A 57,671-nucleotide genomic window follows, 5' to 3' on the forward strand; every position below is an offset into this window, starting at 1 on the left:
TCCAGGGCACTCATTGGCATCGTCACCGGTACGGCGCGAATCATCGGCCTCAACATGCCGGCTTGCTCGCCCGCCGTCACCAGGCGCTCGTCGCTGGGCGGCACGCCAAAGTACTCGCGGTAGCATTTGGAGAAGTGCGGCGTGGACACAAACCCGCAGAGCAAGGCCAACTCCACGATCGAAATGGGGGTTTGCTTGAGCAACTGGCGCGCGCGGATCAGCCGCAACCGCAGGTAGTAGCGCGAGGGCGAACAGTGCAGGTACTTCTGGAACATGCGCTCAAGCTGCCGGCGTGACAGGGCCACGTACTCGGCCAATTCATCCAGGTCGATCGGTTCTTCCAGGTTGGCCTCCATCAGCGCGACGATTTCCTGCAGCTTCGGTTGCTGGGTGCCGAGCATATGCTTGAGCGGCACGCGCTGATGGTCCTGCTCGTTGCGCATGCGCTCGTACACGAACATGTCCGAAATCGCCGCCGACAACTCATGCCCATGCTCACGCCCGATCAGGTGCAGCATCATGTCCATGGGCGCAGTGCCGCCCGAGCTGGTCAGGCGATCGCGGTCGAGGGTGAACACGCTGGCGCTGAGGCTCACCCGTGGAAAGGCTTCCTGCATGGCCGCCAGCCACTCCCAATGCACGCTGCATTCAAACCCGTCGAGCAGCCCCGCCCGGGCCAATACCCAACTGCCGGTACAAATACCGCCCAGGCGCTTGGAATAACGCGCCTGGGTCCGCAGCCACTTCATCAGCTCGTCGCTCAGGGTGTGTTGAATACCCGTGCCGCCGCACACCACGACGATATCCGCAGAGGGCGCAGCGGCTATGGAACAGTCCGGCGTGATGGGCATGCCGTCGCTGGCCCACACAGGATGACCGTCGACACTGGCGGTGTGCCAACGATACAACTCCTGGCCTGCCAGTTGGTTGGCCATGCGCAGCGGCTCTACCGCCGACGCCAACGAGATCAGGGTGAACTGATCCAGCAGCACGAATACCAAACAGGTGACCGGCCGGGGGTTCATGGGCGCGAAGCCAGGGGGATCGATTTTTGGGTGCGGTCGGGCTGCCGCGCCGTGATCACGCCGACCAGGGAAATCAGCAAGGCCAGGCCGATGGTCGACGACACCTCAAAGCGGTGCTCGGGCGTCAACAGCATCACCGCCAATGCGCAACAGATGAAGACGATAACCACCCAGGTCAGCCAGGGAAACAGCCACATCTTGAACGTCAGGGTGACATTGCGGCGTTGCAGGACCTTGCGCATGCGCAGTTGCGACACGGCGATCACCAGATACACCAGCAAGGCGATGGCGCCCGAGCTGGCCAGCAGAAACTGGAACAATCCGGCCGGCATGAAGTAACTGAGCAAGGTCACGCCAGCCCCGAGGATCGTGCTGGCGATCACGGCGGCCCTCGGCACACTCGCGGCGGAGGTCTTTTTCATCAGCGAGGGTGCATCCCCGCGCTTGCCCAGGGAATACAGCATGCGTGAAGCAATGTAGATGGACGAGTTCATGCAGCTCGCCACGGCAATCAACACCACCACGTCCACCAGTAACTTGGCATGGGGAATGTTCATCAGCTCCAGGGCGCGCTGATAAGAGCCTACCGATGCCAACAGCGGGTCATTCCACGGCACCACGGAAATCACCACGAAGATCGACAACACGTAGAACACGCCGATGCGCCACATCACCGAGCGCGTGGCCCGGGCGATATTCTGCGCCGGGTTATTGGACTCGGCAGCCGCGATGGTGACGGCTTCCGTGCCGATAAAGCTGAACATGATGGTGATGAATGCCCCGACCACCGCCGACAGGCCGTTAGGCGCGAAACCACCGTGTTCTTCCATCAGGCGACTCAAGCCGCTGGCCTCCCGCTCGGGAATCCAGCCCATCAGCACCGCGCCTCCCAGGCCGATAAAGCCGATGATCGCCACCACCTTGGCCATGGCAAACCAGAACTCGAATTCACCGTACTTGGAGACGCTGAACAAATTGGTGACCACCAACAAAAAGATCGACAACAAGGCGAACAGCCAAGCGTCGATCTGCGGGAACCACTGGTTGAGGATATGCCCGGCGGCCAGGGCTTCGATGGGAATCACCAGCACCCAGAACCACCAGTACAGCCAGCCGATCGTAAACCCGGCCCAGCGGCCGATGGCCTGGTCGGCGTAGGTCGAGAATGAGCCGGTGTCGGGGTTGGCCACCGCCATCTCCCCCAGCATGCGCATGACCAGCACCACCAACAGGCCGGAAAACAGATACGCCAGCATCACGGCCGGCCCCGCCGCCGCGATGGCGTGCCCGGAGCCGACAAACAGCCCCGCGCCGATAATGCCTGCAATGGAGAGCATGGTGACATGACGCGGCTTGAAGCCCTGCGCCAGCTGGCCGTTGGAATCCTTGGAAATCAGGCTATTCATCGTTGTTTTTTATTCTCTGTGATCGACGTTAAGACGTACTGACTGGAAGGTCAGGCGATCATCATTTCTTAATGACGGGTCACAGTACGCGGCCTGCGTGCCGCAAAAATAGCCTCATAGCGGCACGCCGGTGCCTGATATCGACATTGGCGGGCGGCCGCCGCTCATTGCCTCGGCGGGTCAAGGTTCGCCAGAAAGCCTGCGATCAGCGCGTTGAACACCGCGCCCTGATCGTCGTGCACATAGTGGCTCGCGTCGGCGACCTCCACCGTCCGCACATGGGGGTTGCTGGCCCTCATCGCCTGCAGCGTCGTCGGCGGCAGGAAGTCCGAGCGACCACCGCGAATGAACAGGCTGGGGCAATCCAGCGCACGCACCGCTGGCCACAGGTCCGTCGGCTCGATACTCAGGCGGGCCTGGGCAATCCCCTGCTGATCATGGCGCCAGCCAATCACACCGTCGCGTTCCTGCATCGAATGCGCCAGCCTCGACGCCAGGCCCTGCTCCGACAACCCCGGGCGCGAAGCCCTCCAGAACCCACGGGCTGCGTCCCAATTGTCGAACTGCAACGGCGTCTGGCCCATCTCGCGGCGGATACGTGCGGCGCCATCGCCCTGGGTTGAAGAGCCGGGGCCGATGTCCTCGATCAGCAACCCCAGCAAGCGTCCCGGATGTTGCCGCGCATACTCGAGGGCGTTGGCGCCGCCCAATGAATGCCCGAGCAGGACAAAACGCTGCAGGCCGACATGGGCGATCAGATCCTCAAGGTCCTCGACATAGGATTGGGTGTGATACGTGGAGGGCTCGGCCCAGTCGCTCAACCCACGACCACGCTGGTCGAGGGCATAGATGCAGTAGCCCTCCCCCAGGGATTGCACCAGCGACTCCCAGGTCTGGGCATAGGCGCGCAGGCCGTGCAACAGCACCAGGGGCACGCCACTCGATGCGCCCCAGCGCAAATAGTGCAGGCGCAGGCCCGAACGGTTGGTGAAGAAACAGCTGTCTGCAGGCATGGGCTTGCTCCTTTAGAAACGGTCGAAGCGATAAGGGCTTGGGTCAATGATCGGTGCATGCCCACTGACCAGGTCCGCGGCGAGATGACCCGCCGCCGGCGATGTACCGAAGCCGTGCCCCGAAAAACCGGTGGCCACGGTCAGCCCCGGAATCTGCGCGACCGGGCCGATGACCGGGTTGGAATCGGGTGTCACGTCGATAGTGCCGGCCCAGGCCTGGGCGATCCGTGCCTGTTCAAACACCGGCCAGGCCGCCATCAGGTTGTTCATCGCGTCGCTATTGAGGCGCGGGTTGGCCGCCGGATCCTGCACCCTGACGCGCTCGAACGGGCTGACGCTGTCGGCGCGCCAACGCCGCGCCAGGGCCAGGTCATTGATGAACGGCTTGCCCAGCGACACGTTCAGCACACTGCGTTGCGCACGGAACTGCGGCATGTATTGCTTGGCGAGCAGCAGATGGTCGAGGGTCATGAACGCATCCAACTTACCCCGTTGGGTAATGATGAAACCGCCGTCCTGGTGCTTGCGAAACGAAAAGTCCGGCGCACCGACCGCGATCTGCGTCGGCCCCTCCATGGGGTGGGTACGCAGCACCGAGCAGGTCAGGGGCAAGGTCGGCAACGCCACACCGAGGTTGCCCAGAAAGCGCCTCGACCACATGCCCCCCGCCAGCAGCACATGATCACAACGGATTTCGCCCTTTTCCGTGACCACACCGCTGACCGTGCCGCCGGACATCTGCAGCGTACGCACCGCGCACTGCTCGATGATCACCACGCCCCTGTCCATGGCGGCCCTGGCAATCGCGCTGCTGGCCAGCGTCGGTTCGGCACGCGCATCGGAAGGGGTAAAGATGCCACCGGCCCAGTCACCCGTGCCGCCTGGCACCAGCGCGTCGATCTCACGCTTGCTGAGCAGGCGTGAATCCAGCGACAAATGCTCCACCGACTTGAGCCAGCCCTCGTGCATTGCCATTTGCGCCGGGGTGCGCCCGACAAACATGATGCCTTCCTGGCGATACCCCACATCCGCCCCTACCCGCTCGGGCATCTGCGCCCACAAGCGGTCGGCGGCCAGGGCCAGCGGGATGTCGGCCGCGTGGCGGCTGGTCTTGCGCACCCAACCCAGGTTGCGGGACGACTGTTCGGCGGCGATCCGGCCTTTTTCCAGGACCACCACGGCGATATTGCGCTCAGCCAAGGTCAGCGCAGCCGTGAGGCCGATGATCCCGCCGCCAATGATGACGACGGCGGTCGCGCTGGGAAACACGGTGGAGGTTGTCACGGGCGCTATTGTCGGTGCCATGGTCAGGACTCGGTAAACGAATAAGGGCGGCCAGGCCTGTGCATGGCCGCGTGACGATTATTGCGACAGGCGAATGAGGTCGACCTGCGCCTTCGACGCGTTGCGATACGCCGTCACTTCCAGCTCTACCTTGTAGACCGTCGAGCCCAGTGGCGGGCAGGTCACGGTGCTGGCCGGGTCGACGCCGCGAAACTTCTCGCCGATCAGGCCCATCACCGCCGGCACGTCCTTGGGGTCCTGGATGAACACCCGCGAACACACCACGTCGGCCAGGCTCGAATCGACAGCCTTGAGGGCCGATTCGATGTTGGCGAACACCTGGTGCGCCTGTTCCAGGACATCCTCCGGGATCAGCTTGGTCTGGGGGTTGCGGCCGGCGGTGTTGGACACGTAGATCCAGTTGTCCACGCACACCAGGCGCGAATAGCTGGCCTGGTCTTCGAATGGTGAACCGGTCTTGAGCTTGGTGATTTTTGTCATGTCGGATGCCTCGTCAAAGTGAATGAAGCTACGGCTCAGCGCAGCTCCGGGGTTTCCCACAGGTTCAAGGTCACGCCGATGCCGTGCTTGACGGCGTTGCGGTACACCACCGTGCCCCAGGCCACGTCTTCGACGGGCATGCCGCCCACCGACATGATGATGATTTCCTCATCGTTCCTGCGGCCAGGCGCGGCCCCGGCGATGATCTTGCCGATGTCTTCGACGTCATCGAGCTGCATCTTGCCTTCGGCAATCATGTCCATGAAGCGCACGCCAATGACCGGCACGTTGTGATGCGCAGGCTTGGGCAATTCCTCGAACCAGGCCTGGTACAGACCGGTGTTGTCGAGCACCTTGCGTACGTCGGGCTGCTCCATTCCCGCGTCGAGGGAGCAAGACGCCGGCATCGCGAGGAAGGCACCTGGCTTGACCCACTCACGCCGCACAATTGGGTAGATCGAGGGGTCGCCCGTGGCACCGGAGCTACAATAAGTAACAAGGTCCGAGTCGCGGACCACCGCTTCGAGGGTGTCGACCACTTCTATCGTGGTGATCTGCGGATACGTCTGTTCGACCCACGCGATAAAGTTGTCGAGGCTCTGCTGGCCACGGCCCTTGATCTTCAGGGTGTCGATATGCGGGCACACCGCGATGAAGGCCGCCAGGGTGGTCTTGCCCATCACGCCAGGGCCAAGCAGGCCGACGACTTTCGAGTCCTTGCGCGCCAGGTGGCGTGCGCCCACGCCGGGGATCGCACCGGTGCGGTACGCCGACAGCAGGTTGGCCGACATATGGGCCAACGGCGCGCCGGTGTCGGGGTCGTTCAGGGTGAACATCAGGATCGAACGCGGCAGGCCTTTTTCGCGGTTGGCGATATTGGAGCCGTACCATTTCACCCCGGCGGTGCAGAAGCTGCCGCCCAGGTAGGCCGGCATGGCCATCATGCGCCGATCCGCGGTGGGCTTGGGCATGTTCGGGAACGGCGAATCCTGCGGGAAAATCACCATCGCGCCATGGGAATCATTGTTCGGGCCGGCCATGCGGTAGTCACCGGCATACAGCAGGCCGAACATTTCCTCCATGGTGTTCACGCAGGCCAGCATGTCGGTCACACCCGCGCGGATCATGTCCTGCTCGGAGAGGTAGATAAAATCGATTTTTGTAGTTGTAGACATAGTTATTCTCGGGCTGAAGGTGATATCGCTGCGGTAGGCGCAGCTCCACGCTGTCGAGATCGAGTATCGGGCGGGGGATGGCGGCGGTATTGTAAATTTCGGACATGCCGCCCAGTCGGGTATGACGATAGTTGGCGCGATTAATGCGTTGATTTTCCCCTGGCGCTGCCTGCCCAAGGAGCAACCATGATCAAACCGAGTGTGCCGACTCCCCGGCTCCACACCGCGAACGAACAACCCTGGTTCGTGCTCAACTCTTCACGCTATTCAGTGATGCCGTCCGCGCACCCGGCGATCTCGCATTTCTATGCCTTCGATGTGGCGCAATCGACCAACCTGCTGGCCGTGCCGGATGGCTGCGTGGATATCCTGTTCGACTGTGATGCGACGCGACCGACTGCGCGCATCTGCGGCACCCCGCTGGTGGCCCAGGCGGTCGAGCTGCACCAGCACCACCACTATTTCGGCGTGCGCTTTTCGCCGGGTGTGATCCCCGGCTTCGTCAATGTACTGGCCGAAGAGTTGACCGAGCGGGAGCTCGATCTGCTGGAAGTCTCCGAGTTCGCCCAACGCCTCTTCGAAAGCATCGTCCAGGCACCGCTGCTGGGCGACCAGATGCGGCTGTTCAACGACTACCTGACCCCGCGCCTGATGGGCAAGACGTCACGACTCACCGCCATGATCATCCAGCAGGCGCTGCACCATCGCGGCGATATCCGCATCCAGCAACTCGAAGACCTCAGCGGCTACACCAGCCGGACCCTGCACCGCCAGTTCAACCAGGATACCGGCATGTCACCCAAGGCGTTTTGCCGGATCATCCGCTGCCAGGCGGCCCTGGACACCCTCAATACCCAGCACGATGTATCGTTTTCGCAGTTGGCCCTCGACCTGGGGTTTTCCGACCAATCCCACTTCCTGCGCGACTTCAAGAAACTGGTCAGCACCACCCCCTGCGACTACCAGCGCACCATGACGCAAAACGCCTACAGCGACAGGATCAGCTACGCCTGATCACGCTGTTTGCGAATAAACCCGCGTCTCCATCGTTTCTCCATAAAACCTCCCATGAAAGCGCATGCTCGTGGTGCACAGTAGCCTTCGTCGCCCCATGGTAATTCGCCATACTGCGATGACCGAACAGCACGACCGAGCCGACCATGACTGAATCACACCCTGTATCGACACCGACGGACCTCGCGGCCCCACGCCAGGCGTTGGTACTGATCGCCGAAGACGAGCCGGAAATCGCCGACATCCTCGCGGCCTATCTCAAGCGCAGCGGCTTCCAGACCGCCCATGCCCTGGATGGGCGCCGCGCCCTTGAACTGCATCAATCGCTCAAGCCCGACCTGGTACTGCTGGACGTGCTGATGCCGAAGCTGGATGGCTGGATGGTCCTGGCCGAGATCCGCCACCGAGGCACCACACCGGTGATCATGCTGACCGCCCAGGACCAGGACATGGACAAACTCATGGGCCTGCGCATCGGTGCCGACGACTACATCGTCAAGCCGTTCAACCCCGCCGAGGTCGTCGCCAGGACCCAGGCGGTGCTGCGTCGCTCCCTCGATCATGGCTACGGCGCCCACCAGCGCGTGCTGCGGGTGAATGCCTTTGAAATCGACATCGACAGCCATGAAGTCAGCGTGCAGGTCGGTGCCCACACGCACAGGCTCAACCTGACGGTGACCGAGTTCAGATTGTTGGCGCAACTGGCCAAGGCCCCCAAGCGCGTATTCAGTCGCGCCGAGTTGCTGGCCCTGTGTTCGCCCGAGAGCGACAGCCTGGAGCGCACCGTCGACAGCCATATCAGCAAGTTGCGGCGCAAAATCGAAGACCTCGGCCTCCAGGGCGTACCGGCCAGCATCCGTGGGGTCGGCTACCGGTTCGGGAGCCAGCCATGAAGACCGCCAACAGTTTGAGCCGGCAGATCATCGTGTCGATGTCCGCCGTGGTGCTCTGCGTGATAGCCCTGGCCGTGGTCGGCTCCTACGTGTTTTATGCGTTGCTCTGGACGTTCTGGCCGCCGTCGGATCTGGACGTGGACGAATGGCTGCCCACCGGCATGGAGTGGGCCTGGATGGCGCTGATCACCTGCATCAGCCTGGCGGTGGGCGCCGTGGTGGCGATCAAACTGTCCCGGCGCATTCTGATGCCCTTGAACTCGGTCGCGGCCAGCCTTCGCCGGCTCGCCGATGGTGACCTCGATGCCCGGGCGACGGCGTCCGACCGCTCACTGGCAGAGGCCACCTTGCTGGTGGATGACTTCAACAGCATGGCCCAACGCTTGAAACGCATGGCGCAAGAGCAGTCGTTCTGGAACGCCGCGATTGCACATGAACTGCGCACCCCGCTGACCATCCTGCGCGGCCGCCTGCAAGGGTTGGCGGAAGGCGTGTTCACCCCGGACCAGGCGCAGTTCTACAGCCTGCTGGGCCAGGTGGAAGGCCTGACGCGCCTGATCGAGGACCTGCGGGTCGTGGGCCTGGCGGACAACGGCTACCTCGAAGTGCAGATCCAGAGTGCCGACCTGGCCGAGGAGATCAAGGCCGACGCCTGCCTGTTCGAACCGGGCCTGCAGGCCTGCGGGTTCGTGCTGCACCTGGACCTGCTCGAACGGCCTGTGCAGTGTGATCCGGCGCGGATTCGCCAAGCCTTGCTGGCCATGCTCGACAACCTGAAACGCCATGCAACCCCCGGCAACGTCACGGTGCGCCTGGGCAACCAGGATGGCCTGAATACCTTGAGTGTCGCGGACGAAGGCCCGGGGATCGCAGAAGCGTTTGCAACGCACATCTTTGAGCCGTTCCAGCGTGGCGAAAGCTCGCGCTCCCGCGCCCAGGGCGGCAGCGGCCTGGGGCTCGCCGTCGTACGCGCGATTGCCCTGTCCCATGGAGGTCGCGCGACCTGCCGAAACCTCGACAACGGCGGCACCTTATTCGAGCTGAGCTGGCCCGACCAGTTGGTCGCCATCTAACCCCCCCAGGTGAAGGCATGCGCCTCTGTATTTTCAGGGTCAATCGGTACCGCCACTTTGCCTTGCTCGACGCACAAGGACGTTGCATTGCTTTCAAGAGCTGCGAAGGGATTCCACAGAACGGCGAATGGGTGCAAGTCAACGAAGTCAACCTGGCCTGGTTGAATCGCGCGCTGCCTGCGCGCGCCTTGACCAGGCCACACACCCGCCTCTTGTAGTCAGCCTGGAATTGCCTGTATGCCTTTCAACTATCGTGATCGAAACGTGATTGACGTGGCGCTGCTTGAAGACTCGGTAAGGCTCTATAGCGCCAAGCTCAAGCGGTTGCAGCGCTTCTGGATTCCCCTGCAGAAACAGGCGCCACGCCTGGTGTTGTCACTGTGGGTCCTTGGGGTTGTCGCATCGCTGTTCAGCCAGTCCTATTACCACTGGTTATTTACCGCGCCGGCGATTTGCCTGCTGATCACCCTGGAAATCGTGATCGAAGAAGTGCAGATCGACTTGTTACTGATGACCGAGGAAACGCGCTATCTGCTCGACATCACCCGCGGTCTTTATACCGGGACCCTGAGTTCCCGCCCCCCTACTTTGCGTAAACCAGGTGGCCCATGCCCTCCGTCACACCTCCACTACTGATCGAGCAGAGCCGCAAAATCGGTCAACAATCCGCCAGCCAGACACTCAAGGCGATCGCCAAGGCCTACCCCGGCAAATTGTCCGCCACCCTGTCGCTGGTGGCGCTGGAAAACGCGCTGCTGCTGGCCTACCCGTTGTTTGCGGGGTTTGCCGTCGACGCGATTATCCGTGGCGACACCGGTAATGCCCTGCTCTATGCCGCCGTGGTCCTCGGGTTCTGGGTGGTGGGCGCCGCCCGACGGGCCATGGACACCCGCACCTTTACGCGTATCTACGCCGACCTTGCCGTGCCGGTGATTCTTAACCAGCGCCTGCAACGCCACAGCACCTCAACGTCCGCCGCGCGGGTGGTACTGGCACGGGAGTTCGTCGATTTCTTCGAAAAACACGTGCCCACCATTGCGACGGCGCTGGTCTCGATCATCGGCGCGGCGGCCATGTTGCTGGTGATCGAACCCTGGGTCGGCCTGGCGTGCCTGGTGGCGCTGGGGCTGTGCCTGGTGGTGGTGCCTGGCTTTGCACGGCGCAACCAGCGCTTGCATGAGCGGCTGAACAACCGCCTGGAAAAGGAAATCAGCCTGGTGGAAAAGGTCGGCGCCCCCACGCTGCGCCGCCACTATCAGGTGCTGTCGCGGCTGCGTATCGGGCTGTCGGACCGTGAGGCGGTTGCCTTCCTCACCATCGGCATCCTTGCGGCCTTGCTGTTCGTGGTCGCCATCAGCCAGTTGGCCCTGGCGCCCGCAGTGAAGGCCGGCCATATCTATGCGGTGATGACGTACCTGTGGACGTTCGTCAGTTGCCTGGATGAAGCCCCCAGCGTGGTCGACCAATTGGCCCGGCTCAAGGACATCGGCAAACGCGTGGACCCGGGACTGGATGACACGGCGGCCTGACCCTTCGTCTATTCAGCCGATCGCCCGCTGGGTGTGCGAAGGCGATTCGCCAAACAACTCGCGGTAATGGGCGGCAAAGTGGCTCAGGTGGAAAAAGCCCATCGCCACCGCCACATCACCGACGTTCTGGCTGCAGGCCGGCGTTGCGATCAGGCGTCGACGCACCGCATTCAGGCGCAGGTTGCGCAGGTACTCCAGCGGACGCATGCCGGTCACCGCCTGGAAACTGTTCTGCAGGGTCCGTCGGCTGACCCGCAGGTGTTCGCACAGGTCGAGAATGCTCAGCGGAGTCTCGCCGCTGGCATCGATCAACTCCTGGCAACGCTTGACCAGGTAGGCACTCACGGCGAAGTTGCCGCGCCGGCAACGCACTTCGTCGGTGGCATTGCTGAACAGGTCGAGAAAGGCATTGAGCAACTCGTCTTCGAGCATGTTCTCGGCGGTTGCACTGATGGCCTCGGGTTGTTGCAAAAGGTGACGAAACAGCGGGTAGATACGCTGGCGTATCCGCAGCCGTAACGCGTCATCCACGCACAGCTGGGAGCGGGTGCTCAAGCGCTTGAGCTGGTCGCCGGACAACTCGAAGGCGGCGAGTTTGGCGAAACGCACCGTGTCGACGTTGAAAGCGAAGAAGTGCGTGCCTTCCGGCGCATGCAGCACAAACTCCTCGCAAGCGCGCAACAGCACCACACTGTGGGTGCCCACCTGCTGGCCCTGCACAACGGGCTCGCCGCCCAATGACATGGCCGCGCACAGTCGTCCCTTGGGCGCATGGCCGCGCTGCACCACGCGTTTGTCCAATACTTCCTGGAAGATCTGAAAGCGCTCGGCCGACAACTGGCGCAGCTCACTGGTCAGGCTGCCACGCCCCAGTTGGTCATACACCTGCTGCCAGCCCTGGATGGAACCGGCGTGCAGTTGAGGGTCATTGAAGGTTCGAACTTCGGCAAGCATGGTGGTCGTTCCTCGGGGGCCCCGTTGTTGTCATCGGCCTGAAGGGGACTGGAGTCATCCTTGACGGCAGCTAGGGCTCACACTGCGGCAGTGTCCGCAGTGAAAAGCAAAGCCAGTTCCGTGCCAAACATCTGCAGGCGGTAGGTGCAGGGCTGGATATTCATCGGCGCCAACAGCGCGCCAGACAGCACCACCTGCCCGGCCTCCACCGGTTGACCATCGGCCAGCAGCCGGCGTATCAGCCAGCACAGATTGGCCAGCGGTGGATCTTCCCGGCCCTGGGTCTCCCCTTCGCCGCAGATCGCGCCTGCGCATTCCAGGCGGAACGTCACGTTGGCATGTTCAACAGGGTCGAAAACGGTTCTGGGTCCCAGGCAATACAAGCCCGCTGCCGCGTTGTCGGCCAGAAAGGCCCCTACCCCGAACGTCCACTCCTGCCAACGGCAGTCGGCAATCTCGAACGCGGGTGCCACCTCGGCAATTGCGGCCAGGATCTCCTCATCGCTGTAGTCACCTGGCGCCAGGCTGCGACCCAGCACAATCGCCACTTCGACTTCCAGCTTGGGCTGGATCAACCGTGAAAGCGCCACCGCCGTGTTCGACGGCACGCGCATCTGATCGGTCAGGCCGCCATACACCGGTTCGTCAATGCCGAAGCGCCGTTGCGCGGCGCTGCCGGCGAAGGCGATTTTCCAACCGCTGAACTGTTCGCCCGCCGCCAGGCGCGCATCCAGCGCCTGGCGTTGCAGTGCGTAGCCGCCGCGCAGGTCCAACGCCTCGGGGGCCAGTGGCGCAATCGCTTGCACCGTACGCGTGGCCTGGTCTAACTGGCTCAATACGCCCGTATCGATGCTCATGACAGTTGCCCCGCTAACTTGCGTAATACCGCGTCAAGCCGCTCCGGCGTGGTGATGGCGGCAACAAACCGGTCAGGACGCACCACGACGATGCAATCGCGCACCCTGGAGAACCATTCGCCGAGGCGGTTATCCACATCCTCCACGCTGATGGCGTTCGTCGCCGTCAAGGGCTGGTGGCGGCCCAGGCCGCTGCGCGAGCGATTGACCTGGATAAAGCGCGTGTCCCAGCGCGCCCAGAACCTTGCCATGTCTTCGCTCAGTGGCTCAAGGGGATTGACCCGGTAACCCAGCACCGCATAGGAATTGCCCAGCACGTCATCCAGGCGCCGACGCTGGCCCTGGGCGTCTTCGATAAACGGCTGCACAAACAGCTGGCCCACCAGGTCGTCTTCACGCAGTTCGGCACGTTCGTGATAGACCAGCCCTTTGGTGAGGGTGGCCTTGGGTTTGAACTTGAACTCCAGCAGGTGCGAACGCAGGTTATCGACGCTGTTCACCGCCTGGAACAACCAGTCACGCACGCCGGCCATCAACGGGTTGGTCAGCCCCAGTACCGTGCCCATATTGTCGGCCAGGGCCACCAGTTCGGTGGCGTGTCCGCGACGTTCCTGGTCGTAGCTGGCAAGGATCCCATGGGCCGCACGCCCCTGGATGATCGCGGCCAGTTTCCAGGCCACGTTGGCCACGTCGCGCAACCCGGAATTAAGGCCCTGCCCGGCCCAGGGTGGCGATATATGCGCGGCATCGCCGACCAGTGCCACACGCCCCTGGACAAACCGCGCCGCCACGCGCGAATGGTGGGTGTAGGCGCGGATACGGATGATATTCAGCGCGTCCACGGCGTCGCCGATATGCCCACGGATCAGGTCGCGAATGGTGTTCTCGTCACACATCTTCGCCTCGTCCTCGCCCTCCATCAGCATGAACTCCCAGCGCCGCTGCTGGTACGGCAGGTAAATGCACACGAAGGGCCGCTGCGGGTCGGCGTGCAGGGCGGTGTAAGGCGCATCCAGGGTGTCATTGGCGGTATCGACCACCACCCATTTGCGCGCATGGGTCAACCCCAGCAGTTCGACGCCCAGCTTTTTGCGTACGGTGGAGCGCCCGCCGTCGGCGCCGATCACGTAATCGGCGCTCAGCTGATAGACCTCGCCCTGGGCATCGCGGACCTGCAAGGTCACGCCCTCCCCATCCTGTTCCAGCTCCAGCATTTCATGCCCCTGGCGCAACACCACAGTGCTGCGCTGCCCCAGGGTTTCGCGCAGCGTGCCTTCGAGCAACTGCTGCATGAAGATGTTGCGCATCGGCCAGCCGTACTGCGCGGCACTTGGCTTGACCTCGGCAAAACACACGCCCCGCGCGTTGTAATAACGCAGTGGCACATCGCAGATCATGTCACGCACTGCCAATTCGGCGATGCCGATCGCCTGCAACACGCGCAGCGCTTCATCATCCATGCCCACCGCGCGTGGGTAAGGCAGTATGCAGTCGGCAAGCTCAAGGACGACGCAGTCGATACCGTACATCCCCATATAGTGCGCGGCCGTGATCCCATTGGGCCCGCCCCCGACAATCACAACCTGGGTCTTCTCCTGCTTCATCGCTGTTCACCGCTTTCTTGTTGTGGTTTTAAACCGGCGTTGCCAAGGCCCGCACGCGTGTCATCAGTGCAGCCCGTCAACGCCCTGGATGTCTTCGGCACGCAGGCCACCCAGCCGTGCGTGCAGGCGCCCGCGCGTGGCGAAGGCCCAGATCACGATGACTTCGTCCGGCGCGGGGCCGTCGCCGAACATCAGCGACATGCTGTCGTAGTGGGAACGTACGTAGAGCGCATCCTTGTGCGCCAGGGGGACGTCAATGGTCGAACCCGGGCCGCCGCGCTTGCCGGTGGAAGGCACCCACGACTTGCCACCGCCCAGCGCGACGCGAATCGGATCGGCGGCCGGGTTGGTCAGGAACGCGTTGCCGTGCTCGTATTCGCCCGCGCTGCCGACCAGGATCGCCTTACCATAGCTGACAATCTCATGGGCACCGGCCAGTGCCTGTATGCGCCGGCCAAACTCTTCGCCCAGCAACGGCGATGGGTCGACCAGTTCGGCGAGCGACTCGCTGTAGCGACCGGCATAGGGGTTGGCGATCACGGCGGCGATCGCGTACTTGAACAGGGGCTCGCCATCGGCCAGCTGGCCGGTTTCGTTGGCCAGGGTTTCTTCGACAAAGCTGTACCATTTGCGGATGTGATACGTAGCAAAATTCGCGGTTTTCATCAGGGTTGCCTCAAAGTGGGTCGAGTGGATCCAGGTTGAAATGTCGGCTCGGCGCGCCGGCGGCCTTGAACCGGGCCTTGCCGCGCGCATCGTCGTGTTCGGTCTCGAGGAAGAACTCCATGCGATTGCCGTCGGGGTCGTTGAAATACACGCCATGGCCGATCTCGTGATCGGTGATCTTCACCACCTCGACGCCCTTGCCCAGCAACATGCCGTAGAGCTGGCGCAGGGTGGTCATGTCCCCGGCGATTTCCAGGCCGTAGTGCTGCAGGCCCAACCCGCCTTGATGGGCGCCGGGGTCGGCGCGAATCAGGGCGATGTCGTGGTGCTTGCCGCCAAATGCCATCATGACCCAGCTCTCGCCCCGGGCACTTTCGTGCATGCCCAGGATGTCGGCGTACCAGCGTGCCGACACGTCAGGGTCACTGACCCACAGCGATAAGTGAGTCCGCAGGATCTCGATCTTCATGGCGTTATCCCTCAGTGCTTTTTGACGATGGATTGATGCCCGGACTTGATCTGCGCAACCGCAGGCGTCCAGAGCACATCAGCGATCTCGCTGAATTCCCGCCAATGCTTCTGCCAGCCGTCACCGCCATTGTCGGAGGTGAACAAATGCCCGTACTTGGTGCCCGCCACGATCTGTCGCGGGTTGGCCGGGTTGAAGGCAATCGCCCAGACACAGGAATTGGGCTGCTGTGGCAGCGGCAGCACGTTCCAAGTGAGTGCGGCATCACGGGACACCAGGATCTTGCTGGTGGTGCCGGGGGTGCCATCGGAAATACTCAGGTACAGCTCGTTCTGCGTGCCCAACGGCGCGTTCATGGCGCGGATGTAGTACAGGCCGAAGGCTTCGCGACCGATGATGCCGGTCCAGGTCAGCCCCTCGTCCAGGCTGCGGTACACCGCATTGACGCAGACCACCACAATGACTTTCTCGCCGTGGTTGGGCAGCACCAGGATGTTGTGGACGTCGGAGTTGTAGTCCCACAGCAGCCGGTCGTCGACGCGGGTCCAACTGTCGCCGCCGTCACGGGAATGGAACAGCCCGCCCTCCTCCAGGCCGAACCACAGCTGGTTGCGGTCGGTAGGGTCATAGGCGAAGGCCAGCAGGCGTGGGCGGCTGACGCCGTCGCAGAACTCGGGGATTTCCACCGGGGCGCGATCCCAGCTCAGGCCGCCGTCCAGGGTGCGCCACAACACGGCACGCGAAGGCGCGCCGGTGCCGACGAAAATGCGTTGTGCATCCTGCGGGTCAACCGCAACTTTCCACACGGTCTGCCCGTTGAAAGGCGAATCGATGCGCCGCCAATGCCCACCGGTATCGTGGCTCACACACAAGCCCACATCGGTACCGGCATAGATCCGCTCGGGCGTGTCGGGGTGCAGGCTCAAGGATCGGGTGATCGCATCGAACTCCAGGTCCTGCCCCAGGCCCAGGCGATGCCAGGTACGGCCATCGTCGGCACTGCGGATCACCGCTTGCCCGACGGTGGCGACCAAAAGGGTTCCGTTACTCATCACAGATGCTCCTCAGATATAGATGCCACGGGTCAAGCCACCGTCGATGCCGATGGATTCGCCCGTCACTGCGCCGGCTTTTGGCGATGCCAGGAAGCCGATCAGCCAGCCCATTTCAATCGGTGCGAGGGTGCGGCGAATCGGTGTCGCGTCGATGTAGGCCTGCTCGACCTGCTGCGCGGTCTTGCCTTGCTTGACGGCTTCGCGGTCGTACAGCTCCTGGATATGCGGGGTGTCCACCACGCCCGGGTGGATCAGGTTGACCGTGATCCCCGAAGGGCCGAGCTGGTCGGACAGGGTCTTGGTCATGTGTGCGATCGCCAGGTTGCGCATGCCCGAAAGCACCTTGCTGCTGCGCCCGGTGAGGCCGCCTATGTTGATGATGCGTCCGAAGCCGGCCGCCTTCATGTGCGGGGTCACGGCCTTGGCGCAGCGGAAGTAGCCGATTACCTTGGTGTTGAGGTCCGACAGCAGCTCATCGTCGCCGGCGTGTTCGATGTCATTGCGCACCACACCGGACGGCGCCGCAGCACCGTTGACCAGGATGTCGATGCGGCCGAAATGCTTGTGCGCCGCCTCGACCATCTCCGACACGGCCTTCATGTCATTGGTGTCGCAGAACAGCGGCAGCACTTCATTGCCGGTCTGTGCACTGATCTCTTCGGCCGCCAGCTGCAGGAACGCCATGCGCCGTGCGCAGATCACTACCTTGCAGCCTTCCTCGGAGAGAAAACGTGCGACTTCCTTGCCGATGCCCATACCGCCACCGGTGACAATGGCCACGCGGCCTTTCAATTCCAGATCCATAGCAATTACCTCGTGTGATTATTCAGTTCAGGCCAGATCGACAAACACGCTTTTGGTCTCGGTGTAGGCATCGATCACGTTCTTGCCCATTTCCCGGCCCCAGCCGGATTGTTTGTAGCCACCGAACGGTGAAGAGGGATCGACCACGTTCCAACAGTTGATCCATACCGAGCCGGCCTTGAGCTGTGCCGCCACGCGGTGCGCCGAGCGCAGGTCGCGGGTCCACAGGCCGGCGGCGAGGCCATACGGCGAATCGTTGGCACGCAGCACCAGGTCGTCGATGTCGGTCCAGCTCATGACGGTCAGTACCGGGCCGAAGATTTCTTCGCGGGCCACGCAGGCGCGCTCGGCACGGTCGAGAAACACGCTCGGTTGAATGAAGTGCCCATGCTCCAGGTGTTCGGGACGGCCGCCGCCGCAGATCAGTTCGGCGCCCTCTTCCTGGCCCCGCTGCAGGTAACCCTTGACGGTGTTCAACTGCCGCGCGGACACCAACGGCCCCATGCTGTTGGCCGGGTCCAGGCCGTTGCCCAGCACATAGGCGGCGGCATGGCGCTGCAATTCTTCGAGCACCTGGTCGAGCACACTGGCGTGCACATACAGGCGCGAGCCAGCCGTGCACACCTGGCCCTGGTTGTAGAAAATCCCATCGGCAGCCCCTTTGGCGGCGCGCACGATGTCGGCGTCGGGCAGGATGATGTTCGGCGACTTGCCGCCCAGTTCCAGCGAGACCTTTTTCATGTTGCCGGTGGCCGCCTGGGCGATCAGCCGCCCAACCTGGGTCGAGCCGGTAAAGGCGATCTTGTCCACGTCGGGGTGCTGTGCCAGCGGTGCACCCGTGTCGGCACCCAGGCCGGTGATCAGGTTGACGACGCCGGCGGGGAAACCTGCGGCCTCGATCAGTTGCACCAGGCGGATCGCGACCAGCGGGGTCTGCTCGGCGGGCTTGAGCACCGCCACGCAACCGGTGGCCAACGCCGGGCCGAGCTTCCACACGCACATGGTCAACGGGAAGTTCCACGGCACGATCAGCGCGCAGACCCCCACCGGTTCGCGCAACGTGTAGTTGAGCATTGGCGCGCCGCTGGCCGGGGATACGGGCAGCGTGCTGCCTTCGATCTTGGTGGGCCAGCCGGCGAAGTAGCGAATGATGTTTGCCGCGCTGGCCGCTTCACCGCGCGCGTTGGCGATAGGCTTGCCGTTCTCCAGGGTGATCAGCTGCGCCAGCTCCTCGCGGTGCTGGTCCAACAGATCGGCCAGGCGAAACAGCAACAGGCCGCGCTGCGCCGGTGACTGCAAGGCCCACGTGCCGGTAAAGGCTGCGCGGGCGGCCGCGACGGCCGCATTCACATCGCGTTCATCGCCTTGGGCGACTTCGGTCAGGGTCTGTTCAGTGGCCGGGTTTTCCACGGCGAAACGGCGACCGCTGGCGGCGTCCTGCCAGATACCGCCGATGAACAGACGACCGGGCTGCGCCAGGAACGCCTGGACGGCAGGTAATAATTCGAGCGGATGCATAGTCGACTCCTTCACAGCGCCATTTCGATCAGGCAAGGGCCACGGTCGGCCTTGGCATTGGCCAGGGCCCGTTGCAGTTCGGCATTGGTCTGGACCGTGCAGGCCGGTACTCCGTAGCCTTTGGCCAGGGCCTTCCAGTCGATACGCGGGTTGTCGAGCACGGTCAGGCGCAGGGCCTGGGGGTCCATTTCGGTCATGCCGAAACGGCGCAGTTCGTTCTGCAAAATCGCGTAGCGATGGTTGGCGGCAATCAGGATCACCACCGGCAACTGCTCGCGGGCGATGCTCCACAGGGTTTGAATGGTGTACTGGGCACTGCCGTCGGATTGCAGGCAGAACACGCTATTGCCGCGTTCCGCCAAAGCGGCGCCGAAGCCCACCGGAATCCCCTGGCCGATCGCGCCACCGGTATTGGTCAATACCCGATGCCGCGCGGCGCGGGCGGAGGCGGTAAAGAACGGGTAGCCGCAGGTGCCGCCCTCGACCGAGACAATGCTGTCGTGGGGCAGTGACGCAGCGAGCACTTGGCCGATCGACTGCGGTGTCAGTTCGGCATGGCCGGGCGGCAGTTCGATGCCCTCCGGCGTCGGCACGTAGGCCGGTGCAGCCAGGGCATCGGCCAGCGCCGTCAACGCGCCGGCGACATCGTCACCGACCTCGGCCAGGCTCAGCAGGCGCTCACGCTCGGCGAGGCGCGACGGGATGCCTTCGTAGCCAAAGTAACTGATGGGCTCCGGCACGCCTGCACAGATGACCAGGTCGTACTGCTCAAGGATTTCAATCGCCACTTCCGGGAAATACGGCAGGCGATCCAGGTCTGGCAAGCCACCGCCACGGTAGCTCAGGCGCGGAAAGGTCTCGGCAAACAGGCGCACGCCGGGCAGTTGCGCCAGGCGTCCTGCCGCTTCCAGGCCCGCGACCGACAAGCCCTCATCGCCGACGATAAACACCAGCCGCTGGCCGTCACGCAATGCCTGCGCCACGGTTTCGACCCGGTCACCGGCAAACCGACGAACCGGCGCGCGCAGAGGTGCGAATACACCGTTATGGGTCACTGCGTGGGCCTGCAGGTCCATGGGCAGGATCAGGCTGGCGATCTGGCCTTTGGCCTGCCAGGCCGCACGCACGGCTTCCTGCAGATCCTCACCGATACCGGCAGCGGTGCGCGAGGTGCGCACCCAGCCAGAGACGGTGCCGGCCAGGGCCTGGATGTCGCTGGCCAAGGGCGGATCGTAGTTGACATGCCAGGAGGCGTGATCGCCGATGACGTTGACGATCGGCGTATTGGCCCGACGCGCGTTGTGCAGGTTGGCGATGCCATTGGCAAAGCCCGGCCCCAGGTGGGTCAGGGTCATGGCCGGCTTGCCGGCGATCCGGCCATAGCCGTCCGCAGCCCCCGTGCAGACCCCTTCGAACAGCGACAACACCGGCTTGAGAGCAGGTGCGCTGGCCATGGCGGCCACCAGGGGAATCTCGGTGGTCCCGGGGTTGGCGAAGCAGTACTCGATACCGCTTGCCGCTGCCGCATTCACTATCAGTTGCGCACCATTCATTTTCAGCCCTCTTGCTTGAGCATTTGCAGTGCTGAGATTTATCACATACAAATCCGCAACCAACAAGCATTTTATGTATGCTTTTCTCATTTAATGAGATTAATGAGATTTTAATAGCCTCAAAAGCTAACCCGCGATTGCGTTTTTCTCTCACTGCGGTAGTGTTGCGCCAGCGCTTGGGCAACCGGGTCCCCGTGGGGACGCCACAAGCGCCCTTCCCTTTCTTTTAGGAACACAATGAGCAGCCTGAGCAAATTGCTGAGCATCCTCGACCTGTTCGGTCCGCAAATGCTGAAGATCGACCCCGACACCATTGCCGAGCGCATGGGCCTGTCACGGGCGACCGTGTACCGCTACGTCAAGGATTTGTGTGACGCCGGCCTGCTGACCCGCGTGGACGCCGGCAGCTACGGCCTGGGCCCGCGGGTCATCGAGCTGGACTGGATGATGCGCCAGTACGACCCGATCCTTCTCGCCGGGCGCGAGCTGATGCACGAGCTGTCGGCGCAAACGGGCCTGGCGGTGTTCGCCAGCGTGTTTTACGACGGTCGCATCATCAACACCTACATCGCCGAACCCACCGACACCTATCACTTCGCGTTCGGGCGCGGGCAACCGTTGCCGTTTTTCCGCGGGGCACAATCGAAGGTCTTGATCGCCTTCCAGAAAGGACGCCGCCTGCAACGCCTGTTCGACGAGCACATGGCCAACGACCCGGACAGCCCGTATGACTGGGCGGGCTTCTCCAGGGCCGCGAAAAAAATCCGCAAGGACGGCTACTGCCTGACCCACGACGAACTCAACCTGGGCCTGACCGGTATCGCTGCGCCGATCATCCAGGCGGACCTCGACGAGGTGGTCGGCAGCCTGTCGGCCGTCGGCACCACCCAGAACTTCAAGCTGCTGCGCCAGGAAACCGTGATCGAAATGGTCATGGACACCACCCGGCGGATTGCCGAAAACATGCGCAACCCGCCGAGCCACGCCGCCCCCTAGGCGTCATGCTCAGAACGGCACGGCCACCGTCAACTGGCTGTACAGGTTGGTGCCGTTGCCGCCGACCTGATTGCCCCCGGTGGTCGCGTCCTGCCTGGGTGTGTACAGCCCCACCAGCGGGGTGATGATCAAGTGCGGGTTGACCGCCCACTCGGCATACACATCCAACTCACGGCCATCGAGGTTCAACGCGTTGCTTTTGCGCACGGTGGCGTAGTCGAAATACAGCGCGCCCAGGCTCAGGTTTTCCAGTGGGGTTGCCTTCAGCCCGACATGGTGGATGCGGGTATTGGTGTTGAACGGCCCGGCGTAGTTGCCGGCCACTTCGCCCTGGAACCAGGTGCCGTAGCCCGTGCTCTGGCCGGTGAACAGTGCGTCCCAGTTCTGCGAATAGCGGGTGTAGCGATACGTCACCTTGGGCGCCCAGGCGATATCGGCGAAGGTGTAGCCCGCTTCGCCGTACCAGGCTTTTTCTGGCCCGGCGTCCTTGTCCTGCCAGGCGTACTCGAAGGCCAGGCTGACGTTAGGGATACCCGCATCGCCCTCACCGCGCACGCTGTAGACATTCATGCCCTTGCGCTGGCGTTGAAAGTCGCTGGCCCATTGATCGTTCACGTCCAGGCCATGCACCCAGGTCAAGCCGAGCGTCCCCGGCTGGGCGGTGTAGTCCAGGGTCGCAGCGGCCAGTTCGGTTTCGGCCTGGATACGGTTATCGGACTTGAGCCACAGAACACTGCCGTGCAGGCCATCCTGCCCCCCCAGGCGCACCACCGCGGTTTGGTCGAACGCGTGCCGGGCCGCCAGGTAGTAGGCGCCCCCACGGTTCAAGGTGCCATCCGCCGGGCCCTTGCCCGGGTTCAGCCCATCGTCGTTGATCAGGAACCCTCGGCCGACCTTGACCACCTGGCGCCCGCCGGAAATATCCACGCCGTCTTGACCGAGCGCCGGGAACAGGTCGCCGGAGCGCCAGCCCAGGTAGGCGTCTTCAATCTTCGTGGTGCGCTCGGTGCCAACGCTGTTGCCACCCGGATCGCCATCGCCCCACGTGGCGGAGCTGACCAGGGCAAATGCCCCGTAGGCGCGGCCATTGCCGCCGAGTCCCTGGTCGCCACTCAAGCCATACTTGATAAAGCCTTCACGCCAACTGGAGCCGCCCGGCGTGCCGTCGTAGTTCTTGCGACTGTTGAACTGACCGAACACCGCGGTCATGTCGGCGTTGAGGTGACGGCTCTCATCGCTGTACAGCTCATAAGCGTGCACCTGACTGATAGCGCCGAGCGCCAGGGTGCACACAAGCGTGCAACCGAATACGGGATGACGGGATAGATAACGCATGGCTCAAACTCCTTCTTCGACAGCCTGCTTGCGCACAAACAACAGTTGCTGCCCCGTGAACTCCAGCAGCCCCTCCAGACCGAACTCGACACCGAACCCCGACATCTTACTGCCGCCAAACGGCGTGTTCGGCTGGATCTGAGCGTGGCAGTTGACCCACGCCACACCACTCTCCAGGCGACTGGCCAAGGCCTGGGCCTGCTCGACATCCGGCCCCCAGACCGAGCCGCCGAGGCCCATGTCACCGGCATTGGCGCGCTTCAGGACATCCTCGACATCCCGGTAGGCAATCAACGGCAACACCGGGCCGAACTGTTCTTCGTCCACCAGGCGATGGCCGTCGGTCACGTCCGCCACCAGGGTGGGCGGATAGAAGAACCCGGGGTGGTCCAGACGCGCACCGCCGCACAACACCCGCGCACCGTTGGCACGTGCGTCATCGACCAGGGCTTCCACCAGTTCCAGTTGCTCAAGGTTCTGCACCGGCCCGAAGGTGACACCGGCGTCCAGGCCGTCGCCCACGACCTGGCGCGCCGCAATATGCGTCAGCGCGTCGGCAAAAGCCTCGTACTGCGACTCATGGATATACAGGCGCTTGAGCGCAGCACAGGTCTGGCCCATGTTGAGAAACGCCGCCTGGAAGATCGCCTCGGCCACCGCCTCCATCGGCGTGCCGGGCAACACGATGGCGGCGTCGTTACCGCCCAGTTCCAGGGTCAGGCGCTTGAGGTTGCTGGCGGCACCGCGCATCACGCTTTGCCCGGTGGCGGTGGAACCGGTGAACACGATCTTCTGGATCCCCGGGTGCGAGGTGATCGCACTGCCGAAGCCCTGCTCGCCGGTCACGCAGTTGATCACGCCACGGGGCACATGCCGGGCAATGATGTCGGCCAGGCCCAGGGTGCTCAGCGGCGTCAGGCTCGACGGTTTGCTGATCACGCAGTTGCCGGCACGCAGCGCCGGCATGATGTGCCAGACGGCGATCATGAACGGCCAGTTCCAGGGGGTGATCGACGCCACCACGCCCAAGGGTTTGCGGTGCAGCTCAATGCGCTGGGTGGGCGTTTCTTCCACCCGTTCCACCGCAATTTCCTGCCCGGCCGCGTAGCGGGTCCAGGCGGCGGCGCCCATGACCTCGGAAAAGGCCAGCTCCAGCGGCTTGCCCTGTTCCAGCACAATCAGCCGGGCCAGTGATGGGGCCTCCTGCTCGATATCGGCGGCAATCGCCAACAAACGTTCACAGCGATCAGGGTGGCTGCTGTGGCGCCAGCTCTTGAAGGCCAACTGCGCGGCGTTCACCGCCTGGTCGAGTTGCCCCAGGGAACCGGCCGGGCACTGGGCGAACACGGCCCCGGTGGCCGGGTTGATCACATCGAACCGGCCTTCTTCACCGGCCACCTGGATCCCATCGATGAGCATTTTATAGTTGTGCATTTGAAACCTTCCTTTCACACGCTGGCGCGCCATGCCGAGCAACGGCAGGCTGCGATTGTCTGGTTAGTCGAGCGATAAAAACGCGAGGGCCTTAAAGCTTGTGGCTGCCCAAGGCCAGGAAGCGTTGCGGCGAGCTGTTGCGCAGTCGCGCGGCGAGCACGATGCCGATGATCAAGGCCGCCGGAATAATCGCGCAGAGGCTGTAGGACAGCAGTTGGCTGGCACCGGTCAGCACATCGAAATGCACCACCGCCAACACCAGCACCATCACCAGCGCCAGGCACGAAATACCGGGCAGGATCCGTCCACGCAACAGCCCGACCTTCAGCTCGGGATGCCGATGGAAGTAGACGCACACCGACACCGAGGTCAGCGCCATCAACAGGATCACGCACAACGTGGCCAGGTTGGACAGCCAGGCAAACAGTTGCAGGATCGGATCGGCATCCATCGCGGCAAATATCAGCACCACGACCGCAGCGATCAAACTCTGCAACGCCGAGCCCATATGCGGGCTCTGGTGCACGCGATGGGTGGTGCCCAGCAGGCTGTGCAACAGACCGTCGCGGCCGATGGCGTAGAAGTAACGCGCGGCGGCGTTGTGAAAGGCCAACAGCCCGGCATAGATACTGACCATGAACAGCACGCGGATAATCTGGGTGAGTTGCGGGCCGACAAAGTGGTCGGACATGCCATAGATAAACGTGGTTGGGTCCTGCAAGGACTGCAGCAGCGGCACGATCTTGTCCGACCCCACCCCCACCACCATCGACCATACCGACAGCGCGTAGAAACCACCGATCAGCAACACCGAACAGTAGGTCGCAATCGGAATACTGCGCTTGGGATTCCTGGCCTCTTCACCGTAGATGGTCGTTGCCTCGAAGCCGATAAAGGCGGCGAAACAGAACAGCAAGCCGATTGACGGCGTACCACTGAACACATGACGGCTGCTGAACGAGTCCAGGTTGATGCCGCTGTCGCCGCCGGACTTGAGGATGGCGAAGTCCAGGACCAGGATCGCCAGGTACTCGGCGATCACCATCACCGACAATACCCGCGCGGACAGGTCGATCTTGCGATACCCCAGGATCGCGATACTTGCCATCGCCATCAGCGAATAGGACCACCACGGCAGCACCAGGCCGAAGGCGGCTTCCATGGTGCCACTGACCACGCCACCGAACATCCCGTACAAGCCGACCTGCAGGATGTTATAGGCGAACATCGCCAGCACCCCGGCGGCACCGCCCGCCAGGCCACCCAGGCCACGGGACGTGAACGCGTAAAAGCCACCGGCATTGGTCACGTGGCGCGACATGGTGGTGTAGCCCACCGAGAACGCCAGCAGCACCAGCAAGGCCAGGATCAGCAAAGCCGGGGTACCGGCACCGTTGCCCAGCATGATGCCGATCGGGAAACCGCCGGCGATCACACTGAGCGGGCTTGCCGCCGATATCACGAAGAAGATGATGAAGCCCACACCCAGGGCACCGCGCTTGAGCTCCGTAGAGCTGTTGACCGGGATAGATACACTCATGTTGTTGACCTTATTGTATGAGGCAGTCGCTTTAGGGTTGGCCCGACCACACCGCATCGGCACCGGTTAGCGTTTTGTTTTAGTTGCGCGCTGAATTTGATCCTATGCCCGCCCTGGAACGGCTCGCTATCCCAAATCGGTAGCATCCAAAGCCCCGCCCCAAAACAGGTCGGGGCCGCCCGATCCCTCCTCGCGCTGTTGCCGATTTGGGATAGCCGCCCGGCCTGTCATGCCCGCACCCTAGCCTCACCCGTGCTATGCGCGGATGCCGCAACAAGAATAAGAACGCGCCCATCACAGCCAACGCCCCCCGTAGGAAGCCCCAGCCATGCGTCCAACCCATCTCACCCTCCAATGGCGTATCACCCTGCTGAGCGGACTTTGCCTGCTGGCAGTCGTGGGCGCGCTGATTGGCGCCAGCGCCTACCAGAATCAAACCAGTGCAAAGCTGCTTAAGGAGCAGAGCAGCGCGTTGCTGACACAGGCCGCGCTGGAACGCTTGCAGGCCCAGGCCGTGGCTCATGGCCAACAGGTGGAGCGTTTTTTCAATGAAACCGCGCTGTATGGCGAAGGGTTCGCCCAGCAGGTTCTGCAACTGCGCGAGCAAACCCTCAATGGACGTCTGACGGTCGTGCAATTGCGTCAAGCCCTGGTCGGCATCGCCCGAGAAGCCCTCAGGCAGCGCGAAAAAGTCCTCGGCCTGTACGTGATCATGCTGCCCGATGCCCTGGCCGGCAGCGACGCCGACTGGCGCGACCAACGCGCCCTGGCCGGCAATGAAACCGGGCGCTTTGCGCTGTACTGGTCCCAGAGCCAGCCGGGGCAACTGGTGCAGGAGGTGTTGAGCGAGACACAAATCGCCGCCAACACTGCGCCCCCCGGCAGCGCACCGGCAAACGCCTGGTACGCCTGCCCTCAGGCGCAACGACAGGTGTGTGTGGTCGAGCCGTACACCATCGAAGTGGAAGGCCACAAAGCCCTGATGAGCAGCATTTCCATCCCCCTGATCGTCGACGGCAACGTGCTCGGCGTGGTGGGCATGGACATCAGCCTCGACACCTTGCAGAAACTGGCCGCCAACCTCAGCCAGGACCTGTACCAGGGCGACAGCCAGGTCACCCTGGTGTCGGCTTCGGGTCAAGTGGCGGGACGCAGCGGCGATGTCGCGGGGGAAACCCTGGACATCCGCCAATCCGTGCAAACGGCAGCGGGCACCCCAGCCTGGCAACTGCAGATCAAGGTCCCGCAGTCGCGGGTGCAGGCGTCCGCCCGGCAGATGCAGAGCGAACTGGACGACAAAAGCCGTGAGTCCAATTGGCTCAACCTTGGCCTGGGCATCCTGGCCAGCAGCCTTGGGATGCTGCTGATCTGGCTGGCGGCCTACGGCGTGACTCGCCCATTGCTGAAGATGGCCGAGCTGCTCGATGCCATTGTCGAAGGCGACGGGGACCTGACCCAGCGCCTGCCCGTCGGGCGACGCGACGAGCTGGGCCGCCTGGCCAATGGTTTCAACCGTTTCCTCGACACCTTGCAGCCGATTATTCGCGCCATCCAGACCGCGTCCCTGGACACCCGCGACAGCGCCGACACCTCGTCCGGCATTGCCCGCGAAGTCAGCGCCGGCATGCAGCGCCAATACCGCGAAGTGGAGCTGGCCGCCACCGCGCTGCACGAAATGAGCGCCAGTGCCCAGGAAGTCGCCCGTCACTCCCACAGCGCCGCCGACGCCGCCACCGCCGCCGAAAACGCGAGCCGCTCAGGCCAGGCGGTGTTCTCCACCGCCGAACGCAGCATCGAGGCCCTCGACCAACGCCTGGAAACCACCCTCCAGCAAGTCAACGCCCTGGCCGACAGCAGCAACCAGATCGGTCAGGTACTGGACGTGATCAGCGCCATCGCGCAACAGACCAACCTGCTGGCGTTGAATGCGGCCATCGAAGCGGCCCGTGCCGGCGAGCAGGGTCGCGGTTTTGCGGTGGTGGCCGATGAAGTCAGGCACCTGGCCAGCAACACCCAGAGTTCGGTCGAACAGGTGCGCACGGTGATCGAAACGTTGCAACAGTTGAGCCAGGCGGTGGTGCACAGTACCCAACTGAGCCGCGAGCAAGCCGGCGGCAGCGTGCTCCAGGTGCAACAGACCCGGGTGGCGCTGGGGCATATTTCCCAGGCCGTGGATGTGATCGAACAGATGAATCAGCAGATCGCCAGTGCAGCCCTGGAGCAGAGCAGCGTGGTGGACGATATCAGCCATCGCGTCAGCGACATCCGCGGTATCAGCGAAACACTCGCCGGGCGCATGCACGAGGCGTCGCAGGCCAGTGACGCATTGCATCAGATGGCCAATCACCAACAACAGCTGGTCGGGCATTTCCGCGTGTAATGGCGTGCCGCCTGACTGAGCTGCGGTGGCCGCCTTTCAACTCTCCAACATTGAGTTCCCCCATGATTTATCCACGCCGCTGGCTGATCCTCGGGATTATTTCCAGCGGGGCCTACTCGGCAGGCGTGATCATTCCAGCCTGGTTGACCCTTCGACAGCCTTGACCACGCGCTGCTGGTCAGGCTGAGCAGGCAGGCACCACCGCCCACGCCTTAAAGCTTGTGGCTGCCCAAGGCCAGGAACCGCTGTGGCGACGCCTTGCGCAGCCGCGCCGCGAGGAATACACCGCCCAGCAACGCCAGGGGAATGATCGCGCAGAGGCCGTAGGACAGCAGTTGGCTGGCACCGGTCAGCACATCGAAATGCACCACCGCCAGCACCAGCACGGCCACGAGCGCCAGGCACGAGAAACCGGGGAGGATCTGCCCACGCCAGAGCCCGACCTTGAGCTGCGGATGGCGCCGGAAGAACATCAGCACCGCGGCCGAGGTCAGCGCCATTAGCAGTATCACGCACAGTGTGGCCAGGTTGGACAGCCAGGCAAACAGCTGCAGGATCGGATCGGCATCCAGCGCCGCGAAAATCAACACCACCACGGCCGAGATCAGGCTCTGCAAGGCCGAGCCCATATGCGGGCTCTGGTGCACGCGATGGGTGGTGCCCAACTGGCTGTGCAACAAGCCGTCACGGCCGATGGCGTAGAAGTAACGCGCGGCGGCGTTGTGAAAGGCCAGCAGGCCGGCATAGATGCTGACCATAAACAGCACCCGGATAACCTGGGTCAGTTGCGGGCCGACAAAGTGGTCGGACATGCCATAGATAAACGTAGTCGGGTCCTGCAAGGCCTGCAGCATCGGCACGATCTTGTCCGCGCCCACGCCCACCACCATCGACCACACCGACAACGCGTAGAAACCGCCGATCAGCAACACCGAGCAGTAGGTCGCAATCGGAATGGTGCGCTGCGGGTCCCGGGCTTCTTCACCGTAGATGGTGGTGGCCTCGAAGCCGATAAAGGCGGCGAAGCAAAACAGCAGGCCGATTGACGGCGTGCCGCTGAACACCTGGCGGCTGCTGAACGAATCCAGGTTGATGCCGCTGTCGCCACCGGACTTGAGAATGGCGAAATCCAGGACCAGGATCGCCAGGTACTCGGCGATCACCATCACCGACAATACCCGCGCGGACAGGTCGATCTTGCGATACCCCAGGATCGCGATACTTGCCATCGCCATCAGCGAATAGGACCACCACGGCAGCACCAGGCCGAAGGCGGCTTCCATGGTGCCGCTGACTACCCCGCCGAACATGCCGTACAAGCCGACCTGCAGGATGTTATAGGCAAACATCGCCAGCACCCCGGCCGCGCCACCGGCCAGGCCGCCCAGCCCACGGGCGGTGAACGCGTAGAAACCGCCGGCATTGGTCAGGTGGCGCGCCATGGTGGTGTAGCCCACCGAGAACGCCAGCAGCACCAGCAAGGCCAGGATCAGCAACATCGGGGTGCCCGCGCCGTTACCCAGCATGATGCCGATGGGGAAGCCGCCGGCGATCACACTCAGCGGGCTTGCCGCCGATACCACGAAGAAGATGATAAAGCCCACACCCAGGGCGCCACGCTTGAGCTCCGTGGAGCTGTTGATCGAGTTGGATACACTCATGCTGTTGACCTTATTGTATGAGGCAGTCGCTGTAGGATCGGTGCAGCCGGCTGTCGACCGGTACCGAATAGCTTGTCGTTGTTGTTGCACGCTGGCATCGATCCTATGCCTGCCCGACAGCGTGCCGGTATCCCAAATCGGTAACGCAAGCGCCCACGGCGAAACACCTGCACATCCCGAGCGGACGACGCAGGCTGATTCAGATCTTGCTAAAGGCTTGGGTTCAGGCTCGCACGTTGCCGGTAATGGCGGCGCGGGTCGTGTGGGACGGCAACTGCGCGAACAGCTCCTGGTACTCCGCGGCAAAATGGCTCAGGTGATAGAAGCCCCACTGGGCGGCGGCATCCCCAATCGACAGCTCGGATGCCCGGGTAGACATCAAGGTTCGGCGTACGCCGTTGAGCCTCACTGAGCGCAGGTAATTCAGCGGTGTGGTCTCGGCGACCGAGCGGAAGCTGTTCTGCACCGTGCGCCGACTCACCTGGAGACGCTGGCACAAATCGATCACGCTGGGCACGTTGATCATTTCGGTCGTGGCCAGGCGATGACATTTCTCGACGATAAAGCTGCGCGTGGAACTGGGGCTGCGCTGCTGCTTGTCACAGGCCGGGTCGGTCATCAGTTGCAGCAGCTCGCCGAGCATGGCTTGTTCCAGCGCCGACTCACGCTCGCGCGTGTAGTCGAGGTCATCGTTTACCAGGGCCTCGGAGAACAATGCCAGCAATCGACGCCGGGCCTGGGCGAAACGCTGGGGCGACACCTTTATCACCGGTTGGCGCAGCAACCGATTGAGTTCTTTCGCCGACGCCGTCTGTTCCAGCGCCTCTTCGAACAATTCACGCTCAAAGGTAATGGACAAAAGCTCCATGCCCATCGGCATATGGAACATGAACTCCTCGCCACCGTGGAGGAAGAACAGGCTGCTGTCATCCACCTCGCGGCCCTGCATGCGAACCGAGCCGGGCACATTGATCGGCACCGCAAAGCACATCTTGTCGCGAGGCGCCACGCCGTTCTGCACCACACGCTGGTTGATCTGCTCGAGGAACAGGTGGCAACCGGTCGTCGTCAGTTGCATCAGCGAACTCTCGGCCGAACCGGCGGTGAGCTGGCTGTAGTCCTGGCTCCACTGTTGGATGGTGGCTGCGTGGACGTGGATATCGCGGAAATGGCTGATCGTCTGGTTTTTCATTGGGGGGTGTGCCTCTACCAACATTCTTGTTTTTAGATCGCCGATGCCTTTGATACTCGCACATCGGTCACATCCTGCAAATTGTTTATGCGCTGGAATGCCCGCGTCTCATGTGCCGATTCGGGCTACCGGCCGGGAACCCGCGGCGGAGATGATCGGCACACTTAAATCGACATTCCAGAGAGACCGTCATGAGTGAAGCCAACTTTCAAGCCCTGCACTTCGCGGATGCCCCGCACATTGTCTCCGGCACACTGCCCGGCCCCAAGACCCGCGAGGCCCTGGCGCTGTCGGCGCGCACCGAGTCGATGGCACGCGGCGGCGGCCGCATGCCGGTGGCCATGGACCGCGCCTTCGGTGCGACCTTCAAAGACCCCGACGGCAACACCTACATCGACCTTTCCGCCGGCGTCGGTGTCAGCAGCGTCGGCCGCTGCCACCCCAAAGTGGTGCAGGCGATTCGCGAACAGTCCGAAGTGCTGATGCACGCCCTGGAAATCAACAGCACGCGGCGCACCGAATTGGCGGCCAAGCTCTCCGAGATCGCCCCCGATGGCTTGCGTGGCGACTGCGTGACCTTCTTCACCCAGAGCGGCAGCGATGCGCTGGAGGCCGCGATCAAGTTTGCCCGGCGCATTACCGGACGCCACCAGATCATCGCCTTCCATGGCGGCTACCACGGCGTGTGGCATGCCTCGGGCGCGCTGACCACCGGCACCGCCTACCGCAAGGGCTTCGGTGCCCAGATGGGGGGCGTGATCCACGCGCCCTACCCGTACGCCTACCGTTTCCCCTTCGACACCACCCACAAAAGCGCCGAGCAGATCGCCGGCGAGTACATCGACTACCTGTTGAACACCCCCTATACCGCCGCCGATGACGTGGCGGCCGTGATCGTGGAGCCGGTCCAGGGCGAAGGCGGCTACGTGCCACCCTCGCCGGAATTCCTGCAATTGCTGCGCCAGGCCTGCGACCGCAGCGGCACATTGCTGATTGTCGATGAAGTGCAATCCGGTGCAGGACGCACCGGCAAGATGTGGGCGGTCGAACATTCCGGCGTGAAGCCCGACATGCTCACCTTCGGCAAGGGCATCGGCAGCGACCTGCCCATGGCCGGGCTGATCATGCGTTCGGACCTGGCGGCCAAGATTCCCGACGGCTCGATGCCCAACACCTTTGCCGCCAACTCGTTGTCGGCGGCCGTGGCGTTGACCAACATCAGCATCCTGCAGGATCCACAACTCGACCTGCTCAACCGCGCCCACACGTTGGGGCTGGAAGCCCAGGCGCATATTCGCGGCTTCAACAGCCCGCTGGTCGGCGAAGTGCGCGGGCGCGGCCTGATGATCGGTATCGAACTGGTCGAGGATCCGCTCACCAAGGCGCCCCTGGCGGGCGAAAAGATCGGCCAGTTGATGGGCTACCTGCTCAACCACGGCGTGCTGATGATCCCCTGCGGCCGCTACAGCAACGTGATGCGCGTGATGCCCTCGCTGACGATCTCCCGCGAACTGTTCTTCAAGGCCCTGGACATCTTCGGCGACGCCCTGGCGTCCCTCAAGGCGTGAGCCTGCCCACTACTCGAGGACCGCAACATGACTGAGCACTTGAATCATTTCATCGAAGGTACGCCCTGCGAAGCCTTCGACCGGCGCCGTTTCGACCTGGTCAACCCCGTGACCGAGCAGGTGTATGGCAGCTCCGCCCGTGGCACCCGCGAAGACGTGGAACGTGCCGTGGCGGCGGCACGCCACCAACTGGAAAGGGGCGACTGGAGCCAACTCGGCGGCGCCCAGCGTGGCCGACTGTTGGCGAAACTGGCCGACCTGGTCGAGCGCGACAGCGAACGGCTGGCCGATCTGGACGCCAATGCCATCGGCCGCTCGCCCATCGAACCGCGCCGGATGGACCTGCCCAACGCGATCGCCAACCTGCGCGCCGCCGCCGGCTGGGCCAATCAGCTCGAAGGTCGCACCATTCCCACCGGCGGTTACTTCGGCACCAAAACCCTGTCGTACACGGTGCGCGAGCCCGTCGGCGTAGTCGGTGCCATCGTGCCCTGGAACTCGCCGCTGATGATCACCGTGTGGAAGCTCGCCGCGTTGCTGGCGGCGGGCTGTACCGTGGTGGTCAAGCCTTCGGAGGAAACCCCGCAGTCGGCCCTGCACCTGGCGCTGCTGGCGCAGGAAGCCGGCTTCCCGGACGGCGTGATCAACGTGGTCACCGGCTACGGCAACGAAGTCGGTCGCGCCCTGTGCGAGCACCCGGATGTGGCCAAGATCAGCTTCACCGGCAGCCCCGAGGCCGGGCGTGAAATCCAGCGCACGGCCGGCGTGCTGTTCAAGCGCGTGGCCCTGGAACTGGGCGGCAAGAGCCCGCAGATTGTGTTCGACGATGCGTCCTTCGACGATGCCCTGCGCGGCTGTGCACTCGGCCTGTTCGCCAACCAGGGCCAGGTGTGTGCCGCCGGCTCGCGGATCCTGGTGCAGCGCAGCCTCGCCGAGCGTTTCGGCGCCGCGCTGGCCGAGGCCGCACACGCAGTGAACGTCGGCGACCCGCGCGAGCCCGGGGTACAGATGGGTCCGGTGGCCAAGAAAGCCCAGTTCGATCGCGTCAACCGTTACATCCAGCGGGGCATCGACCAGGGGGCAACCCTGCTGGCCGGCGGCGTCTCGACGCCCGAGCAAGGCTGGTTCGTGCGCCCGACGATCTTCGCCAACGCCCGCAACGACATGGACATCGCCCGGGACGAGATTTTCGGGCCGGTCGGCACGCTGATCACGTTCGACAGCGAAGACGAAGCGATCGCCCTCGCCAACGACAGCACCTACGGCCTGGCGGCCACGGTCTGGACCGGCGACCTGGCCAGGGCGCACCGTGTGGCGGCGGCGGTAAAGGCCGGCGCCGTCGGTATCAACTGCTGGAGCCCGCTGGACGCCAACCTGCCTTGGGGCGGCGTCAAGACCAGCGGTATCGGGCGTGAAGGCGGGTTCAGCGGCGCGCTGGCCTACACCGAGGAGAAAGTCATCACCGTGCTGCTGCCGGCCTGAGCACACGCGCTGTCCTGACCGAGCCACCCTCCAACGTCGAGGGTGGCCATTCCACCGTGCATCGCTCCCTGGAGAGCTTGATATGAACCCAATGAATCAACCGACAATCGATCGCTACCCGACGTCCCTGCGCCTGTTGCACTGGCTGCGGGCCGTACTGGTGCTGGGCCTGCTCTGGGCAGGCTGGCATATGACCGGCATGAATGATGAGGTGGCGAGCAAATTCGAGCTCTATTACCCGTGGCACAAGTCCTTCGGGGTGTTGACGTTGCTGGTGGTGCTGACTCAGCTCGCCGTGCGCTTTCGTACCCCCAGGCTGCCGCAGCCGCTGGAAACCCTGGCCGGGTATGAACGCTTCCTGTCACGCCTGACGCAGCGCGTCATGTATGTCCTGCTGGTGATCGTGCCGCTGATGGGTTACTCCATGTCGAGCACCTTTACGATGAGCGACGGGGTGTTCTTTTTCGGGGTCAACCTGCCGGAGCTGTTGCCGAAGAATGACGATTGGTTCGCGGTGTTCCAGTGGCTGCACAAAGTCCTCGCCTACACGCTGCTGGTGCTGATCGTGCTGCATGTCGCAGGCGCCCTCAAGCACCGCTTCTACGACCGCGATCCGCGCAACGACGTGCTGCGCCGCATGCTCTGAATGAATGAGGCGTGCAGGCAAGGGACATGAAATAACCCCGGCAGCCAGCGTGGCGGAGTCGTCTTCAGCCCCCATGCGCCTGACCGGCCCCTAGGCCCGCGCCCCGATCAACACCAGCACCCCACCCCACTGCGTCACCCTGATCGGCAAGCTTTGCTCCAAGGCCTCCAGGGTCTGGCGCGCATCATCCAGCGGGAACCGGCCACTCACGCGCAGCTGCGCCACCGCGGCATCCAGGCGCACGATGCCCTTGCGGTAGGGCCGGATCGCTTCCACCACGCTGGCCAGTGTCTGGTTGCGCACCACCAGCCAGCCGTCGAGCCAGGCGGTTTCGGTGGCGGCCATGGGCACTTGGGTGAGGATGCGCTGGTGGTCGAACAGCGTGCTCTGGTGCATGGCCACCCGTTGCTGCGCACCGCCGTCGAAGTGCAGCACCGCGTCGGCATCCAGGGTGACCAGGCGCATCGCGCCGTCCTGTTCACTCAGCATCAGGCGGCCCGTGGTGGCACTGATATGGGCGGCGCGGGTCTTGACCTGCAGCGGACGCAGCAGGTTCACCAGCATTTCGCCGGTGCGCAGTTCAAGGCTGTGCGCGTCCCCGGCCAACGTCGAGACCACCTCGCTGCGGGCATTGAGCTTGAGGGTGCTGCCATCGGCCAGTTGCCAGGTGCGACGCTCGGCCGTGCCGGTGGCGTAGGTCTGCCCCGCGTCTTCAAAACGCCAGCCCCACCCCGCGCCGGCCGCCAGTCCCAGCGCACACAGACTGGTACGCAGAAATGCGCGACGGCTGTTGGGTTGCTCCAGGCTGCGCAGCAACTGCGCGCTGGAGCGCTCGCGCCAGGGTGAGGCCTTGAGCTGATCGAGACCGGCGAGCAGTTGCGCATATACCTGGCGATGATGGGCCGAGGTGCCCCGCCATTCATCCAGCGCCTGCTGCTGGGCGGGGCTGAAGTCGCCGGACTGGATCTGCACCAGCCAGCCGATGGCTTCCTCGGCCACCGGGTCGTTCAAAGGCTGTTTGCTCACTCGCTCAACCCCAGGTAACAGGCGCGCAGGGCCTGGGTCATCAATTGGTGGATGCGCCCCAGGGACAGGCCCAGGCGTTCACTGATCTGCGTGTAGGTCATGCCGTCCAACTGGCTGTGCACGAACACCGCCTTGGCTTGCCCCGACAGGCCGTCCAGCAGCCGGTCGATGGCCAACAGGCTCTCGATCAGAATCAGTTGTTCCTGGGGCGATGGGTGCACGTGCTCCGGCACGTCGGCCAGGATCTGCAAATAGGCTTTTTCCAGGTCGCGTCGGCGCCAGCTCTCGTACATCAGGCGCTGGGCGATGGTGGTCAGCAGCGCGCGCGGTTCGCGAATGGCCGTGGGGTCGGGCAGCATCCACACCTTGAGGAAGGTCTCGGCGGCGATGTCCTCGGCGCTGTGACTGCAACCGGTGCGATAGGACAGGCGGGCGCATAGCCAGCTGTAGTGCTGCTGGAAAATCTGGCCGATAAGGCGGGTCTTGAGCAAAGCATTCGGGTCCATAGGTCCATAATCTTCATGGACTGCACACGCCAGCGGACAAGTGGTGGTGGGCCTGTCGGTTTGAGGTAGACCTGCGTCCGGGCAGGTGAGTCCAGTTTGCCCCAGGGGGCTTCACCAGATAAAAGAATAAAAAAAGCCATCAAGCTGCATTTTCTGCATAACCTTCGGCGCTTTTACGGGCACGCCAAAGCACCGCCTGCGGCTGTCGCAGGCGATGCGGCGCGTGGCTCAGTGCGTGGCCAGTTGCGCCTCGCTGCGTTCCTGTTCGCGCAATGGGCGTACCAGCCAGGTGACCACCACGGTCAGCACCAGCAGGATCACCGCCAGCGCCCAGAGCACGCCATGGAAGGCACTGTCATAGCCGCCGATAAACAGGCTGTGCACCGCCCCCGCCTGCTCCGCGCCCAGGGTTTGCAGGGACCCGGTGAGATTGCCGGCGGCGACGTCGTCGATCCAGCGTTGCAGGGTCGCCGGGTCGGGCGCCAGGCGGCTCAACGTGCCGCGCAACTGGCTGTCGAGCAAGGTCGCCAGCAGCGAGCCATACAAGGCCACCGCAATCGCCTCACTGCCCAGGCGGAAGGTGTTGAGCAGGCCCGCCGCCATCCCGGCCTTCTGCTCCGGCACGGTCTTGAGCGCCAGGCCATCCACCAGCCCGGCCGACAGGCCCATGCCGATGCCCACCAGCAACAGCGGCACTGCCAGTTGCCACAGCGCCACACCGACCTGGCTGACCAGCGCCAACGCCACCACACCGACCAACAACGCAATCAGGCTGGCCTTGAGAATGCCGATCGCCGACACCCCGCGTGCCGCCCACTTGCCCGCCAGGATCGGGCAAAACAGCATCGGCACCGTCAGCAGCAACATCGCCAGGCCCGCATGGGTCGCGCTCAATTGCAGCACGCCGAACAGGTAGCTCGGCAGGTACGTGAGCAAGGTCACAAAGCCGAACGACGCCGCCACGGTGACCAGCGCCAGGCCGACAAAGGGCCCGCGCGCCAGCAGCGACAGGTCGAGCATCGGCTGCAGGTGGCGACGCTCCTGCCAGGTAAACACCGCCAACAGCACCACGGCGACCGCCACCAGGCCGAGTACACCGCGGCTGCTCCAGCCCCATTGCGAGCCCTGCACAATCGCCACCATCAGCGCCAACAATGCCAGCACAAACAGCGTCGCACCCGGCACATCGAAGCGCGCGGTGTGTTCAGCCAGCACGCCATCGCGGGTAATCAACGGGCTGCCCAGCAGCACGATCACCAGGGTCACCCCATGGGCCCAGAAAATCGCGCGCCAGCCGACGCTGTCCAGCAGCAGGCCGGACAAGGTCGGGCCCAGGCTCACGCCCAGGCCGGCAACGGTGCCGAACAGGGCAAACGCGCGCAGCCGCGCCGGGCCGCTGAAGTGGGTGGACAAAATCGCGATGCCGCAGGAAAAGATCGCCGCCGCCCCGATGCCCGCCAGCCCCCGCGCCGCATCCAGCAGCCAGGCACTCTCGGCCACGGCGGACAGCACCGAGGCCACCACGTACAGCGAAGCGCCGGCGACAAAACAGCGTTTGCGCCCGAGCCGATCCGCCAGCGCGCCCCACGCCAGGGTGAAGCAGGCAAACGCCAGGTTGAACGCATTGACCACCCATTGCAGGCTGGTCAACGGCGCCTGGATGTCGGCGCCGATGGCCGGCAACGCGAGCGCCGTACCCGAGATGGAACTGGGCACGACGAAGATCGCCAGCAGGATGATGGTCAGTAGAGCCGTATCGGCAAAGGTCGTTTTCATGGGTCCTTCCAAGGTCAGGTTGAAGTGAAGCCGTGCACCGGCAAGCGGGCAGGACGGCGCAGGATGATGCCGTCGACCCAGGGCACCTGGTCCGCCGGCACCGCCAGGCGCAGGTTCGGGAAGCGCTGCACGAGGATCTGCAACACCGTGGTGATTTCCAGGCGCGCCAGGGCGGCACCCATGCAGTTGTGCATGCCGTAGCCGAACTGCAAATGCCGCGCACCCTTGCGGTCCAGGCGGATCGCCAGGGGCTCGGGGAACGCCGCCGGATCACGGTTGGCGGCAAACGCATCGGCGTAAATGATGCTGCCTGCGGGAATCAGCCCCCACGGCCCTTCCAGGTCGACGCTGGCCAGGCGCGGGAAGGTCGAGATGGTGCCCAGGGGAATCAGGCGCAGCAGTTCTTCGACCGCCTCCGGGATCAGCGCCGGATCGTCGACCAATTGCTGCCACAGCTCAGGGGCCGCCAACAGGGTGTACACCGATTTGGTCAGCACCGTGAGGATGTTCTGGTCGCCGCCGATCAATACCCCCAGGAGGATGCCCACCAGCTCCTTGTCGTTGAGCGGCGGCTCGCTGTCGGCACGGGTCGCGACGAAGCGCTGGATCAGCCCATCGGGATCGGTGGGCCGCGCACCGGTGACCAGGTCTGTCAGGTAGTTGTACACACCCCAGAACTGGTTCAGCAGCTCCGGTACATCCGCATCCGACGCCACCTGCACGGTGTGGCTGAGGGGCCGGTAATACTCACGGTCACTCAAGGGGATGCCGAGCAACTGGCAATCCACGGTGGCGGGGATGTGGTCAAGCACATGGGCAAACAGATCGGCACCGGGCGCCTGGTGCTGCAATACATCGAGGCGTTCATGGGTGGCGTGTTCCACCTTGTCGCGCAGCAACGCCACGCCACTGGGGCTGAAGTCCCGGGCCACCACCTTGCGCAGGCGACCATGGTCGGGGATGTCATTGTTGAGCAGCAGTTCAGGCGGCGTGATGGTCGGCAAAAAGCTCGCGCCGTCTTCTTCGTTGCACGGGGCGCGTATCGCGCGGTTATCCAGCAGCAACGCCTGCACGTGTTCGTAACGGGTCAGGTGAAAGGCCAGGTGGCCGCTGGGCAGCAGAATCCTCGGCAGGCCATTGGCGGGGCTGGCGGGTTGATAGGCCGGCGGTGCATCCAACTGCGGGATGCGTGCCACGGTGACCTCGGGTCTGGCGATCACGGCGATATTCATCAGGCAGGCTCCACGGCAGGTTGCAACAGGCTGACAGCGGTGAGGCGCTGCAGCTGGGCGAGCGCCTGGTGGTTGTCGATGAAGTGCAGCACTTGCCAGCCAAGCGCGGCGGCGGCGTCGATGTTTTCCGCGACGTCGTCGATCAACAGGCTGTGCTGCGGCGCGACGCCCGAGCGCGCGGTCGCCACCTGGAAGAACGCCGGCTCCGGCTTGCGGCTGCGCTCCTGGCTGGAATCGACGATCAGGTCCACCACCTCATCCAGGCCCACCATCGCCCGCCAATGCCGCTCCCACTCCACCACGTTATTGGTGAGGATGCCGACGCGAAAACCGGCACGCTTGAGTGCGCGCACGGCGGCCACCAGCGGCGCATTGGCCGGCACCCCGGCGAACCATTGCGCGCCGAAGGTGTGCAGGTGAGCGCGGGATAAATCGACCTGCGGGTCACGGCGACGCAGGGCCTGCGCCAGGCGCTCGCCCCACTCGCGCTCGGTGAGCAAGGCACTCTCCACCGGCGCGAGCATGGGCACGCCCAACTCATCGGCCACATCGCCCATGGCCTGTTGCAGCACGTGTGGAGCCAGGCCGGTCTTGACCTGGTATTGCTCGAACAGCGCCGGAATCGGCGGCGACAGCACGCCACCGAAATCGAACCAGATAAATTGCAGGTCGCTCATCGCACACCTCCCGCCACCAGGGCCAAGGGTTGGCTGGCGACCAGCGGCAGCAACTCCAGCTCAGCGGTGGCAATCACCGCGCCGCCCTGCTCGACCTCCAGCGCCAGGGTGATGCGACCGTGTTCGTCGCGGGCCAGGGAGGTCAGGTCCGCACGGACCTGGGTTGGCAAACCAAACTCACCGAAGCGGGTGAACACCACATGGCAGCGGGATAACAGCAACTGCTCGGGGCCCACCTGCAACTGCCGGTCCGCCGCCACCAGCGCCACTTGGCGGAAGCCTTCGAGCAACAGCATGCCGGGGATATGGTCGAGGGGGTGGTCGAAGATCGCCGGATTGTTCAGATCGACGATCAGCGGCGCCACCAGCGTCGCGGCGCCCTGCTCCAGTTCACGGCCGAGCACCACATTGTTCAGCCAGTGACGCCCTACGGCGGATGGACTCAAGGGTGGCGGCAACTGTGCCAATGGGTCGGCGTTGGCGGGAATCGCCGCCAGGCCACGGGCACGCATCTTGTTCCAGGCCGCGCCGCTCATCCAGCGAATGCTCATGCGTTCGTGGCGTGCAGCCACTTCGCCATTGATGCTCAGGGACATGTTCAGGGTCACGCCACTGCGCTCGCCGTGGCGCAGGTATTCATCCACCACGTAGACATCGATCTCGGCGGATGCCGGACGATCCCCCACCACCAATAAACTCCGGTCGGTCACGCGGGTCACACTGTCCAGGTAGATAAACTTGTCCTGGGCGCTGACGTCGAGGAACGCATGGGAGATATAAATTGACGCCTGGCGGAATACTTCCAGCAATAACAGCATGTCGTAGTGGGCGGCGCGGTGGGTATGTTCACTGAAGTAACTGTGGGTACGCGGTAGTTGGGCGCTGCAGCGAAAGTGTCCTTCCTTTACCAGTTCCGCGCCGGTCAGGAACACTTCGCTGACGGCGGCACGGTGCACCATGCTGCGCGGCACGGTGTTTTCGCAACGAATAGCCAGGGCTTCAGACATAGCAATCTCCTCCTTTGATTACCGCGAGAAGGCTAAGCTGAAACGTTTTTTCTCCACAACTGACCGAACGGCCAGGTCGTTGGACATGAACCTGTAGAACTTGCACTTCAGACATGGGTATCTGTCTCCTGATGAGCTTCTCCGTAAGCGTGCAGACCGCCGTACACGTTCATCGCGGTGAACGTTGTATGCTTTGCGCGGACAACCCGTTCTGGCTGTCAGTACCCTTGTGCAGATAGTCCCTTATATTTTCACTGCGCACTTAGACCCATTTGATCGAAGCTTATAAGCGCAACTAAATCATCTAGACACCCAACTAATCGTTCTAACTTAGTAGTGAAAATCCACACGCGAAGTTGCTCAAGGTCGTAAAGAACATCACGACCCGGAGCAGATTCACATGTTGAAAACAGGATTCACCCTGGCGCCTTTGGCGTGTGCATTGGCCATGGGCGGGCTGACGCTGCCAAGCCTGGCGTTGGCGCAAAACGACGCGGCGTCGGTACAACGGGTGATTGACTTCAATATCCCCGCAGGCCCCCTGGATGAGGTGCTGCTGAGCATCTCCCAGCAAAGCGGCCACCCTATCGCCTTCGACCCGCCGCTGGTGGAAGGCCGTGGGAGCCGCGCGATCCAGGGCCGACTGAGCCAGGAACAGGCGCTGGGCATTGCCTTGGGCGGCTCCCCGTTGGGCTTCAGCCAGACGGCCAGCGGTGCGGTATTGATCCATCGACTGACCGACCCTGCACCGGCGGCCAACAGCCAACCGCTGGCGCCACGCCTGAAATCCGTGGAGGTGATCGGCACCCGGCGCAGCGACGTCACCGCACTGCAAAGCGCGGCCCCCGTGGATGTGATCAGCAGCGAGCAACTGCAGCGCGCCGGCACCGATAACCTGGCCAAGGCCCTGGAAACCCTGGTGCCGTCGGTGAACTACCCGCAGGTCAACGGCACCGATGGCGTGTCGTCGCAGCGGCCGGTGTCGTTACGTGGGTTGGCCGCCGACCAGGTGCTGGTGCTGGTCAATGGCAAGCGTCGGCATGCCTCGGCGTTCGTCAACACCAAGGCCACCCTGGGGCGTGGCTCACAGGCGGTGGACTTGTCGACGATTCCCGTCAGCGCCGTCGACCATATCGAAGTGCTGCGCGATGGCGCCTCGGCCCAATACGGCTCGGATGCGATTGCCGGGGTGGTCAATATCGTGCTCAAGGAGCAGGACCACGGCGGCGCCGTGCAAAGCACCTTCGGCCAGTACACCAAGGGCGATGGCTTTCGCCGGTCGGTGGGGGGCTGGAGCGGTTTCACCTTGCCCGGCGATGGCTTCCTCACCCTCAGTGGCGAAGGCCTGCGCAGCGAACGCACCTCCACCGGCGGCACCGATGGCCGGCAGTTCTACCCCAGCGGCGACGCCCGTGAAGCGGATGCCGACCGCCATTGGCGCTACGGCTCGCCGGGCCTTGAAGACTGGAACCTGGCGCTGAACAGCGGCCTTTCCCTGAGCGACACGGTCGACCTGTACGGCTTCGCCACCTACCAGGACCGTACCGGCGAATCCCAGGCAACCTTTCGCCGCCCCATCGACCCCAACAACCTGGTGGCCGTGTACCCCAACGGTTTCCTGCCACTGCTCGACGTGCGCTCGCGGGATGCCTCGGTCACCGGCGGCGTGAAGATTCGCGATGAGCAACTTGGCAGCTTTGACCTCAGTGCCAACTACGGGCGCAACCGCATCGACTATCACCTCAGCGATTCGCTCAACGCCAGCCTCGGCGCCGCGAGCCCGACGAGCTTCAATGCCGGGGCGCTGGTCAATGAGCAAACCAACGTCGGCCTGGACCACATCAAGGAACTCAAGGTCGGCTGGGGCGCAGGCCCGCTGGTGTTCTCCAGCGGCCTGGCGTGGCGCAACGAAGCCTATGAAGTGATCGCCGGCGACCTCGCCTCCTGGACCCACGGCAGCGCCCTGCCCGCCCGTGCCGGCGGCGCCCAGGGCTTCCCCGGCACCCAGGACAGCGACGAAGGCCGCTACGCCCGCCATGTGTTCGGCGGCTACCTGGGCCTGGAGCAGCAAGTCACCGACAAACTGCAACTGGGCCTGGCCGGGCGCAGCGAGCACTACGACGACTTCGGTACCACCAGCACCGGCAAGTTCTCCGCGCGCTACGACTTCACCCCGCAATGGGGCCTGCGCTCGACCCTGAGCAGCGGCTACCGCGCGCCCACCCTGGGGCAGATCGGCACCTCGGCGACCCAGACCGAGTTCAAGGCCGGCGACCCCACCGCCTACCAGGTCGGCACCGTCAGCGTGAACACCCCGGTCGCCCGCGCCTTGGGCGCCAGTGACCTGAAGCCGGAAAAATCCACCAGCCTGTCCCTCGGCGTGGTCTGGCAGCCGCTCGAGCGTGCAAGTGTCAGCCTCGATGCGTACCACATCCGCATCAAGGACCGCATTGCCCTGTCGGAAACCCTCAGCGGCCCCCAGGTCAGCCAGATCCTCGCCAACCAAGGCTATGGCAACTACTCCGGGGTGAGTTTTTTCACCAATGCACTCGACACCAAGACCAGCGGCGTGGACCTCGCCGCCCACTATCGCCTGGACCTGGCCGACGCCAGCCAGTTGACCCTCAACGGCGCCTTCAACTACAGCAAGACCCAGGTCACCGACATCAAGGACAACCCCGGCCCGCTGGCCGGCACCGGCATCACCCTGATCAATCGCGAAGCCCTGAGCTATGTGGAAAGCGCCTCGCCCAACAGCAAGCTGATCCTCGGTGCCGACTGGCACAAGGGCGCCTGGCAGGCGAGCGTCAACACGATTCGCTACGGCACCTACACCCTCGATTCCAACCTCGGCGAAGCCCGCGACCAGACCTTTTCGGCGCAATGGGTGAGCAACGCCAGCCTGTCCTACGACATCAGCCAGGCGCTCACCCTGACCCTGGGCGGCAACAATATTTTCGACAGCTACCCGGACAAGATCGACGTGGCCAACCGCTTTGTCGGCGGGCGCGTGGCCTACCAGAGCATCTCCCCGGCCGGTGCCGAAGGCGCCTTCTACTACGTGAAAGCCGACTACCGCTTCTGACTCAACCAAGGAGTTCCCATGAGCTTTGATCCTGTGCGTTTTACCCAAGTGTTCGAACACGACTTTGCCCTGGCCAAGCAACTGCTGATCAAGCACCAGGTGTTGTCGAGCAATGAGGCGGGCAATATCAGCCTGCGTATTCCCGGCGAAGCACGGCTGGTGATCGCCTCGCTCAGCGGCGCCGACAGTGGCGTGGCGGCGATTGTCGATTTCGACCTGCAACACAGCCAGGGCAGCCTCACCGACAACCTCAAGGAAGTGGCGGCGCTGCACGTGGCGATCTACCGCGAGCGGCCCTCGGTGAATGCGGTGATTCACACGCACTCGCCGTATCTCACCGCCTTCGCGATTGCCGGCCGAGCGTTGCGCCCCCATGCCACGCAGTTGCTGGGGATTCTGGATGAAGACCAGGAGGTGCCGCTGACGGCGTGGGGGCCGCGGTATGCGCCGGAGCCGGTGGTGGCGGCGTTACGCGAACATCCGCGTGCGCCAGCGGCGTTGCTGGCCAATCACGGGCCGTTTGCGTGGTCGGAGCGGGACGTGCTGGCGGCGACGCGGTTGTTGGTGAACCTGGAAGAAGCGGCCTACCTGACCTTCCTGGCGCAGCAGCTCGGTACGCCGCAGCCCTTTCCCAGCGGCGCGGCGCAGCGGTCGCGCCTGGGCTGGAGTGCGACATGAGTGCGCTCACTCGTTGCCCTGATAAAAGTGGAAGGGGCGGTGCGACGATTCGACTTGCCTCCGGCCCTTACGACAGGTCACTTTGGCAGCGGGCGCTGTTGGTTATTTTTGCATTCGGCGCGCTCCACGCCCACGCCGCCCCCCTGCTGGAACGGGCCCAATCCCGTGGCACCCTCAACGTCTGCACCAGCGACGAATTCCCCCCCTTCAAGACCTTCGATGCCCAAGGCAAGCCCGGCGGGTTGATCCTGGACCTGATCGTCGACCTGCAACGCCAGTTGTCTGCCAAGGTCGGCCAGCCGCTCAAGCTGCAACTTGTGCAAGTCAATCCGCTCAACCGCTTGCTGTTTCTCGAACAGGGCCGTTGTGAAGTGCTGGTCACGTCCCTGCTCGACACCCCCGCACGGCGGCGCGAAGTGGATTTCGCCAGCCCCGGTTTCTACAGCTCGGCCGCCACGGTGTTTGCGCCGAAAAGCACCGCCGTGCCGGACTGGCAAAGCCTGCGCGGCAAGACCCTGTGTGCGCCCGCCACCAGTGTGTGGGTGCGCCCGTTTGAAACGCGCTACGGCGTGCAGTTCGCCTCGTTCAACGGCACGGCCGAAGTGCGCAAGGCGGTGGCCGACAGCCGTTGCCTGGGGGCGATGGGTGACGATGCGTTGTACAGCGCCCTGGCGCGCCAGCCGGAATGGGCCGATTACGAGGTCAAGCTGCCGGGCCAGGATCCGGCGCCGTGGGGCATTGCTTTGCGCAAGGGCCAGCCGGCGTTGTTGGCAGCGGTGTCGAGTATTGTCGAAGGCTGGCATGCCCAGGGCGTGATCATCGGCCTGGAACAGCGCTACGGCCTGGCGCCGAATGCCTGGGTAGCGCAGCAGCATGCGCGGGCCAGCCATGAGTGAGGCCAACCTGCGCCTGTGGCTGGAACAGCATGGCCTGTCGCTGAGCATCCTGTGGGACCCGATGGACCGCCAGCGCTTCCTGCTCGGCCTGGGCCTGACACTGTTGCTGTCGGTGGCGAGTATTGCCCTGTCCCTGGTGATCGGCGTGTGGGGCGCTGCCGGCCTGGGTTCGCGTCGCTTGCCGTGGCGCCAGTTGAGCGCGGGGTACGTCGCGTTGTTTCGCAACACGCCGCTGTTGGTGCAGCTGTTCTTTTTCTACTTCGGCGTCGGCGCCTGGCTGCCGCTGGCGGACGACACCAGCGTGCGGCTGCTCAACGGCACGCAATGGGCGATCATCGTGATCGCCCTGCACAGCGGTGCATTCCAGGCCGAGAACCTGCGCGCCGGGATCGATGCCGTACCCCGCGCCACCCTCGACGCGGCTGCGGCCCTGGGCATGCAGGGGGTCACGGTACTGCGCCATATCGTACTGCCGCTGGCGCTGCGTAACAGCCTGCCGGCCATGGGCAATACGGTGGTGCAAACCATCAAGTCGACCTCGATTGCCTACGCGATTGCGGTGCCGGAATTGCTCTATGCGAGCAATCGGATCTGGTCGGACAACTTCAACGTCGCCGAGATGATGCAGGTCTTGCTGCTGGTCTGGTTGCTGCTGATCGGCGCCAGCAGTTGGCTGCTGCGCCGCCTGGAAAACCACCTGCGCCTGCCAGGCCAGGAGTTGCCCGATGCTGCCTGAACCGTCCTGGCCCGCGCTGTTGTGGCAGTGGGCGCCGGCGCTGCTGCAAGGCTTCGGCCTGAATATCCTCATGGGCGTCACCGCGATGCTGGTGGCCACGCTGGCCGGTGTCGTGCTCGGCAGCCTGCAGGTCAGCGCCCGGCCGCGCCTGCGTCGTGGTGCCGGGCATCTGAGCCGCCTGCTGCGCAACCTGCCGTGGCTGGTGGTGATGTTCTACGTGGCCTACCTGTTGCCCTATGAAGTGCATTGGGCCGGGCGCTGGTGGCAATTGCCGGATTGGCTCAAGGTCGCGCTGGGCCTGGCCCTGCCCGCTGTCGGCTATGTCTCGGAGATCGTGCGCGGCGCCGTACGCGCGGTGCCGATGGGGCAATGGGAAGCCGCCCGGGCCCTGGGCATGCATCACGGCCAGGCGCTGCGCCACGTGATCATCCCGCAGACCCTGCCCAGCCTGGTGGCGCCGTGGATGAACCTGTATTGCGCGGTGACCATGTCCACCTCCCTGGCCAATCTGCTGGGGGTGGAAGAGCTGATGACCACCGTGCAATCGCACCTGTCCACCCAACTGCGCAACGACCTGCTGCTGCCCGCCTACGGCTTGGTGTTCATCGCCTTCTTTGTCTACATCTACCCCCTCTCCTGCCTGGCCAAACGGCTGGAGCGCACATGAGCACTGACCCCATGCATGACGATACCCTGCTGACCCGGTTGGGACGCGACCCCGCCAGCCACGAAGGCAGCGTCAACACCCCGGTGTATCGCAGCTCGACCTTTATCTGGCCCGACACCGGTACCCTCGAAAACCACCTGCAACAGGCCGCCGACCCGCACTATCGCGGGCATATCTACGGCCGTAACGGCAACCCCACCACCGCCGCGTTCGAAGACGCCGTGGCGCAGCTGGAAGGCGGCTTTCGCGGGCTGATCATGCCCAGCGGCCTGGCGGCGATTGTCGGCGCGGTGCTGGCAGTGGCGCGGGCCGGCGACCATATCCTGGTGACCGACAATTGCTATTGGCATGCGCGCCAGGTGTTCGACCAGATCCTGCCGCGCTATGGCATTGAGGCCACGTACTTCGCGCCGATGCTCGGTGCCGACATCGCCGGCTTGCTGCGCCCGAATACGCGCCTGGTGTACGCCGAAGCACCCGGTTCCAGCACCTTCGAGGTCCAGGACATTCCCGCCCTGGCCAGTGCCGCCCATGCCCACGGCGCATTGCTGATGCTCGACAACACCTGGGCCACGCCGCTGTTCTTCAAGGCGTTCGCCCACGGCGTGGACATCTCGATTCATGCCGCCACCAAGTACCTGGTGGGTCATAGCGACGCGATGCTCGGCGTGATCGTCACCACCCAGACCCTGTATTCGACGGTGCGCGAGACCGTCCGCCAACTGGGCTATATCGCCAGCGCCGACGACGCTTACCTGGGCCTGCGTGGCCTGCGCACCCTGGGTGTACGCCTGCGCCAGCACCAGCGCTCGGCGCTCACCGTCGCGCAGTGGCTGCAACAGCGTCCCGAAGTGGCCCAGGTGCTGCACCCGGCGCTGCCGGGGGCCATCGGGCACGACTTGTTCAAGCGCGATTTCCTCGGCTCCACCGGGCTGTTCGGCGTGGTCCTCAAGCCGCATTTCGAGCCCCAAACCAACGCCTTCCTGGAAAGCCTGCAGTTGTTCGCCATGGGCGCCAGCTGGGGCGGTTTCGAGAGTCTGATTCGCCAACAGCAGCGCCACCCTTCAGCACTGATTGAACCAGGCGTGTTGCTGCGCCTGCACGTAGGCCTTGAAGCCGTCGAGGACCTGCTCGCCGACCTGCAACAAGGCCTCGAACGCCTGAGCACCACCCCCCATTCCCCAAGGAGTCTGCCATGAGCCAAGCACTGCCCACCCATTACAGCATTTGCCCGCTGCTGGTCGCGTCCAATATTGCCGTTGAACTCGGTTGGCTGGACGAGGAATACCAACGCGTCGGCGCCGACGCGATCTACCTGCGCTCACTGCCCGACAACCTCGGTTGGCTGCCGCACTTCACCCATGGCGAAGCGCGCTTGATTCGCGACGGCGGCGCAGTGCCGGCCTTGTGGGCGCGCGCCGACCAGGCCGATACGTTGCTGGTGGCCAGCACCGCCACCCAACGCGCCGGGCAGATCCTGGTGCGTGCCGAGGGGCGTATCCGCCAGGTCGCCGACCTGTTCGGCAAGCGCATCGGCGTACCGGTGAGCCGCAACAAGGCGCGGGTCGATGTGCTCAAGGCGCTGGCCGAACATGGCCTGTTCAATGCCCTGCAACTGGCCGGGCTGGAGCCGTCGCAAGTGCGCCTGATCGAGCTGGAGGATGAAGGTGATCCGCAGACCTTGCTGCCGGCGGTGCGGCCTTCGGCGTTCTGGTCGCAACTGCATGGGCTGCATGGCCAACCCGGGCATGAGGTGCAGGCCCTGGCCGAAGGCCGTGTGGACGCGCTGCATGTCGCCGCTGGGCATGTGCCGGCGCTGCTCGCCAGCGGTGAATTCACGGTAATCGAAGACCTGGAACGCTACCCGGACTGGACCCTGAAAAACCACAACGGCCCCTACGCCACCACCGTCAACCGCGCCTTTGCCGAAGAGCATCCCCAGGTGTTGGTGGCGTTCCTGCGCGCCGCGATCCGCGCCGGGCGCTGGATCAACCAGCACCGCGATGCCGCCGCCGAGCTGTTCACCCGCGTGACCTTCCTGCCGGACGCCGGGTTTATCCGCCGCGCCATTGCCGAGCTGGATTTTGTGCCGAACCTGGCGCCGCAGAACCTGGCGGCCCTGGAACTGAAGAAGGACTTCCTGGTGCAACGCGGCTTCCTGCAGAACGACTTCAGCGTGCACGAGTGGGCCCAGCCCGAGTTTCTCGCCCAAGCCCACACCGGGCTTTAACGCCACACCCTTGCCAAGGACAGACAATGATTGCTCAGTACCGCAAGACCCTGCTGGCCAGCCTGTTGGTCGCCGATTCAAGTTGGGCGGCGCAGGCCGCCGATTCCACCGAACCCCGACTGAGCAAAGTCGAGGTGGTCGGTGCCCGCGTGACTGAAGCCAGCGCCGCCATTGGCGAAGACAAGATCAGCAATACCCTGAGCATCTCGCACCAGGCGTTGCTGTCGGCGCCGGCCGGCACTTCGGGGCTGAAAATGCTCGAGGCGCTGCCCGGTTTCAACGTGCAGGTCAACGATGCGCTGGGCCTGTATGAGTTCGGCAACTCGGTGTTCGTGCGTGCCTTCAACCTGCAGCAGATCGGCTTTTCCATCGACGGTGTGCCCCTGGGACGTACCGATCAGTTCGGCGGCAGCCCGATCTATCGCTACGTCGACAATGAAAACACCGAGCGGGTCACCGCCTCCACCGGCGCGGGCGACGTGTCGCAATCGGGCTATGCGTCCCTGGGCCCGTATGTGGATTACCAGACCAGCAATCCCACCCTCGAGCCGGGCGCCAGCCTGTCCTACACCCTCGGCAGCGACAGCCTGCGGCGCAGTTTCGTCAAGCTGCAAAGCGGCGAGTACCAGGGCCTGTCGGCGTATTTCAGCCGCTCGAAAATCGACGGCGACCTATGGCGCGGCCCCGGCACCATCGACCGTGAACACCTGGAAGCCAAGGTGCGCTATCGCTTCGGTGAACGTGACGAGGTGTGGCTGCGCGCCGTGCACAACGCGTTCTACGACTACGACTCGCCCTACGTGAGCAGCGCCCAGTACGACGGCAGCGCCAATGACCCGTTCGGTCGCTCGGGCCGTTACTTCGCCTACCTCGGCAGCCTGCCCGACTTACCCGAGAGCGTGCCCGGCGTGCGCTACAGCAACACCAACTACAACCAGTTCTACAAACAGGCGGTGAACCAGCGCCGCGACACCTTGTACAGCCTGGGCGGCCAGTTCGAGATCCGCCCGGACCTGCTCAACTACACCACCCTCTACTACGAGGCCAAGAAAGGCTTTGGCGTGTCCCCGGAGGCCTACGCCACCTCCCTGGCGCTGCACAATGCCGAAAACACGGTGGATGGCCTGTTTGCCCCACGGGGCGTGCAATACGGTTTGTCGTCCCTCAGCGGCCACCGCTTCGGCGGGCGCACCGGGCTGCAATGGGACATCGGCCAGCACCAGATCGACACCGGGTGTGGGCCGAGACCGATGTGTTCAACCGCCAGCAGGCGCGCTACAACCTCACCGACGGCAGCCCGGCCGGCGAGCCGCTGTTCAATGAGCCGGTGCACCTGCAAGGGGATTTCAGCTCTACGCGCAATTCGTTGCAGTACCACCTCAAGGACACCTGGACCCTGCTCGACGACCGCCTGCGCCTGCAGTTCGGCTTCAAGAGCCTGCACCTCAAGTACCGCATCGAGGGCTATCGCAACGCCGGCGACTACATCAACGACCGCCAGCCGCGCCTGGCCACCCAGTGGAACGACGCCTTCCTGCCCCAGGCCGGGCTGGTCTACAACCTCACCGATGACACCCAGGTATTTGCTTCCTATTCGGAAAACATGGCCCTGCCCCGTGGCGCCGACGACATCTTCCGCGCGGCCAGCCCCAGCGCGCCGCCACCGGAGGCGGAGCGGGCGAAGAACTACGAGGTGGGCTATCGCATCAACCGCCCGACCTTCAACGCGGCCTGGGCGCTGTACCGCACCGACTTCGACAACCGCCTGCAAGCCTTCGCCTCAGCCGTGCCCGGCAGCAGCCAGGTGGAAACGTACTACCAGAACGTCGGCAAGGTGCAGGCCTACGGCACCGAGCTGAGCGGGCAATGGAAACCCCCGGTCCTGGCCGACAAGGTGGTGCTCAACGGCAACCTGACCTACAACACCTCCACGTTCCGGAACGACGCCGGCGGCCTTTCGATCAAAGGCAACGAGGTGCCCGACAGCCCGCGCTGGCTGGCCCAGGCCGGGGTTACCTATGAGCTGGCGCCATGGGCACTGCTGAACTTCTCGGCACGCTATATCGGCGAGCGCTACAGCAACTTCACCAACAGTGAATCCGTGCCCGGCTACACCCTGTACAACGCCTACCTGGATCTGGGGGGCGAGCGCCTGCACTACGGCCCACTGAAGAATGTGAAGGTGCGCTTCAATGTCGACAACCTGTTCGACAAGGATTACCTCGGCTACATCCTCACCAGCACCAGCGGCCCCGCCGTGTTCCGCCCGGGTTCGCCGCGCACCTTCCAAAGCACCTTGAGCATGGAGTTCTGAACATGAACAAGCGCCTGCTGCTGCTCGCCTTGCTGCCACTGTTGGCCCACGCCGACACCGCCGTCAGCCCCGCCACCCTGGCCCTGCACCAACGCCTGCTGGTACTGGACAGCCACCTGGACACGCCGCTGACCCTGACCCGCCCCGGCTGGAACATCCTCGAGCGCCACGACTACCGCCAGGACGGCAGCCAGGTCGACCTGCCGCGCATGCGCGAAGGCGGCCTGGATGGGGGTTTCTTCGCCGTCTACACCCCCCAGGGCCCACGCACCGAGGAAGGCCGCGCCTACGCCAGCGCCTATGGCCTGGCCACCCTCACCCGCATCCGCGATGTGATCGACCGCAACCCCGACAGCTTCGCCCTGGCCCTGACCGCCGCCGACGCCCGGCGTATTGCGGCCCAAGGCAAGCGCGTGGTGTTTATCAGCATGGAAAACGCCGATCCACTCAGCTCCGATCCCGAGTTGCTCAACACCTACTACCGCCAAGGCCTGCGCATGCTCGGCCTGGTGCATTTCATGAACAACGACCTGGCCGACTCGGCCACCGCGCTGCCGGAATGGAAAGGCCTGAGCCCCAAGGGCCGCGACCTGGTGCAACGGGCCAACCGCCTGGGCATCCTGCTCGACGTGTCCCACGCCAGCGACGCGGTGTTCGACCAGATGCTGGCGTTGTCCAGCGCCCCGCTCATCGCCTCCCACTCCAGCAGCCGCGCGGTCAACCCGCACCCGCGCAACCTCGACGACAACCGCGTGCGCCAACTGGCGGCCAAGGGTGGGGTGATCCAGGTCAACGCCTACAGCGACTACCTGATCCCCCTCACGCCCAACCCGGATCGCAACAAAGCCATGGCCGCGCTCGGCGCACGCTTCCACAACCTCGCCGCCCTCAGCCCGGAACAGGTCAAGGCGCTCTATCAGGAACGCGACACCCTCAACCAACGCTTCGCCCAACCCAAGGCCAGCCTCGACGTGTTCATGAAGCACCTGTTGCACCTGCTGGAAGTGGCCGGCCCGGATCACGTCGGCATCGGTGCCGACTGGGACGGCGGCGGTGGCGTAAGCGGGCTGGACGATGTGAGCCAGTTGCCGGTGATTACCCAGCGGTTGCTGGATGCCGGGTATAGCGAGCACCAGGTGGCGAATATCTGGAGTGGGAATTTGTTGCGGGTGTTGCAGGCGGCGCAGGATCAGAAGCGACCATAGTTCAACGCGCGGGTATCCAACCTCTTGGAAAAAGCCGCCTTCGTCCTACGACTTGAGAGCAACGTGTGATAACGGTAGATTCGCCTCGCTTACAGAGTCGAAACACACCCTATTTTTCAAGGATGAAGGCGTTCTATGGATCACCAGAAGTTGCTGCTTGAGGTCAGAGAGGAATTTGTCTGGCTGGTGAGAAGTGTCGAGTCCAGCGCCGCAATGAGCCTGTTCGACATCCATCGGATCGCAGAGAAAATAGTGCTTCCGCTGTTCCAGACCATCATGGGCTGGCCTGACCTGCGTAATCTGAATGAAGAGGAAGAGGGCTTCCCGGCCATTGATCTGGGGGACGACGTCGAACACATCGGTATCCAGGTCACCGGTACCACCGACCTTGAAAAGGTAAAGGGCACGCTGGAGACGTTCCTGAAACACGATCTGGACGACACCTACAAACGGGTCATCGTCTATGTTTTGACCGACAAGCAGCGCAGCTACAAACAGGCCTCCATTGATAAAGTAACGGGCAGCCGATTGACCTTCAACGGCAAGAAGGATGTGCTCGACTACAAGGACCTGCTCAAGAAAGTCGCCAAGCTTGAGCCCGCCAAAGTCCGGGCCGTGTTGGAACTGCTCAAAAGCTATCGGCTGTCCGAAGATCCCGCACAGCGGCCGACATGGCTGATCAGAACGGAAACTTCACTGGCAGAAAGTGCCCCGTTTACACCTCGCTGGCTGTTTTTTGCGGAACGCAAGATTCCGCTGCTGGGGCGTAGTGCTGACTTAGATGCGCTGGGTGTCTTTATGGCGGACCCAGCGCTATTCAGGTGGTGGACGCTATGTGGTCCCGCCGGTATTGGCAAGACGCGCCTGGCCCATGAGTTGGAGCTCAAATATCGGGACGTCTGGTATTGCGGATTTACCGACGCAAAGAATCTCCCGAAGACTGGTCCAACTAATCGCACTGGCAACACTGACTCGCGGACTGGACATTCTTCAAGAGAATCATCAAATAGTGGTTCAGCTCGATGGGGAAGAAAAAAAGTACCTCCTTATCAAGGACGACTCATCCCAGAAGTTTCGCTTGCCGACCGTTGGAGAACTGAGGTCCGACGAGCAGCTATTCGAACAGTTGAACAGCCAACAACTACAGCTGTGGAAAGATTTGGCTACCCTGATTTCCAGCGACCAATTGGCGCCTACGATCAAACGGGCCTTGGAAGAATGCCCTCCCAGAGGCGTCCTGCAACCGGACCTTATCGGTGAATTCTTTATCGATGAACTGTGGCGCACTCAAATGCCTTTCGCCCAGGCCTCCAGGCGACCCAGCGGGTTGCCGGTGCTGACCGATCCTTCACTTGAAGCCATCCTGACATCGGCGTGGTCCATCAACCCTCACAACCTGCTTCAAACCCTTGATGCGTTGAAAAAAACCACCACTAATATCCCTGGTTATTTGCGTTTGTTATCGATGCTTACCTCGGTCGCCTGCAAGTCTCCAGCCCCAAACAAATCGGCACCGTACATGCTGGCGCGCTTGCTTTACAACGCAATGATCAAGCTCGGCACTGAAAAATCTGCGCCTCAACATACCCAGCAGGCATACGCGTTGCTAGCGACGTTGGCACAACGTTTTCCGACGGATCAGGAGGTGGGTTACAGACTGCACAAAGCGCATACACATTTGATCACTGACCCGTCATCCAAAGAGATCAATGATGAGCTAGCGCGGTCAGTCAACGTTGAGGCCGCGCAGTTCCTCAACGAATTCAAACAGTACCCAAATGACAGATTTGAGCTGTTCTGGGTCGACACCATCGACATCGTCACACGAGGGGCAATGGAGGAGCGTGATCCGGATAGGTTGGCTGAGGTGCTGGAGTCTACCCGGCTTGTTCAGGAGCATTTTGGTATGTCTCCCGACGTCAATGCCTTATTGGCAATGCTCTACTTAAAAATCGCGAATGACCTGTCAACGGCTGATGAAGACAACCGTGCGATCAAGTGTGAAATCATACCGCTCGCCGTGCGTTTTCTGCCTGCCCTCACCGCGCAGATCAAGAAAGGCATTGATCTTCCTGGGTTGAATCAGGCCGATCACGTGCGCATGACGCGGGCGATGGTGGATATCATGTTTGCCTTCACCAAACTCGCCATGCCACTGCCGGTATTGGAGCTAAAGCCGGTTTTAGAGCGTTCCCTGGCTAAAGTCATTGCCCCTGGCCCTGCCCTCACCATGAGCAGGGAAATGACTTTCTATGTTCAAGCGGCGTATTTGTCGCAAAAAAAAGTACCTGCCGCCATAGCGCTTGCATCCGTACTCAGGGCCGACGTCAACGCACCGTATTCAATTGAAGCTCTGCAATCGAGCCTGGTGGTGTGGGGCCAAGCATTGGAACTGTGTGTGGAAAACGGGGACCCGACTAGTTTTCTCGTCATCTGTGACAAGCTGTTTTCGATCTACCCGCTGCTCAGCGATGCTGGAAATATCATCGAGTACTTTACGCGTGCCCTGCTGTCACTGCGTGAAGGCATGCATGGGCTGTCTGTCGCAGAAGCATGCCTGGCCCGGTTTTCCGAACATTTAACGGCACGGACCACGGGAGCAAGCCGGTGCGCTTGCCTTTTTAAGGCTACCTATCTTGCAGCCGTTGGCATAGGGCTCAAGGACTCACAACAGCTCCTGGACAACCTTGAACAACTGTTCCTACTCATCAGACACCGCCTTGAATTCCCGGAACTGAATGAATGTTTGAATACCGCCTTGGTCCGTTACTGGTTCTCCAAAGGCTGCCCAATTCAAATGGAGGTGTTTGATAACTGTGAGCTCATTGTGGGTGCCGACGACACCCTTCTGATACGCGTCACTGACACAGAACACGTTGTCGTGAATGAAACAACGCTCTCGCTAGTCGAACAGGCAGAGGAATAACTGGGCTCCCCGTTTTCACCGCTACTGCCACCCGCCCCCCATCACCTTATACAAACTCACCCGATTACTCTGCTCCGCCAGGCGCAGGGTGATCAGGTCCTGTTGGGCGCTGTACAGCGAGCGTTGGGAATCCAGGGCTTCGAGGTAGCTTTGCGAGCCGGCGCGGTAGAGCGCGTCGGACAGGTCGTAGCTCTTCTGGCTCGCCTCGGTCAGCGCTTGCTGGGCGGTGAGGCGCTGGTCCAGGGTGCTGCGCACGGCCAGGGCGTCGGCGACTTCCTTGAATGCGGTTTGCAGGGTTTGCTGGTAGGTCTGCACCTGGATCTCTTTCTCGACCTTGGCCGCATCCAGGGTCGCGCGGTTGCTGCCGGCATCGAAGATCGGCAGGCTGATGCTCGGGGCGAAGGTCCACGCGCCGCTGCCGGCCTTGAACAGGCTGGACAATGACGCACTGGCGGAGCCCGCGTTCGCGGTGAGGCTGATGCTGGGGAAAAACGCCGCGCGGGCCGCGCCAATGTCGATGTTCGCGGACTTGAGGCTGTGCTCCGCCGCCAGTACATCGGGGCGCCGCTGCAACAGGCTCGACGGCAGCTCGGCCGGCACCTGCACCAACGCCGCTGCCGATCGCAGGTGGGCGTCGGGCAGCAAGGCGTCGGGGATGTCGCTGCCGACCAGCAGGCGCAGGGCGTTGCGGTCCTGGAGGATCTGGCTCTGATACTCGGCCACATCGACCCGCGCCGATTCGACGGTGGTTTGCGCCTGGGCCACGGCCAACGCCGTGGAGCCACCCAGGGTGTGGCTGCGCTGGGTCAGTTCGTAGGTGGATTGCTGGCTGGCCAGGGTCTCTTCGGCCAGTTGCAGGTGCTCGTTGTCGGCGGCCAGGGTCAGCCAGGCGGTGGCCACTTCGGCCACCAGGCTGATTTGCGTGCTGCGCCGGGTTTCGGTCAGCGCCAGGTAGTCTTCCAGCGCTTCGTCCTGCAGGTTCTGCACGCGGCCGAACACGTCGACCTCATAGCTGCTCAGGCCCAATTGCGCGCTGTAGTCGTGGCTGGTCACGGCCGTACCGCTGCTGGACAGCGAGCCCGGCGTGCGGCTGTGGGTACCGTTGACGCTGGCGTCGAGGGTCGGGAACGCCGCTGCGCGCTGGATGCGGTATTGCGCCTGGGCCTTCTCGATATTCAGGCTGGCCAGGCGCAGGTCGCGGTTATTGGCCAGGGCCAGGGTTTGCAGGTGTGCCAGGCGGCGGTCGGTAAAGAACTGCTGCCACTGGATGTCGGCCGGCACCTCACCCTGCACATCCGCTTGCCATTCGCCAGGCACCGGTGCCTCGGGTTGCTGGTAGTGTGGCGCCAGGTTGATGCAGCCACTCAAGACCACTGCGGCCACTAACGGGAAGAGAAAGCGGGTCATGCGTCACCTTTTTCGACAATGGGCGTCGTGCCGGCTCGGCCAAAGCGGCGGCGAATCAACACAAAAAACAGCGGTACAAAGAAGATCCCCAGCACCGTGGCGCTGAACATGCCGCCCAGCACACCGGTGCCGATGGCCCGGCGCCCGGCGGAACCTGCGCCACTGCTCACGGCCAGGGGCAGCACGCCGAACATGAAGGCCAAGGACGTCATCAGGATCGGCCGCAGACGCTGGCGCACGGCGATCAGCGTCGCCTCGCGCAGGCTGTTGCCTTGCTCCTGCAGGTGCTTGGCAAACTCGACGATCAGGATCGCGTTCTTCGCTGCCAGCCCTACGGTGGTCAGCAGGCCGACCTGGAAGTACACGTCATTGCTCAATCCCGTAAAGCGTGTGGCCCACACCGCGCCGACGATACCCAGTGGCACTACCAGGATCACCGAGAACGGCACCGACCAGCTCTCGTACAGCGCGGCCAGGCACAGGAACACAAACAGGATGGACACCGCATACAGCAACGGCGCCTGGGACCCGGAAAGACGCAACTGGTACGACTGGCCGGTCCACTCGTAACCAATGCCATCGGGCAGTTGCAGGGCAATCGCCTCCACCGCGTCCATCGCCGCGCCGGAGCTCACACCGGGCGCCGGGTCGCCGACCACTTCCAGCGAGGATGTGC

Annotated in this window: 49 protein-coding genes and 3 pseudogenes (2 of these 52 running past the window's edge); 24 read left to right on the forward strand and 28 right to left on the reverse strand. The window is 63.6% G+C overall.

Annotation, left to right across the window (positions count from 1 at the left end):
- The 6 genes from F6S08_RS24830 to F6S08_RS24855 form a co-directional block, all read right to left on the reverse strand.
- Positions 1 to 1,025: the 5' portion of a GlxA family transcriptional regulator gene (locus tag F6S08_RS24830; protein ID WP_065946948.1), read on the reverse strand. Its footprint begins 55 nt before the window's first position; only the first 1,025 of its 1,080 coding nucleotides appear in the window; its start codon is at positions 1,023 to 1,025; its stop codon lies off the left edge, out of view.
- The gene (gene gabP / locus F6S08_RS24835) at positions 1,022 to 2,431 is read right to left on the reverse strand and encodes a GABA permease (protein WP_074846849.1); all 1,410 of its coding nucleotides are present in this window, start codon (positions 2,429 to 2,431) and stop codon (positions 1,022 to 1,024) included. Before gabP ends, F6S08_RS24830 begins: the two co-directional genes overlap by 4 nt.
- A gap of 164 nt (positions 2,432 to 2,595) precedes the next feature.
- Positions 2,596 to 3,444, reverse strand: coding sequence for an alpha/beta fold hydrolase (locus F6S08_RS24840; protein ID WP_065927447.1), 849 nt, complete (start codon positions 3,442 to 3,444; stop codon positions 2,596 to 2,598).
- A gap of 12 nt (positions 3,445 to 3,456) precedes the next feature.
- The gene (locus tag F6S08_RS24845) at positions 3,457 to 4,749 is read right to left on the reverse strand and encodes an FAD-binding oxidoreductase (RefSeq protein WP_315872461.1); all 1,293 of its coding nucleotides are present in this window, start codon (positions 4,747 to 4,749) and stop codon (positions 3,457 to 3,459) included.
- Positions 4,750 to 4,806: 57 nt separating this feature from the next.
- Positions 4,807 to 5,229, reverse strand: coding sequence for a RidA family protein (locus F6S08_RS24850; protein ID WP_027606668.1), 423 nt, complete (start codon positions 5,227 to 5,229; stop codon positions 4,807 to 4,809).
- Positions 5,230 to 5,264: 35 nt separating this feature from the next.
- Positions 5,265 to 6,404: a tyramine oxidase subunit B gene (locus tag F6S08_RS24855; protein ID WP_315872462.1), complete on the reverse strand. Its 1,140-nt coding sequence runs from the start codon at positions 6,402 to 6,404 to the stop codon at positions 5,265 to 5,267.
- A gap of 186 nt (positions 6,405 to 6,590) precedes the next feature.
- On the opposite strand from F6S08_RS24855, the gene F6S08_RS24860 reads away from it, so the two are divergent.
- The 6 genes from F6S08_RS24860 (at position 6,591) to F6S08_RS24885 (ending at position 10,913) form a co-directional block, all read left to right on the forward strand.
- Positions 6,591 to 7,418, forward strand: a complete 828-nt coding sequence (locus F6S08_RS24860) for an AraC family transcriptional regulator (RefSeq protein WP_065927444.1) — start codon at positions 6,591 to 6,593, stop codon at positions 7,416 to 7,418.
- A gap of 146 nt (positions 7,419 to 7,564) precedes the next feature.
- A complete protein-coding gene (locus F6S08_RS24865; RefSeq protein WP_065927443.1) occupies positions 7,565 to 8,311 on the forward strand; it encodes a response regulator in 747 nt (248 codons plus the stop codon).
- The gene (locus F6S08_RS24870) at positions 8,308 to 9,384 is read left to right on the forward strand and encodes an ATP-binding protein (RefSeq protein WP_065946943.1); all 1,077 of its coding nucleotides are present in this window, start codon (positions 8,308 to 8,310) and stop codon (positions 9,382 to 9,384) included. Before F6S08_RS24865 ends, F6S08_RS24870 begins: the two co-directional genes overlap by 4 nt.
- Before the next feature lie 17 nt (positions 9,385 to 9,401).
- Positions 9,402 to 9,602, forward strand: a complete 201-nt coding sequence (locus tag F6S08_RS24875) for a hypothetical protein (RefSeq protein ID WP_065927441.1) — start codon at positions 9,402 to 9,404, stop codon at positions 9,600 to 9,602.
- A 19-nt stretch (positions 9,603 to 9,621) separates the two neighbouring features.
- Entirely contained in the window at positions 9,622 to 10,020 is a 399-nt protein-coding gene (locus tag F6S08_RS24880; protein WP_065927440.1) for a hypothetical protein, read from the forward strand.
- Entirely contained in the window at positions 9,993 to 10,913 is a 921-nt protein-coding gene (locus F6S08_RS24885) for an ABC transporter six-transmembrane domain-containing protein (protein ID WP_315872463.1), read from the forward strand. The genes F6S08_RS24880 and F6S08_RS24885 overlap by 28 nt, the downstream gene beginning before the upstream one ends.
- Before the next feature lie 12 nt (positions 10,914 to 10,925).
- Here F6S08_RS24885 and F6S08_RS24890 read toward each other — a convergent pair whose 3' ends face one another.
- From F6S08_RS24890 to F6S08_RS24930, 9 genes are all read right to left on the reverse strand, one after another.
- A complete protein-coding gene (locus F6S08_RS24890; protein ID WP_065927438.1) occupies positions 10,926 to 11,867 on the reverse strand; it encodes a helix-turn-helix domain-containing protein in 942 nt (313 codons plus the stop codon).
- 77 nt (positions 11,868 to 11,944) lie between these two features.
- Complete coding sequence (locus tag F6S08_RS24895) at positions 11,945 to 12,724, reverse strand: 2-keto-4-pentenoate hydratase (RefSeq protein ID WP_065946942.1); 780 nt, start codon at positions 12,722 to 12,724, stop codon at positions 11,945 to 11,947.
- A complete protein-coding gene (locus F6S08_RS24900) occupies positions 12,721 to 14,328 on the reverse strand; it encodes a bifunctional 3-(3-hydroxy-phenyl)propionate/3-hydroxycinnamic acid hydroxylase (RefSeq protein ID WP_065927436.1) in 1,608 nt (535 codons plus the stop codon). The genes F6S08_RS24895 and F6S08_RS24900 overlap by 4 nt, the downstream gene beginning before the upstream one ends.
- Positions 14,329 to 14,391: 63 nt before the next feature.
- The gene (locus F6S08_RS24905) at positions 14,392 to 14,994 is read right to left on the reverse strand and encodes an amino acid synthesis family protein (RefSeq protein ID WP_027606677.1); all 603 of its coding nucleotides are present in this window, start codon (positions 14,992 to 14,994) and stop codon (positions 14,392 to 14,394) included.
- A gap of 10 nt (positions 14,995 to 15,004) precedes the next feature.
- Positions 15,005 to 15,463 (reverse strand): VOC family protein, encoded by a 459-nt coding sequence (locus tag F6S08_RS24910; protein ID WP_012724261.1) that lies wholly within the window; start codon positions 15,461 to 15,463, stop codon positions 15,005 to 15,007.
- Between the two features lie 11 nt (positions 15,464 to 15,474).
- Positions 15,475 to 16,515 carry a WD40/YVTN/BNR-like repeat-containing protein gene (locus F6S08_RS24915; RefSeq protein WP_027606678.1) on the reverse strand — a complete coding sequence of 347 codons (1,041 nt, stop codon included), beginning with the start codon at positions 16,513 to 16,515 and terminating at the stop codon, positions 15,475 to 15,477.
- A gap of 12 nt (positions 16,516 to 16,527) precedes the next feature.
- Complete coding sequence (locus F6S08_RS24920; protein ID WP_027606679.1) at positions 16,528 to 17,322, reverse strand: SDR family NAD(P)-dependent oxidoreductase; 795 nt, start codon at positions 17,320 to 17,322, stop codon at positions 16,528 to 16,530.
- A 27-nt stretch (positions 17,323 to 17,349) separates the two neighbouring features.
- Positions 17,350 to 18,840 (reverse strand): aldehyde dehydrogenase family protein, encoded by a 1,491-nt coding sequence (locus tag F6S08_RS24925; protein WP_065927434.1) that lies wholly within the window; start codon positions 18,838 to 18,840, stop codon positions 17,350 to 17,352.
- An 11-nt stretch (positions 18,841 to 18,851) separates the two neighbouring features.
- Positions 18,852 to 20,393 carry an acetolactate synthase large subunit gene (locus F6S08_RS24930; RefSeq protein WP_315872464.1) on the reverse strand — a complete coding sequence of 514 codons (1,542 nt, stop codon included), beginning with the start codon at positions 20,391 to 20,393 and terminating at the stop codon, positions 18,852 to 18,854.
- 237 nt (positions 20,394 to 20,630) lie between these two features.
- Between F6S08_RS24930 and F6S08_RS24935 the strand changes: the two genes are divergently transcribed.
- The gene (locus F6S08_RS24935; RefSeq protein WP_065927432.1) at positions 20,631 to 21,389 is read left to right on the forward strand and encodes an IclR family transcriptional regulator; all 759 of its coding nucleotides are present in this window, start codon (positions 20,631 to 20,633) and stop codon (positions 21,387 to 21,389) included.
- Positions 21,390 to 21,398: 9 nt separating this feature from the next.
- Here the strand turns inward: F6S08_RS24935 and F6S08_RS24940 are convergent, their stop codons facing one another.
- The 3 genes from F6S08_RS24940 to F6S08_RS24950 form a co-directional block, all read right to left on the reverse strand.
- Positions 21,399 to 22,724: a hypothetical protein gene (locus F6S08_RS24940; RefSeq protein WP_315872465.1), complete on the reverse strand. Its 1,326-nt coding sequence runs from the start codon at positions 22,722 to 22,724 to the stop codon at positions 21,399 to 21,401.
- Positions 22,725 to 22,727: 3 nt separating this feature from the next.
- Positions 22,728 to 24,158, reverse strand: a complete 1,431-nt coding sequence (locus F6S08_RS24945) for an aldehyde dehydrogenase family protein (RefSeq protein ID WP_315872466.1) — start codon at positions 24,156 to 24,158, stop codon at positions 22,728 to 22,730.
- A 91-nt stretch (positions 24,159 to 24,249) separates the two neighbouring features.
- A complete protein-coding gene (locus F6S08_RS24950; RefSeq protein WP_315872467.1) occupies positions 24,250 to 25,698 on the reverse strand; it encodes an APC family permease in 1,449 nt (482 codons plus the stop codon).
- A 712-nt stretch (positions 25,699 to 26,410) separates the two neighbouring features.
- On the opposite strand from F6S08_RS24950, the pseudogene F6S08_RS31580 reads away from it, so the two are divergent.
- Positions 26,411 to 27,220 (forward strand): annotated as a pseudogene (locus F6S08_RS31580) (HAMP domain-containing protein); the annotation flags it as partial.
- A gap of 315 nt (positions 27,221 to 27,535) precedes the next feature.
- A pseudogene (locus F6S08_RS31585) lies at positions 27,536 to 28,078 on the forward strand (methyl-accepting chemotaxis protein); the annotation flags it as partial.
- A gap of 212 nt (positions 28,079 to 28,290) precedes the next feature.
- On the opposite strand, the gene F6S08_RS24960 reads toward F6S08_RS31585, so the two are convergent.
- Together F6S08_RS24960 and F6S08_RS24965 are read right to left on the reverse strand one after the other, a co-directional pair.
- Positions 28,291 to 29,739, reverse strand: coding sequence for an APC family permease (locus F6S08_RS24960; protein ID WP_315872468.1), 1,449 nt, complete (start codon positions 29,737 to 29,739; stop codon positions 28,291 to 28,293).
- 223 nt (positions 29,740 to 29,962) lie between these two features.
- On the reverse strand, positions 29,963 to 30,931 hold the full coding sequence (locus F6S08_RS24965) for a helix-turn-helix domain-containing protein (RefSeq protein ID WP_065927427.1): 969 nt from the start codon (positions 30,929 to 30,931) through the stop codon (positions 29,963 to 29,965).
- A gap of 191 nt (positions 30,932 to 31,122) precedes the next feature.
- Between F6S08_RS24965 and F6S08_RS24970 the strand changes: the two genes are divergently transcribed.
- The 3 genes from F6S08_RS24970 to F6S08_RS24980 all read left to right on the forward strand — a co-directional run bounded on the left by F6S08_RS24970 (position 31,123) and on the right by F6S08_RS24980 (position 34,627).
- Complete coding sequence (locus F6S08_RS24970) at positions 31,123 to 32,499, forward strand: aspartate aminotransferase family protein (protein ID WP_065927426.1); 1,377 nt, start codon at positions 31,123 to 31,125, stop codon at positions 32,497 to 32,499.
- 27 nt (positions 32,500 to 32,526) lie between these two features.
- Positions 32,527 to 33,981, forward strand: a complete 1,455-nt coding sequence (locus F6S08_RS24975; protein WP_098479422.1) for an aldehyde dehydrogenase family protein — start codon at positions 32,527 to 32,529, stop codon at positions 33,979 to 33,981.
- Positions 33,982 to 34,063: 82 nt separating this feature from the next.
- Positions 34,064 to 34,627 (forward strand): cytochrome b, encoded by a 564-nt coding sequence (locus tag F6S08_RS24980; RefSeq protein ID WP_315872469.1) that lies wholly within the window; start codon positions 34,064 to 34,066, stop codon positions 34,625 to 34,627.
- A 90-nt stretch (positions 34,628 to 34,717) separates the two neighbouring features.
- Here the strand turns inward: F6S08_RS24980 and F6S08_RS24985 are convergent, their stop codons facing one another.
- From F6S08_RS24985 to F6S08_RS25010, 6 genes are all read right to left on the reverse strand, one after another.
- Positions 34,718 to 35,653: a FecR family protein gene (locus F6S08_RS24985; protein ID WP_315872470.1), complete on the reverse strand. Its 936-nt coding sequence runs from the start codon at positions 35,651 to 35,653 to the stop codon at positions 34,718 to 34,720.
- The gene (locus F6S08_RS24990) at positions 35,650 to 36,159 is read right to left on the reverse strand and encodes a sigma-70 family RNA polymerase sigma factor (protein ID WP_065927404.1); all 510 of its coding nucleotides are present in this window, start codon (positions 36,157 to 36,159) and stop codon (positions 35,650 to 35,652) included. Before F6S08_RS24990 ends, F6S08_RS24985 begins: the two co-directional genes overlap by 4 nt.
- A 228-nt stretch (positions 36,160 to 36,387) precedes the next feature.
- Entirely contained in the window at positions 36,388 to 37,935 is a 1,548-nt protein-coding gene (locus F6S08_RS24995) for an MFS transporter (RefSeq protein WP_065927403.1), read from the reverse strand.
- Positions 37,936 to 37,949: 14 nt separating this feature from the next.
- A complete protein-coding gene (locus F6S08_RS25000) occupies positions 37,950 to 39,167 on the reverse strand; it encodes a cytochrome P450 (protein ID WP_141691310.1) in 1,218 nt (405 codons plus the stop codon).
- Positions 39,167 to 39,844, reverse strand: coding sequence for an HAD family hydrolase (locus F6S08_RS25005; protein ID WP_065946932.1), 678 nt, complete (start codon positions 39,842 to 39,844; stop codon positions 39,167 to 39,169). Before F6S08_RS25005 ends, F6S08_RS25000 begins: the two co-directional genes overlap by 1 nt.
- Entirely contained in the window at positions 39,841 to 40,851 is a 1,011-nt protein-coding gene (locus F6S08_RS25010; RefSeq protein ID WP_027606696.1) for a ScbA/BarX family gamma-butyrolactone biosynthesis protein, read from the reverse strand. The genes F6S08_RS25005 and F6S08_RS25010 overlap by 4 nt, the downstream gene beginning before the upstream one ends.
- A gap of 400 nt (positions 40,852 to 41,251) precedes the next feature.
- On the opposite strand from F6S08_RS25010, the gene F6S08_RS25015 reads away from it, so the two are divergent.
- From F6S08_RS25015 to F6S08_RS25070, 12 genes and pseudogenes are all read left to right on the forward strand, one after another.
- The gene (locus tag F6S08_RS25015; protein WP_315872471.1) at positions 41,252 to 43,936 is read left to right on the forward strand and encodes a TonB-dependent receptor; all 2,685 of its coding nucleotides are present in this window, start codon (positions 41,252 to 41,254) and stop codon (positions 43,934 to 43,936) included.
- A gap of 18 nt (positions 43,937 to 43,954) precedes the next feature.
- Complete coding sequence (locus tag F6S08_RS25020; RefSeq protein ID WP_065927401.1) at positions 43,955 to 44,614, forward strand: class II aldolase/adducin family protein; 660 nt, start codon at positions 43,955 to 43,957, stop codon at positions 44,612 to 44,614.
- Positions 44,611 to 45,510: a transporter substrate-binding domain-containing protein gene (locus F6S08_RS25025; protein WP_083244941.1), complete on the forward strand. Its 900-nt coding sequence runs from the start codon at positions 44,611 to 44,613 to the stop codon at positions 45,508 to 45,510. The genes F6S08_RS25020 and F6S08_RS25025 overlap by 4 nt, the downstream gene beginning before the upstream one ends.
- Positions 45,503 to 46,246, forward strand: coding sequence for an amino acid ABC transporter permease (locus F6S08_RS25030; RefSeq protein WP_315872472.1), 744 nt, complete (start codon positions 45,503 to 45,505; stop codon positions 46,244 to 46,246). Before F6S08_RS25025 ends, F6S08_RS25030 begins: the two co-directional genes overlap by 8 nt.
- Positions 46,236 to 46,913, forward strand: coding sequence for an amino acid ABC transporter permease (locus tag F6S08_RS25035; RefSeq protein WP_315872473.1), 678 nt, complete (start codon positions 46,236 to 46,238; stop codon positions 46,911 to 46,913). The genes F6S08_RS25030 and F6S08_RS25035 overlap by 11 nt, the downstream gene beginning before the upstream one ends.
- Complete coding sequence (gene metC / locus F6S08_RS25040; protein WP_218064733.1) at positions 46,910 to 48,112, forward strand: cystathionine beta-lyase; 1,203 nt, start codon at positions 46,910 to 46,912, stop codon at positions 48,110 to 48,112. The genes F6S08_RS25035 and metC overlap by 4 nt, the downstream gene beginning before the upstream one ends.
- The gene (locus F6S08_RS25045; protein WP_065927397.1) at positions 48,109 to 49,143 is read left to right on the forward strand and encodes an ABC transporter substrate-binding protein; all 1,035 of its coding nucleotides are present in this window, start codon (positions 48,109 to 48,111) and stop codon (positions 49,141 to 49,143) included. The genes metC and F6S08_RS25045 overlap by 4 nt, the downstream gene beginning before the upstream one ends.
- A 254-nt stretch (positions 49,144 to 49,397) precedes the next feature.
- Positions 49,398 to 49,568 (forward strand): annotated as a pseudogene (locus F6S08_RS31590) (hypothetical protein); the annotation flags it as partial.
- A gap of 776 nt (positions 49,569 to 50,344) precedes the next feature.
- Positions 50,345 to 51,457 (forward strand): TonB-dependent receptor domain-containing protein, encoded by a 1,113-nt coding sequence (locus F6S08_RS25055; RefSeq protein ID WP_315872474.1) that lies wholly within the window; start codon positions 50,345 to 50,347, stop codon positions 51,455 to 51,457.
- A gap of 2 nt (positions 51,458 to 51,459) precedes the next feature.
- Positions 51,460 to 52,662 carry a dipeptidase gene (locus tag F6S08_RS25060; protein WP_065927395.1) on the forward strand — a complete coding sequence of 401 codons (1,203 nt, stop codon included), beginning with the start codon at positions 51,460 to 51,462 and terminating at the stop codon, positions 52,660 to 52,662.
- Positions 52,663 to 52,797: 135 nt separating this feature from the next.
- Positions 52,798 to 53,922 (forward strand): SMEK domain-containing protein, encoded by a 1,125-nt coding sequence (locus F6S08_RS25065; RefSeq protein WP_315872475.1) that lies wholly within the window; start codon positions 52,798 to 52,800, stop codon positions 53,920 to 53,922.
- A complete protein-coding gene (locus tag F6S08_RS25070) occupies positions 53,822 to 55,588 on the forward strand; it encodes a hypothetical protein (protein WP_315872476.1) in 1,767 nt (588 codons plus the stop codon). Before F6S08_RS25065 ends, F6S08_RS25070 begins: the two co-directional genes overlap by 101 nt.
- A gap of 21 nt (positions 55,589 to 55,609) precedes the next feature.
- On the opposite strand, the gene F6S08_RS25075 is transcribed toward F6S08_RS25070, so the two are convergent.
- Positions 55,610 to 56,995 carry an efflux transporter outer membrane subunit gene (locus F6S08_RS25075; RefSeq protein WP_065946927.1) on the reverse strand — a complete coding sequence of 462 codons (1,386 nt, stop codon included), beginning with the start codon at positions 56,993 to 56,995 and terminating at the stop codon, positions 55,610 to 55,612.
- Positions 56,992 to 57,671, reverse strand: the 3' portion of a protein-coding gene (locus F6S08_RS25080) for an efflux RND transporter permease subunit (RefSeq protein ID WP_315872477.1). The gene runs 2,434 nt beyond the window's last position; the window shows 680 of its 3,114 coding nt (coding positions 2,435-3,114); its start codon lies beyond the right edge, outside the window; the stop codon is at positions 56,992 to 56,994. Before F6S08_RS25080 ends, F6S08_RS25075 begins: the two co-directional genes overlap by 4 nt.

The sequence above is a fragment of the Pseudomonas sp. JV449 genome (genome assembly GCF_032424295.1).
In the GTDB taxonomy this organism is placed as follows: Bacteria; Pseudomonadota; Gammaproteobacteria; order Pseudomonadales; family Pseudomonadaceae; genus Aquipseudomonas; species Aquipseudomonas marginalis.

Coding starts and splice junctions, on each gene's coding strand:
- metC (WP_218064733.1), top strand. CDS start 46,910: ATGAGCACTGACCCCATGCATGACGATACCCTGCTGACCCGGTTGGGA.
- F6S08_RS24965 (WP_065927427.1), bottom strand. CDS start 30,931: ATGAAAAACCAGACGATCAGCCATTTCCGCGATATCCACGTCCACGCA.
- F6S08_RS24905 (WP_027606677.1), bottom strand. CDS start 14,994: ATGAAAACCGCGAATTTTGCTACGTATCACATCCGCAAATGGTACAGC.
- F6S08_RS24945 (WP_315872466.1), bottom strand. CDS start 24,158: ATGCACAACTATAAAATGCTCATCGATGGGATCCAGGTGGCCGGTGAA.
- F6S08_RS24845 (WP_315872461.1), bottom strand. CDS start 4,749: ATGGCACCGACAATAGCGCCCGTGACAACCTCCACCGTGTTTCCCAGC.
- F6S08_RS25005 (WP_065946932.1), bottom strand. CDS start 39,844: ATGAGCGACCTGCAATTTATCTGGTTCGATTTCGGTGGCGTGCTGTCG.
- F6S08_RS24885 (WP_315872463.1), top strand. CDS start 9,993: ATGCCCTCCGTCACACCTCCACTACTGATCGAGCAGAGCCGCAAAATC.
- F6S08_RS24960 (WP_315872468.1), bottom strand. CDS start 29,739: ATGAGTGTATCCAACTCGATCAACAGCTCCACGGAGCTCAAGCGTGGC.
- F6S08_RS25045 (WP_065927397.1), top strand. CDS start 48,109: ATGAGCCAAGCACTGCCCACCCATTACAGCATTTGCCCGCTGCTGGTC.
- F6S08_RS25055 (WP_315872474.1), top strand. CDS start 50,345: ATGGGACATCGGCCAGCACCAGATCGACACCGGGTGTGGGCCGAGACC.
- F6S08_RS24840 (WP_065927447.1), bottom strand. CDS start 3,444: ATGCCTGCAGACAGCTGTTTCTTCACCAACCGTTCGGGCCTGCGCCTG.
- F6S08_RS24920 (WP_027606679.1), bottom strand. CDS start 17,322: ATGGATCTGGAATTGAAAGGCCGCGTGGCCATTGTCACCGGTGGCGGT.
- F6S08_RS24935 (WP_065927432.1), top strand. CDS start 20,631: ATGAGCAGCCTGAGCAAATTGCTGAGCATCCTCGACCTGTTCGGTCCG.
- F6S08_RS24940 (WP_315872465.1), bottom strand. CDS start 22,724: ATGCGTTATCTATCCCGTCATCCCGTATTCGGTTGCACGCTTGTGTGC.
- F6S08_RS24865 (WP_065927443.1), top strand. CDS start 7,565: ATGACTGAATCACACCCTGTATCGACACCGACGGACCTCGCGGCCCCA.
- F6S08_RS24890 (WP_065927438.1), bottom strand. CDS start 11,867: ATGCTTGCCGAAGTTCGAACCTTCAATGACCCTCAACTGCACGCCGGT.
- F6S08_RS24975 (WP_098479422.1), top strand. CDS start 32,527: ATGACTGAGCACTTGAATCATTTCATCGAAGGTACGCCCTGCGAAGCC.
- F6S08_RS24950 (WP_315872467.1), bottom strand. CDS start 25,698: ATGAGTGTATCTATCCCGGTCAACAGCTCTACGGAGCTCAAGCGCGGT.
- F6S08_RS24850 (WP_027606668.1), bottom strand. CDS start 5,229: ATGACAAAAATCACCAAGCTCAAGACCGGTTCACCATTCGAAGACCAG.
- F6S08_RS25035 (WP_315872473.1), top strand. CDS start 46,236: ATGCTGCCTGAACCGTCCTGGCCCGCGCTGTTGTGGCAGTGGGCGCCG.
- F6S08_RS24910 (WP_012724261.1), bottom strand. CDS start 15,463: ATGAAGATCGAGATCCTGCGGACTCACTTATCGCTGTGGGTCAGTGAC.
- F6S08_RS24930 (WP_315872464.1), bottom strand. CDS start 20,393: ATGAATGGTGCGCAACTGATAGTGAATGCGGCAGCGGCAAGCGGTATC.
- F6S08_RS25075 (WP_065946927.1), bottom strand. CDS start 56,995: ATGACCCGCTTTCTCTTCCCGTTAGTGGCCGCAGTGGTCTTGAGTGGC.
- F6S08_RS25060 (WP_065927395.1), top strand. CDS start 51,460: ATGAACAAGCGCCTGCTGCTGCTCGCCTTGCTGCCACTGTTGGCCCAC.
- F6S08_RS24990 (WP_065927404.1), bottom strand. CDS start 36,159: ATGGACCCGAATGCTTTGCTCAAGACCCGCCTTATCGGCCAGATTTTC.
- F6S08_RS24875 (WP_065927441.1), top strand. CDS start 9,402: ATGCGCCTCTGTATTTTCAGGGTCAATCGGTACCGCCACTTTGCCTTG.
- F6S08_RS25030 (WP_315872472.1), top strand. CDS start 45,503: ATGAGTGAGGCCAACCTGCGCCTGTGGCTGGAACAGCATGGCCTGTCG.
- F6S08_RS24995 (WP_065927403.1), bottom strand. CDS start 37,935: ATGAAAACGACCTTTGCCGATACGGCTCTACTGACCATCATCCTGCTG.
- F6S08_RS24880 (WP_065927440.1), top strand. CDS start 9,622: ATGCCTTTCAACTATCGTGATCGAAACGTGATTGACGTGGCGCTGCTT.
- F6S08_RS25065 (WP_315872475.1), top strand. CDS start 52,798: ATGGATCACCAGAAGTTGCTGCTTGAGGTCAGAGAGGAATTTGTCTGG.
- F6S08_RS24870 (WP_065946943.1), top strand. CDS start 8,308: ATGAAGACCGCCAACAGTTTGAGCCGGCAGATCATCGTGTCGATGTCC.
- F6S08_RS25015 (WP_315872471.1), top strand. CDS start 41,252: ATGTTGAAAACAGGATTCACCCTGGCGCCTTTGGCGTGTGCATTGGCC.
- F6S08_RS24980 (WP_315872469.1), top strand. CDS start 34,064: ATGAACCCAATGAATCAACCGACAATCGATCGCTACCCGACGTCCCTG.
- F6S08_RS24895 (WP_065946942.1), bottom strand. CDS start 12,724: ATGAGCATCGATACGGGCGTATTGAGCCAGTTAGACCAGGCCACGCGT.
- F6S08_RS24900 (WP_065927436.1), bottom strand. CDS start 14,328: ATGAAGCAGGAGAAGACCCAGGTTGTGATTGTCGGGGGCGGGCCCAAT.
- F6S08_RS24855 (WP_315872462.1), bottom strand. CDS start 6,404: ATGTCTACAACTACAAAAATCGATTTTATCTACCTCTCCGAGCAGGAC.
- F6S08_RS24860 (WP_065927444.1), top strand. CDS start 6,591: ATGATCAAACCGAGTGTGCCGACTCCCCGGCTCCACACCGCGAACGAA.
- F6S08_RS24915 (WP_027606678.1), bottom strand. CDS start 16,515: ATGAGTAACGGAACCCTTTTGGTCGCCACCGTCGGGCAAGCGGTGATC.
- gabP (WP_074846849.1), bottom strand. CDS start 2,431: ATGAATAGCCTGATTTCCAAGGATTCCAACGGCCAGCTGGCGCAGGGC.
- F6S08_RS25025 (WP_083244941.1), top strand. CDS start 44,611: ATGAGTGCGCTCACTCGTTGCCCTGATAAAAGTGGAAGGGGCGGTGCG.
- F6S08_RS25000 (WP_141691310.1), bottom strand. CDS start 39,167: ATGAATATCGCCGTGATCGCCAGACCCGAGGTCACCGTGGCACGCATC.
- F6S08_RS24925 (WP_065927434.1), bottom strand. CDS start 18,840: ATGCATCCGCTCGAATTATTACCTGCCGTCCAGGCGTTCCTGGCGCAG.
- F6S08_RS25010 (WP_027606696.1), bottom strand. CDS start 40,851: ATGTCTGAAGCCCTGGCTATTCGTTGCGAAAACACCGTGCCGCGCAGC.
- F6S08_RS25020 (WP_065927401.1), top strand. CDS start 43,955: ATGAGCTTTGATCCTGTGCGTTTTACCCAAGTGTTCGAACACGACTTT.
- F6S08_RS24970 (WP_065927426.1), top strand. CDS start 31,123: ATGAGTGAAGCCAACTTTCAAGCCCTGCACTTCGCGGATGCCCCGCAC.